51 protein-coding genes, 1 other RNA gene and 1 CRISPR repeat array (2 of these 53 running past the window's edge) are annotated in these 57671 nt (G+C 35.0%); of the genes, 9 read left to right on the top strand and 43 right to left on the bottom strand.

What is annotated here, in order from left to right; genetic code table 11:
• The 5 genes from EGX96_RS10180 to EGX96_RS10160 all read right to left on the bottom strand — a co-directional run.
• Window positions 1–325, bottom strand: partial view of an ABC transporter permease gene (locus EGX96_RS10180; protein ID WP_000036988.1) — the beginning only. 737 nt of this gene lie to the left of the window's left edge; the window shows 325 of its 1062 coding nt (coding positions 1–325); its start codon is at window positions 323–325; its stop codon lies beyond the left edge, outside the window.
• A complete protein-coding gene (locus tag EGX96_RS10175) occupies window positions 318–1853 on the bottom strand; it encodes an ABC transporter ATP-binding protein (protein WP_000193235.1) in 1536 nt (511 codons plus the stop codon). The genes EGX96_RS10180 and EGX96_RS10175 overlap by 8 nt, the downstream gene beginning before the upstream one ends.
• Before the next feature lie 144 nt (window positions 1854–1997).
• On the bottom strand, window positions 1998–3047 hold the full coding sequence (locus EGX96_RS10170) for a BMP family lipoprotein (protein ID WP_001034779.1): 1050 nt from the start codon (window positions 3045–3047) through the stop codon (window positions 1998–2000).
• Between the two features lie 64 nt (window positions 3048–3111).
• A complete protein-coding gene (locus tag EGX96_RS10165; RefSeq protein WP_000526762.1) occupies window positions 3112–3501 on the bottom strand; it encodes a cytidine deaminase in 390 nt (129 codons plus the stop codon).
• A 325-nt stretch (window positions 3502–3826) separates the two neighbouring features.
• The gene (locus EGX96_RS10160) at window positions 3827–4417 is read right to left on the bottom strand and encodes a class I SAM-dependent methyltransferase (RefSeq protein WP_000002661.1); all 591 of its coding nucleotides are present in this window, start codon (window positions 4415–4417) and stop codon (window positions 3827–3829) included.
• A gap of 105 nt (window positions 4418–4522) precedes the next feature.
• On the opposite strand from EGX96_RS10160, the gene coaA reads away from it, so the two are divergent.
• Together coaA and rpsT are read left to right on the top strand one after the other, a co-directional pair.
• On the top strand, window positions 4523–5443 hold the full coding sequence (coaA, locus tag EGX96_RS10155) for a type I pantothenate kinase (RefSeq protein ID WP_001058331.1): 921 nt from the start codon (window positions 4523–4525) through the stop codon (window positions 5441–5443).
• A gap of 53 nt (window positions 5444–5496) precedes the next feature.
• Window positions 5497–5745 (top strand): 30S ribosomal protein S20, encoded by a 249-nt coding sequence (gene rpsT, locus EGX96_RS10150; RefSeq protein ID WP_001872296.1) that lies wholly within the window; start codon window positions 5497–5499, stop codon window positions 5743–5745.
• 82 nt (window positions 5746–5827) lie between these two features.
• Here rpsT and EGX96_RS10145 read toward each other — a convergent pair whose 3' ends face one another.
• From EGX96_RS10145 to EGX96_RS10100, 9 genes are all read right to left on the bottom strand, one after another.
• Entirely contained in the window at window positions 5828–6661 is an 834-nt protein-coding gene (locus tag EGX96_RS10145; protein ID WP_000955380.1) for an amino acid ABC transporter substrate-binding protein, read from the bottom strand.
• Between the two features lie 13 nt (window positions 6662–6674).
• Window positions 6675–7304: an amino acid ABC transporter ATP-binding protein gene (locus tag EGX96_RS10140; RefSeq protein WP_000891276.1), complete on the bottom strand. Its 630-nt coding sequence runs from the start codon at window positions 7302–7304 to the stop codon at window positions 6675–6677.
• A 9-nt stretch (window positions 7305–7313) separates the two neighbouring features.
• Complete coding sequence (locus EGX96_RS10135) at window positions 7314–7955, bottom strand: amino acid ABC transporter permease (protein WP_000120401.1); 642 nt, start codon at window positions 7953–7955, stop codon at window positions 7314–7316.
• Between the two features lie 134 nt (window positions 7956–8089).
• Window positions 8090–8419, bottom strand: a complete 330-nt coding sequence (locus tag EGX96_RS10130) for a zinc ribbon domain-containing protein YjdM (RefSeq protein ID WP_000056777.1) — start codon at window positions 8417–8419, stop codon at window positions 8090–8092.
• Between the two features lie 162 nt (window positions 8420–8581).
• A complete protein-coding gene (glmS, locus tag EGX96_RS10125; protein WP_000334314.1) occupies window positions 8582–10396 on the bottom strand; it encodes a glutamine--fructose-6-phosphate transaminase (isomerizing) in 1815 nt (604 codons plus the stop codon).
• A gap of 269 nt (window positions 10397–10665) precedes the next feature.
• On the bottom strand, window positions 10666–11223 hold the full coding sequence (gene lepB, locus EGX96_RS10115) for a signal peptidase I (protein WP_000240773.1): 558 nt from the start codon (window positions 11221–11223) through the stop codon (window positions 10666–10668).
• Between the two features lie 170 nt (window positions 11224–11393).
• The gene (gene pyk / locus EGX96_RS10110; protein WP_001042781.1) at window positions 11394–12896 is read right to left on the bottom strand and encodes a pyruvate kinase; all 1503 of its coding nucleotides are present in this window, start codon (window positions 12894–12896) and stop codon (window positions 11394–11396) included.
• 48 nt (window positions 12897–12944) lie between these two features.
• Window positions 12945–13967 (bottom strand): 6-phosphofructokinase, encoded by a 1023-nt coding sequence (gene pfkA / locus EGX96_RS10105; protein ID WP_000820831.1) that lies wholly within the window; start codon window positions 13965–13967, stop codon window positions 12945–12947.
• Window positions 13968–14047: 80 nt separating this feature from the next.
• A complete protein-coding gene (locus EGX96_RS10100; protein ID WP_000457960.1) occupies window positions 14048–17152 on the bottom strand; it encodes a DNA polymerase III subunit alpha in 3105 nt (1034 codons plus the stop codon).
• 144 nt (window positions 17153–17296) lie between these two features.
• On the opposite strand from EGX96_RS10100, the gene EGX96_RS10095 reads away from it, so the two are divergent.
• From EGX96_RS10095 to EGX96_RS10085, 3 genes are read left to right on the top strand one after another with little or no spacing between them, the layout of a single operon-like run.
• Window positions 17297–17665 (top strand): GntR family transcriptional regulator, encoded by a 369-nt coding sequence (locus EGX96_RS10095; protein ID WP_000312256.1) that lies wholly within the window; start codon window positions 17297–17299, stop codon window positions 17663–17665.
• Window positions 17666–18364: an ABC transporter ATP-binding protein gene (locus EGX96_RS10090; protein ID WP_000192686.1), complete on the top strand. Its 699-nt coding sequence runs from the start codon at window positions 17666–17668 to the stop codon at window positions 18362–18364. It abuts the gene before it with no gap.
• Window positions 18365–18375: 11 nt separating this feature from the next.
• Window positions 18376–19158, top strand: coding sequence for a hypothetical protein (locus EGX96_RS10085; protein ID WP_000467138.1), 783 nt, complete (start codon window positions 18376–18378; stop codon window positions 19156–19158).
• Between the two features lie 36 nt (window positions 19159–19194).
• Here EGX96_RS10085 and EGX96_RS10080 read toward each other — a convergent pair whose 3' ends face one another.
• Window positions 19195–19806 (bottom strand): TVP38/TMEM64 family protein, encoded by a 612-nt coding sequence (locus tag EGX96_RS10080; RefSeq protein ID WP_001056394.1) that lies wholly within the window; start codon window positions 19804–19806, stop codon window positions 19195–19197.
• A gap of 92 nt (window positions 19807–19898) precedes the next feature.
• Here EGX96_RS10080 and ssrA point away from each other — a divergent pair.
• Window positions 19899–20248: a transfer-messenger RNA gene (gene ssrA, locus EGX96_RS10075) on the top strand.
• A gap of 268 nt (window positions 20249–20516) precedes the next feature.
• Window positions 20517–21155, top strand: a complete 639-nt coding sequence (locus tag EGX96_RS10070) for a CatB-related O-acetyltransferase (RefSeq protein WP_000146565.1) — start codon at window positions 20517–20519, stop codon at window positions 21153–21155.
• A 120-nt stretch (window positions 21156–21275) separates the two neighbouring features.
• Here the strand turns inward: EGX96_RS10070 and EGX96_RS10065 are convergent, their stop codons facing one another.
• The 22 genes from EGX96_RS10065 to cdaA all read right to left on the bottom strand — a co-directional run bounded on the left by EGX96_RS10065 (window position 21276) and on the right by cdaA (window position 47598).
• Window positions 21276–22379, bottom strand: a complete 1104-nt coding sequence (locus EGX96_RS10065; RefSeq protein ID WP_000065321.1) for a DUF2974 domain-containing protein — start codon at window positions 22377–22379, stop codon at window positions 21276–21278.
• Window positions 22379–25171 carry a cation-translocating P-type ATPase gene (locus tag EGX96_RS10060; RefSeq protein ID WP_000168898.1) on the bottom strand — a complete coding sequence of 931 codons (2793 nt, stop codon included), beginning with the start codon at window positions 25169–25171 and terminating at the stop codon, window positions 22379–22381. The genes EGX96_RS10065 and EGX96_RS10060 overlap by 1 nt, the downstream gene beginning before the upstream one ends.
• A gap of 151 nt (window positions 25172–25322) precedes the next feature.
• Window positions 25323–25757, bottom strand: a complete 435-nt coding sequence (msrB, locus tag EGX96_RS10055) for a peptide-methionine (R)-S-oxide reductase MsrB (RefSeq protein WP_123957843.1) — start codon at window positions 25755–25757, stop codon at window positions 25323–25325.
• Window positions 25757–26221 (bottom strand): GNAT family N-acetyltransferase, encoded by a 465-nt coding sequence (locus EGX96_RS10050; RefSeq protein WP_000621142.1) that lies wholly within the window; start codon window positions 26219–26221, stop codon window positions 25757–25759. Before EGX96_RS10050 ends, msrB begins: the two co-directional genes overlap by 1 nt.
• An 8-nt stretch (window positions 26222–26229) precedes the next feature.
• On the bottom strand, window positions 26230–26889 hold the full coding sequence (locus EGX96_RS10045) for an HD domain-containing protein (protein WP_000180007.1): 660 nt from the start codon (window positions 26887–26889) through the stop codon (window positions 26230–26232).
• A 99-nt stretch (window positions 26890–26988) separates the two neighbouring features.
• Window positions 26989–29622 carry a pneumococcal-type histidine triad protein gene (locus EGX96_RS10040; protein ID WP_000678298.1) on the bottom strand — a complete coding sequence of 878 codons (2634 nt, stop codon included), beginning with the start codon at window positions 29620–29622 and terminating at the stop codon, window positions 26989–26991.
• A gap of 246 nt (window positions 29623–29868) precedes the next feature.
• Complete coding sequence (gene lepA, locus EGX96_RS10035; protein WP_123957842.1) at window positions 29869–31701, bottom strand: translation elongation factor 4; 1833 nt, start codon at window positions 31699–31701, stop codon at window positions 29869–29871.
• Window positions 31702–31836: 135 nt separating this feature from the next.
• Window positions 31837–32253: a nucleoside-diphosphate kinase gene (gene ndk / locus EGX96_RS10030; protein WP_000438314.1), complete on the bottom strand. Its 417-nt coding sequence runs from the start codon at window positions 32251–32253 to the stop codon at window positions 31837–31839.
• Window positions 32254–32563: 310 nt separating this feature from the next.
• The gene (locus EGX96_RS11340; protein ID WP_000900526.1) at window positions 32564–32824 is read right to left on the bottom strand and encodes a hypothetical protein; all 261 of its coding nucleotides are present in this window, start codon (window positions 32822–32824) and stop codon (window positions 32564–32566) included.
• Between the two features lie 52 nt (window positions 32825–32876).
• Window positions 32877–33638: direct repeats of the CRISPR family, unit length 36 nt; unit sequence GTTTTGGAACCATTCGAAACAGCACAGCTCTAAAAC.
• Window positions 33639–33738: 100 nt separating this feature from the next.
• On the bottom strand, window positions 33739–34404 hold the full coding sequence (gene csn2 / locus EGX96_RS10020; RefSeq protein ID WP_000590706.1) for a type II-A CRISPR-associated protein Csn2: 666 nt from the start codon (window positions 34402–34404) through the stop codon (window positions 33739–33741).
• Window positions 34391–34732 carry a CRISPR-associated endonuclease Cas2 gene (gene cas2 / locus EGX96_RS10015; protein WP_000122194.1) on the bottom strand — a complete coding sequence of 114 codons (342 nt, stop codon included), beginning with the start codon at window positions 34730–34732 and terminating at the stop codon, window positions 34391–34393. The genes csn2 and cas2 overlap by 14 nt, the downstream gene beginning before the upstream one ends.
• A complete protein-coding gene (gene cas1, locus EGX96_RS10010) occupies window positions 34729–35598 on the bottom strand; it encodes a type II CRISPR-associated endonuclease Cas1 (protein ID WP_000929489.1) in 870 nt (289 codons plus the stop codon). The genes cas2 and cas1 overlap by 4 nt, the downstream gene beginning before the upstream one ends.
• Before the next feature lies 1 nt (window position 35599).
• Window positions 35600–39712 carry a type II CRISPR RNA-guided endonuclease Cas9 gene (gene cas9 / locus EGX96_RS10005; RefSeq protein ID WP_001040087.1) on the bottom strand — a complete coding sequence of 1371 codons (4113 nt, stop codon included), beginning with the start codon at window positions 39710–39712 and terminating at the stop codon, window positions 35600–35602.
• Window positions 39713–40099: 387 nt separating this feature from the next.
• Window positions 40100–40756: a TIGR01906 family membrane protein gene (locus EGX96_RS10000; protein WP_000653357.1), complete on the bottom strand. Its 657-nt coding sequence runs from the start codon at window positions 40754–40756 to the stop codon at window positions 40100–40102.
• Window positions 40746–41516, bottom strand: a complete 771-nt coding sequence (locus EGX96_RS09995; protein ID WP_000323544.1) for a TIGR01457 family HAD-type hydrolase — start codon at window positions 41514–41516, stop codon at window positions 40746–40748. Before EGX96_RS09995 ends, EGX96_RS10000 begins: the two co-directional genes overlap by 11 nt.
• Complete coding sequence (locus EGX96_RS09990) at window positions 41517–42254, bottom strand: acyl-ACP thioesterase domain-containing protein (protein ID WP_000523795.1); 738 nt, start codon at window positions 42252–42254, stop codon at window positions 41517–41519.
• Window positions 42255–42257: 3 nt separating this feature from the next.
• Window positions 42258–43388, bottom strand: a complete 1131-nt coding sequence (gene hemW, locus EGX96_RS09985) for a radical SAM family heme chaperone HemW (RefSeq protein WP_000914664.1) — start codon at window positions 43386–43388, stop codon at window positions 42258–42260.
• Between the two features lie 91 nt (window positions 43389–43479).
• Window positions 43480–43860, bottom strand: coding sequence for a TIGR02328 family protein (locus tag EGX96_RS09980; protein ID WP_001241816.1), 381 nt, complete (start codon window positions 43858–43860; stop codon window positions 43480–43482).
• Between the two features lie 24 nt (window positions 43861–43884).
• Window positions 43885–44256 carry a YbgA family protein gene (locus tag EGX96_RS09975; protein ID WP_000159234.1) on the bottom strand — a complete coding sequence of 124 codons (372 nt, stop codon included), beginning with the start codon at window positions 44254–44256 and terminating at the stop codon, window positions 43885–43887.
• Window positions 44257–44378: 122 nt separating this feature from the next.
• Window positions 44379–45731 carry a phosphoglucosamine mutase gene (gene glmM / locus EGX96_RS09970; RefSeq protein WP_000521427.1) on the bottom strand — a complete coding sequence of 451 codons (1353 nt, stop codon included), beginning with the start codon at window positions 45729–45731 and terminating at the stop codon, window positions 44379–44381.
• Between the two features lie 53 nt (window positions 45732–45784).
• On the bottom strand, window positions 45785–46744 hold the full coding sequence (locus tag EGX96_RS09965; protein WP_000713236.1) for a CdaR family protein: 960 nt from the start codon (window positions 46742–46744) through the stop codon (window positions 45785–45787).
• A gap of 2 nt (window positions 46745–46746) precedes the next feature.
• Window positions 46747–47598: a diadenylate cyclase CdaA gene (gene cdaA / locus EGX96_RS09960; RefSeq protein ID WP_000350949.1), complete on the bottom strand. Its 852-nt coding sequence runs from the start codon at window positions 47596–47598 to the stop codon at window positions 46747–46749.
• A gap of 139 nt (window positions 47599–47737) precedes the next feature.
• On the opposite strand from cdaA, the gene murT reads away from it, so the two are divergent.
• Both murT and gatD read left to right on the top strand, forming a co-directional pair.
• A complete protein-coding gene (gene murT / locus EGX96_RS09955; protein ID WP_000700880.1) occupies window positions 47738–49081 on the top strand; it encodes a lipid II isoglutaminyl synthase subunit MurT in 1344 nt (447 codons plus the stop codon).
• Window positions 49081–49866: a lipid II isoglutaminyl synthase subunit GatD gene (gene gatD, locus EGX96_RS09950; RefSeq protein ID WP_000222749.1), complete on the top strand. Its 786-nt coding sequence runs from the start codon at window positions 49081–49083 to the stop codon at window positions 49864–49866. The genes murT and gatD overlap by 1 nt, the downstream gene beginning before the upstream one ends.
• Window positions 49867–49973: 107 nt before the next feature.
• On the opposite strand, the gene EGX96_RS09945 is transcribed toward gatD, so the two are convergent.
• The 6 genes from EGX96_RS09945 to EGX96_RS09920 form a co-directional block, all read right to left on the bottom strand.
• On the bottom strand, window positions 49974–50963 hold the full coding sequence (locus EGX96_RS09945; protein ID WP_000875296.1) for a lipoate--protein ligase: 990 nt from the start codon (window positions 50961–50963) through the stop codon (window positions 49974–49976).
• 97 nt (window positions 50964–51060) lie between these two features.
• On the bottom strand, window positions 51061–52818 hold the full coding sequence (gene lpdA, locus EGX96_RS09940; protein WP_000863368.1) for a dihydrolipoyl dehydrogenase: 1758 nt from the start codon (window positions 52816–52818) through the stop codon (window positions 51061–51063).
• Window positions 52819–52877: 59 nt separating this feature from the next.
• Window positions 52878–54266, bottom strand: a complete 1389-nt coding sequence (locus EGX96_RS09935; protein WP_000257565.1) for a dihydrolipoamide acetyltransferase — start codon at window positions 54264–54266, stop codon at window positions 52878–52880.
• A gap of 126 nt (window positions 54267–54392) precedes the next feature.
• Window positions 54393–55391 (bottom strand): alpha-ketoacid dehydrogenase subunit beta, encoded by a 999-nt coding sequence (locus EGX96_RS09930; RefSeq protein ID WP_000005088.1) that lies wholly within the window; start codon window positions 55389–55391, stop codon window positions 54393–54395.
• A gap of 74 nt (window positions 55392–55465) precedes the next feature.
• Window positions 55466–56434 (bottom strand): thiamine pyrophosphate-dependent dehydrogenase E1 component subunit alpha, encoded by a 969-nt coding sequence (locus EGX96_RS09925; RefSeq protein WP_000258166.1) that lies wholly within the window; start codon window positions 56432–56434, stop codon window positions 55466–55468.
• 149 nt (window positions 56435–56583) lie between these two features.
• A protein-coding gene (locus EGX96_RS09920) for an ABC-F family ATP-binding cassette domain-containing protein (protein WP_000584913.1) crosses the window boundary here: on the bottom strand, window positions 56584–57671 show its 3' portion. 823 nt of this gene lie beyond the right edge of the window; the window shows 1088 of its 1911 coding nt (coding positions 824–1911); its start codon lies beyond the right edge, outside the window; it ends in the stop codon at window positions 56584–56586.

Genomic DNA, 57671 nt, shown 5'->3' with positions numbered 1-57671 from the left:
GAATCATTGCTGGACGTGGCATATCTGGGTGTGAAAGAGCGAACCAACCTGCGGCAATCCATCCTGATAAGGCTTGCCCTGGAAGTCCAATATTAAAGAAACCTGCACGACTGGCAACTGAGAAACCTAGAGCAATTAAAATTAATGGTCCCATTGCACGGAAAATTTCACCAATATTTTTTATACTACCGAATGCTGTTTGGAACAATCCCTCATAACCCCAAAGTGGATCATAACCAAATATCAGCATAATAATAGCTCCTAGAATGATTCCTAGTACAACTGAAATCAGAGGAACTGCAATTTTTTGCGCCTTCTTAGACATCTCTCTCCTCCTTTTCAATTTTTCCACCAGCCATCAAAATACCCAATTCTTGCTTGTTGGTTTGGTCGGGTTTAACAATTCCTTGAATTTTACCATCATGAATAACTGCAATACGATCTGATAAGTTTAAGATTTCATCTAACTCAAAGCTAACTACTAAGACCGCTTTCCCTTTATCGCGCTCTTCAATCAAACGTTTATGAATATACTCGATAGCACCAACATCTAGACCACGAGTCGGTTGGCTAACAATGAGTAGGTCTGGATCGCGATCCACTTCACGAGCAATAATTGCTTTTTGTTGGTTACCACCAGAAAATCCTCTTGCTAAAACATGTTCACCAGCACCACGCACATCAAATTCTGTCATTAATTGACGAGCATACTCTTTAATTTTAGCAAAATTAAGGATACCTTTATGACTCAATGGCTCTTTATAATAAGTTTGTAAAGCTAAATTTTCTGCCATCGTCATATCTAGAACCAAACCATCTCTATGACGATCTTCTGGAACATGACCTACACTTAATTCTGTAATTTGTCGACTTGAAAATTTTGTGACATCTTTACCTTTAATTACAATTTGACCAGAAGTTACCTTTCTTAAACCTGTAATAGCTTGAATTAATTCACTTTGTCCATTACCATCAATACCAGCTATACCTACAATTTCACCTGCTCGAACATCTAACGACAGATTTTTAACAGCTAGAACGCCGCCTCTATTTTCTTCTACAACTAAATCCTTTACAGAAAGGATTATGTCAGTCGGATTAGCTTCCTTTTTTTCAGTTCTGAAGGAAACAGATCGTCCAACCATCATTTCCGCCAGTTGTTGAGAACTTGCGCCTGCAACAGGGACTGTTTCAATACTTTTACCACGGCGAATCACAGTAACTTTATCAGCAACTGCCCGAATTTCATCCAATTTATGGGTAATTAGTATAATGGATTTGCCTTCTTTAACAAGGCTCTTCATAATTGTCATCAATTCTTTTATTTCTGATGGTGTAAGCACCGCCGTCGGCTCATCAAAAATTAAAATATCTGCACCGCGATAAAGTGTCTTCAAAATTTCAACACGCTGCTGTGCTCCTACAGAAATATCAGATATTTTAGCATTTGGATTTACTGACAAACCATATTTCTCTGATAGTTCCTTTATTTCTTTAGCTGCTGTCTTAATGTCTAAAACACCATTTTGGGTGGTTTCATTTCCTAGAACAATATTTTCAGCTACAGTAAATGCTTCAACAAGCATGAAATGCTGATGTACCATACCAATCCCCAATTGTGACGATTTGGAAGGTGAATCAATAGTTACAGGCTGACCATTAATAAAAATTTGACCGTCTGTTGGTTCTAGTAAACCTGCTAACATGTTCATTAAAGTTGATTTCCCTGCACCGTTTTCGCCAAGCAGAGCATGTATCTCACCTTTTTCAACCGTCAAATTGATATGATCATTTGCCACAAAATCACCGAATTTCTTAGTGATTTCTTTCATTTCAATGACATTCTGTGTCATGTGGTTCTCCCTTTCAGAAAAATTCATTTATAGTTCAGTAAAATCCACCAATCGTTAACGACTGATGGATTTTACTGAGATATAAGTTTATCTCAGCTTCAAAAAAGCGATTTCTAATCGCTTTTTTGAAAGTTCTTAAAGATATTATTTGCTAGGAACTTTGATATCTCCTGAAATAATTTTAGCTTTAGCCTCTTTAATCGCTTTAACGGCGTCATCTGAAAGGTTTGTAGTTGCTATATCAACTCCACCATCCTTCAAACCATAAGTTGTTACATTACCACCTGGGAATTTACCTTTACTTGTTTTAGTAGCAATCAATTCAACTGATTTTCCAACTTCTTTAATTGATGAAGCCAAAACAAAGTTAGAAGCCTTACCATCTTTAGAAGTATACTTACCTTCTGCTGCTTGGTCACGGTCTACACCTAATACCCAAACTTTGTCAGCTTCTTTTAAAGATTCATTGCGTGATTTTGCTTCACTGAATACACCTGCACCAGTTCCACCAGCTACTTGATAAACAATATCTGCGCCAGAAGCATATTGTGCGGCTGCAATTGTCTTACCCTTAGCAGCATCACCGAATGAACCAGCATAGTCAACTTTAATTTTAATTGATTTATCAACTGATTTGACACCTGCTTCAAAACCTTTTTCAAAACGGGTAATAACCTCAGATTCCATACCACCTACAAAGCCAACTGTTTTTGTTTTGGTAGTTTTAGCGGCTGCAATACCTGCTAAGTAAGCTGATTCATTATCCGCAAAGACAACACTTGCAACATTATCTTTCCCTTTAATAACATCATCAACGATGACGTAATTAACATCTTTGTTATTGTCTGCTGCTTTATCAATAGCATCATGAAGAGAAAATCCAATACCGAAAATCAATTTATAACCACTAGACACAGCTGTATCTAAGTTAGTTGCATAATCAGATTCACTTGCCGATTGGAAATAGTCAAAACCAGCTCCTTTTTTAAGGCCATTCTTCTTGCCCCAAGCTTGCATACCTTCCCAACCAGATTGGTTAAATGATTTATCATCAACACCACCGGTATCTGTTACCATTGCAACCTTCAAGCTATCTGATTTACCACCAGATTTAGAAGCACCACGATGTCCACATGCAGCTAAACTAAGTACTGCAATCGAAGCCAAGCCGATCCCGGCAATTTTTTTGTTCATGAAATGAACCCTCCTAAAAAACTTAATATTTAAGCTAAATGCTTAAAAGAGCAACTGATTTAAATTATTTTAAATCAACAAACGAGTATGGTAACAACTCACCGACCGTCGTCTCGACCGTCTTACCATTTTTAGCAATCAATGTAACTTTAGCATTCTTATTAAAAAATTCCACCATCACTTGACGGCATGCACCGCAAGGAGAAATTGGTTCTTCAGTATTTCCATAAATAGCAATTTCCGAAAAATCTTTATAACCTTCTGAAACAGCTTTAAAAATTGCAGTACGCTCAGCACAGTTTGCTAATCCATAACTGATATTTTCAACGTTACATCCTGTAAATATTTTTCCTTCTGCTGTACGCAATGCTGCGCCTACTGGAAATTTCGAGTAAGGAACGTATGCATTTTCACTCGCTTTTACAGCCAATTTTTTCAACTCTATATTTCCCATTCTTAGTAGCTGCACCTTTCGCTTCATAATGTTTACTGGCAAAATTTTTAGAACACGTTTATTATCTTCTTATCAAACACAGAAGTATTTATTATTGAGTAACCAAGTCTTGTAGTTTCATTAGTCTTGGTATTTTAGCTGAATCTATTTTACCATTTTTTTTAGATAATGTAAGTAGTTTTTTATAATTTTCAGAATAAAAAGCAGAATTCTTTTTATCTTATACGGAATTTAAAGAAAACATTTTTAGAGAAAACCTTTCCAAAAAATAATACGATAGTTATTATCCGAACTATTTATTATTTTTACGCTTTAGGGATATCATTTAGACTTTTTCACTTCTCAATATATAATATCCCTTATCTTTTTTTAAAATATCGCAATTACCAAAAGTATCTAGCATTTTAGCTTTTGCACTTGGAGCGCCTTGTTTCTTTTGAATGACAATGGTAAGGCTACCGCCTGTATTAAGGTAACAGATACTTTCTTCGATAATAGAATGAACAACTTGCTTTCCAGCACGAATAGGTGGGTTGCTTATAATATAGTCGAAAGTTTTAGAAATATTTTCATAAATGTTTGACTGAAAGACTTCAACTACTACTCCATTGCGTGTTGCATTTTTCTTAGCTAATTCCAATGCTCTCGTATTAATGTCAACCATAGTTGCTTTAACTCCTTGCACTTTGGCTAGAGAAATTCCCAGCGGACCGTATCCACACCCAAGGTCTAACAAGGATTTATTTTTTTCAAAATGTAAACTATTTAGAAGGACTTGACTACCATAATCTATCATTCTTTTAGAGAAAACTCCTGCATCAGTTAAAAAACTGAATGATTCTCCTAATAATTTGACATTTAGCTCATGAATATCATGTTCAACATTAGGATTCTCTGTATAATACATATTAGCCATAAATAATTCTAACCCTCCAATTTCGCCATATTATTTTACCATATTTTGAAACGGTTTTCAATCACTCAATAAAATGTTATAATAGCTTTCATATAGGAGTTTGACATGAATAATGAATTTATTAATTTCGACCGTATTTCCAGAGAAAATTGGAAGGACTTACATCAGCAATCCCAAGCTTTACTAACTGAAAAAGAGCTTGAATCTATCAAAAGCTTAAACGATAATATTAATATTCAAGATGTTATTGACATCTACCTTCCTTTAATTAACCTTATTCAAATCTATAAACGTAGTCAAGAAAATTTATCTTTTTCTAAAGCAATATTTCTTAAAAAGGAAAATTATCAACGTCCTTTTATTATCGGCATATCAGGGTCAGTTGCTGTTGGAAAATCAACTACCAGTCGCTTACTACAATTACTAATTTCACGAACTTTTAAAGATAGTCACGTCGAATTAGTCACTACTGATGGCTTTTTATATCCTAACGAGAAACTCATACAAAATGGAATTTTAAACCGTAAAGGTTTCCCGGAATCCTATGATATGGAGTCACTTCTAAATTTCTTAGATACTATAAAGAACGGTATAACCGCGAAAATCCCAATTTATTCTCATGAAATCTACGATATCGTTCCAAATCAATTGCAAACTATTGAAACACCAGATTTTTTAATTTTAGAAGGAATAAATGTCTTTCAAAACCAACAAAACCATCGACTTTACATGAATGATTATTTTGATTTTTCAATATACATTGATGCTGAAAATAAACAAATTGAAGAATGGTATTTACAACGATTTAACAGTCTTCTACAATTAGCCGAAGCAGACCCTAGTAATTACTATCATAAATTCACACAAATACCGCCACATAAAGCTATGGAACTAGCTAAAGATATTTGGAAAACTATTAATTTAGTCAACCTTGAAAAATATATAGAACCAACCAGAAATAGGGCTGATTTTATTATTCATAAAGGGAAACATCATAAAATTGATGAAATTTATCTCAAAAAGTGATAAAGGGTTGCCAAAAATCACTTAATTAGATATACTTATATAGTTAGATTAATATGGAGGTGAAAACATTGGCAAATATTAAATCAGCTATCAAACGCGCTGAACTTAACGTTAAACAAAACGAAAAAAACTCAGCACAAAAATCAGCTATGCGTACTGCTATTAAAGCATTTGAAGCTAACCCTTCAGAAGAACTTTACCGCGCTGCTTCTTCAAGCATCGACAAAGCTGCTTCTAAAGGTTTAATTCACACAAACAAAGCAAGCCGCGATAAAGCACGTCTTGCAACTAAACTTGGTTAATTAAATAAAAAACATCGGATATATCGATGTTTTTTATTTAATTTTTTCGTAGAATAAAAGACTAGGAGAAATTCCTAGTCTTTTATTCTTTACTATAAACATCTTCACCAAACCATTTGTAAGAGATTTTTTGAAATCTCCCCTTATTATGAAGCTGTTTGAAAGCTTTGTTAATCTTTTCAATTAGTCTACGATCAACTTTACGAGCTCCTACTACAAAATTTTCTCCTTGATAAGCAGTTTTAACAAAATAATAAGCTTTTATATTTCCTTCTTGCTTTAAATAATAGTTAGCATAAACTTCATCAATCAAAAGACCATCAATACGGTTATTTTTTAAATCAATCAAAGCCTGAGTGAAAGTATCGTATTGAACTGCTTCTTTTCCTTTTACAAACTTTTTTAAAATATCAGGTTTAGCGTTAAAAGCATCAAAACCAGATGAACCCGACTGGGCTCCTAGTTTTTTCCCCTTCATATCCTTAATACTATTAATATGTGATGAAGTTTTAGTAACAATTACTTGATGATTATTCATATATGGGTTTGTAAAAGCGACTTTTTTAGCACGTTCTGCCGTTTTTGAATAACCATTCCAAATAAGGTCTATATTACCATTATTAAGTTCAGTTTCTTTCATATCCCAGTTAATAGGCTGCCATTTCACTGAAATACCGTATTCTTTAAAAACAGCATTAGCTAAATCAATATCAAAGCCGGTATAGTCACCAGAACGACTTTCAAATCCCATAGGAACAAAAGTATTATCAAATCCAATAGTAATTTTCTTTTCCTTTTGATAATGTTCCCAATTATCAATACCAGCCATTTCCTTATTAGACATACCACATGCTGATAATATAATCATAAATAATCCAAATATAATGGTTAATAATATATTTTTGTGAGTCAACAATCTACCCCCAAGTCTACTTAGGATTAATTTTGAGAATCGTATCAGATATACTTTCAGCAAATTGAAGATCATGTGTTACTACAATTTGTGTCATACCTGTTTCTCTATTTTGTAAAATTAGTTTTTCTACTTCTTGACGCAACTCTGGATCAAGAGCGCTAGTTGGCTCATCATAACCAATAATCTGTGGATCAATCATCATCGCACGAGCTAGTGCGACACGTTGCTTTTGCCCCCCAGATAATGAAAATGGATAGACTAAAGCATGGTCTTTAAGTCCCAAGCGTTCAAGTAATACTAAGGCTTTTTCTTTAGCAAGTTCTTTTGATAATCCCATCGTTTTAACAGGAGAGAGGATCAAATTATCTAATACTGTTAAATGTGGGAATAATTGAAAGTCTTGGAAGACGAATCCTAAAAGATTTAGTGTTTCCAAATGATCAACAGATACTTCTTTACCATCGTGAACAATAGTCCCTGAATCAATCTTTTCCAATCCAGCTAACATACGTAATAGTGTTGTTTTTCCACCTCCAGAAGGTCCTACTAAAGAGAGAATTTTACCTTCTTCTACAGTCAGATTGAAATCTTTAAAGATTTCTTTTTGCCCATAGCATTTAGAAATATTTTTTAATTCTAACATCGTCCCTCCTTATTTATAGTAGTTAAAACGCTTTTCAACTTGTTTAGATAAAATAGTTAAAAGACCAATTAATAATAGGTAAATACCACCTGCTATAAACATTGGTGCAAGTGTTGCATCCCTATTTGCGGCTGTCTTACTTTCTAGAAGTAAGTCGCCCACACCAAGTATGTAAACCAATGAGGAATCTTTCACTAAAGTAATCGTTTCATTGAAAACACTCGGTAAGACTATTTTGAAGACTTGAGGTAATACTATGTACCAAACCGTTTGAAACTTAGAAAACTTTAATACCTTTGCAGCTTCATATTGCCCTTTAGGAATAGACTCAATACCTCCTCGAAAAATCTCTGCAAAATAAGCTGCATAATTCATCGTAAAAGCAATAATCGCAGCTGGCATACGATCAAAAGAAATCCCTACACTTGGTAAAAAGTAATAAAAAAAGATAAGCTGTAATAACAGAGGCGTGCCTCGCATAATCCAAATATAAGTTGTCAGTAGCCATTGAAGCGGCTTAAAATGAACTTTCATTAGGAAGGCTACAACAATACCAAGTGGAATTGATAAACAAATAACAATAAAGAAAACTTGCAATGTCACTTGCGCACCTACTAATAAGCTAGGTAAGATTTCTAAAATATAAGACATGGTCCCCCCTAAATAAAAAATAGATGTTCTCATTATATCAAAATTCAAACCAATGTCATAGAGCTTTTTTAATAAAAATGCATGAAATCAAGTCATATTCAAAAAGCAATTGACCGTTGCCAATTGCCTGAAAGCTATTTTTTTACAAACTCAGATTTTAGTTTCATAGCTCCAAAACCATCAATTTTACAATCGATATTATGATCGCCATCAACTAAACGAATATTTTTAACACGAGTGCCTTGCTTAATATCCTTAGGCGCTCCTTTTACTTTTAAATCCTTAATAACTGTCACAGTATCTCCATCTGATAAGCGCGTTCCATTGCTATCCAATACAATTAAACCTACTTCTTCTTCGATTTCTTCTGGATTCCACTCGTAAGCACATTCTGGACAAACCAGTAAAATACCGTCTTCATAGACATATTCAGAGTTACACTTAGGGCAATTTGGTAATGACATTTTTCTCTCCTTAAATTAATTAATAAAATAGTCAGCAAGTAACATTCTAACTGATTATAGGCTTCTTGACAATAGGAAAAAGCCTATTTTCCTTCAAAAATAGGCTTTTTTACAATTTTTAATATTTTGTAGTTAATATTAGCGTATTTTAGTGTAACGAGTCTATTCAACAGTTACAGCTTTTGCCAAATTACGTGGTTTATCAACATCTAAGCCACGTTGTAATGAAGCATAGTAAGCAATTAATTGAGTCGGAATAACCATTGAAATGGCTGATAAGAATGGGTGAACTTTATTAACAATAATATCATCACCTTCACGTTCCAACCCTTCTTCTACAATAATCAAAGCATTTGCTCCGCGAGAAACAACTTCTTGGATATTTCCACGAGTATGCGCTGCAATAGTTGAATCAGCAGATATTAAAGCAATAACAGGAGTATTGTCTTCAATCAACGAAATTGTACCATGTTTTAATTCACCTGCAGCAAAACCTTCTGTCTGAATATAAGAAATCTCTTTTAGCTTCAGTGCAGCCTCCATTGTAACATAATAGTCGTTACCACGACCAATGTAGAAGGCATTACGTGTCGAGATTAACAACTGCTCTACCTTCTCAGAGATAACATCTTTTTCTGATAAGGTCGCTTCAATTGATTGTGCTACAATTGACAATTCATGAACCAAATCAAAATCTTTTGCTTCTGCCTTACCATTTGCTTCTCCTACCGCTTTTGCTAAGAAAGCTAACGTTGCAACTTGAGCAGTATATGCTTTTGTAGAAGCAACAGCGATTTCAGGTCCTGCATGAATGAGCATCGTATAGGTTGCTTCACGAGAAAGTGTTGAGCCAGGCACATTTGTTATAGTTAAACTAGGGATTCCCATTTCGTTTGCTTTAACTAAAACTTGTCTACTATCTGCTGTTTCTCCCGATTGACTAAGTAAAATAAACATTGGCTTCTTACTCAAAAGTGGCATGTTGTAACCCCATTCTGAAGAAACTCCAAGTTCAACAGGTGTATCAGTTAATTTTTCGATCATGGTCTTAGCAGCAAAACCAGCATGATATGACGTTCCTGCAGCCAATATGTAAAGACGATCTGCTTCTTGGACTGATTTTATAATATCAGAATCCACATTCATATCTCCAGATTCGTTCGCATAAGTTGAAATCAACTTACGCATCACAGTTGGTTGCTCATCAATTTCTTTAAGCATGTAGAATGGATAAGTCCCCTTACCAATATCTGATAAGTCAAGCTCTGCTGTGTAGCTACCACGTTCAATGACATTACCATCATAATCTTGAACTTCAACGCTATCTTTTTTAACAATAACGAGTTCTTTATCGTGGATTTCCATATATTCACTTGTCTCACGTATCATAGCCATGGCATCTGAACACACCATATTATAACCATTTCCCAAACCTATTAGAAGAGGTGATTTATTTTTAGCTACGTAAATCGTATCAGCATCTTGAGAATCAATAAGAGCAAATGCGTATGATCCTTCTATAATATGTAAGGCTTTTTTAAAGGCTTCAAGCACTGATAAGTTATCTTCTTCAACAAAGTGTTCAACTAAATGAATAGCTATTTCTGTATCAGTTTCACCCTTGAGGTTATGTTTTGTTAAGTAAGTTTCTTTAATTTGAAGGTAATTTTCAATAACACCATTGTGTACCAATACAAAACGACCAGATCCTGAAGTGTGAGGATGTGCATTTCCTTCAGTAGGTTTACCATGGGTTGCCCAACGTGTATGACCGATACCTGTCGTACCACTAACAGAATCTCCTACTTTTGCCTGAATCTCCGCGATTCGACCGACTGACTTCACAAGTTGACTTTTGTTATCACCTACTACAAAAATACCTGCTGAGTCATATCCTCGGTACTCTAGCTTTTCTAAGCCTTGAATTAAAATATCCGTTGCATTTGTATTTCCAACTACACCTACGATACCACACATATTATTATTACCAATAAGAGCTTTCTCTTATACTTTCTATCTAAACTTTCTTTTTGAATTGGTATATATTAATATATACCGTTAAAAAGTAACAAAAACAGTATATAATTAATGTTTTTGTTTGTCAATAAAAAAAATTGGTATAGTCTTTTTGATTTTCTGTGATAACGAGATAAACGCTATCAAAAATTCTATCTATCTTAAAAAAATATATTTCTTAGCCATTTTATTACATAAAAAGAATGGTATCAAATAATACCATTCTTTTACTACTCTGAAGCTGTAAAACCAAATTCACTTAGAGGGTATACTTTAAAGGTAATAACACCACGAATATCTTTCTCTTTGATTAATCCAAATTTTCGACTATCATTTTTATTTTGTCGATTATCATTTAACACAAGATAAGAACCCTTAGGAACTCTGCTTTCTTTATTTCGTGTTAATGTTTCAACTGAGAAGTCGGAAGTAAAGGGCATTTGACCGTCTTTCTTTTCAGAATAAGCATTTTTCATTTTTTCAATGTAAGGCTCATCCTTGAAAACATCATTCAAATATAAAATATCATCCATTACTCTCACTTTTTGATTTGGCTCACCAATAACACGACTAATATAGAAAATCTTTCCAACCTTATAGACAATAAAGTCTTTGTACTTAGGCGTCCTATTACGATTAACAACAACAACATCTCCGTTGCTAAAATAAGAATTTGTAGCATCCTTATGTACTTTAAAGGTTGCAAAAACAAAATATCTCAAGAGAATCAAAATCAATACAGCAATCAATGCTAAAATAATATTTCTAATAAAATCGCGTTTAACCATAACTACTCCTAATCTTTTTTCCATTATATCATGTTTTCATAGATAAAAAAAGGAGGGTAATTATTAATATCATATCCTATTCTAGTCACAATAATCGAATAATAAAAAGCAAAACATATAAAAAACCCATTATTTAAGGTATTCTTAAATAATAGGTTTGAATTCAAAAATTATTTAACAGTACGAACACGCATTGTGTTAGTTCCACCTGTACCTACAGGAACACCTGCAACGATAACGATATTATCGCCTGATTCAACAAATCCTGCTTCAAGTGCTACACGTTCTGCAACCTCAAACATATCATCTGTAGATGCTGGTTTGTCTGCAAGGACAGGGATAACACCCCAGTTAATCATCAATGAACGTTGTACTTTTTCATCAAATGTAACAGCCAAAATGTCTGCATCTGGACGGAATTTAGAAATGGCACGAGCTGTATTACCTGTTTCAGTAATTGTTACAACAAGTTTGATATCCATTGAGTGTGTTGCATCTTTAACCGCAGATGCAATAACATCAGTTTTGTTATTACGTGGGAATGCAGATGAGTCTAAGCGACCATACTCATTGAGTAATGTTTGAGCATTTTTATCAATAGTAGCCATTGTACGAACTGACTCAACTGGGTATTTACCATTAGCTGACTCACCTGAAAGCATTGTAGCATCAGTACCATCAATAACAGCATTGAAGACATCAGATACTTCTGAACGAGTCGCACGTGGTTTATCAGTCATTGTTTCAAGCATATTTGTTGCTGTAATAACTGCTTTACCAGCTGCATTAACTTTAGTAATGATCATTTTTTGGTAAACTGGAACCATTTCAAATGGAACTTCGATACCCATATCACCACGAGCAATCATAATACCATCTGCTGCTTCGATAATCTCATCAATATTATCGATACCTTGTTGATTTTCAATTTTAGCAAACAACTTAACGTGTCCATTGCCAGTTTCTTCACAAATAGCACGAACTTCATTAACATCTTTAGCAGTACGTACAAATGAGATAGCAATAAAGTTAAGTCCTTGCTCAAGTCCAAAACGGATATCAGCATTATCGCGTTCTGCAAGTGCTGGGAAAGGAATTTTAGTATAAGGGATGTTTACACCTTTTTGTTTACCAATAAGGCCATCATTCTCAACAACTACTTCAAATTCACGAGTGTCTTTATCTTTTGCAAACACAGTAAGACCTAGTTTACCATCATCAACAAGGATTTGCTTACCAACTTCAACGTCATCAAAGATGTCAAGTCCACCAGCAACATTCAATGCAATCACTTCTGGAGTTGATTTGATACCTTGCTTAGTAGCAACACGTAATTTTGTACCTGTTGTATATGAATGGAAATCTGCACCATCTTCAAAAAGTTCTGTACGAATTTCAGGTCCTTTAGTATCAAGGAGGAAGCCAACTTTTTGTCCTGCAATCTCTTCTGCTTTACGAACAGTAGCCATACGAGCTCCTTGCTCAGCATGATCTCCATGTGAGAAGTTGAAACGGAAAACGTTAGCACCTTCTTTAATCAATTGAGCAATTTTTTCTGCTGAAGCTTCTACGTCAAGGCTTTCACCCCAGTATCCAGACTCACCAAACTTCTTACCACCACGGAATTCAACCGCAGGACCAAGTGTTGCAACGATTTTTACGCGTTTATTCATAATAATTTATGAGCTCCTTTTTATTTAAAGTGTCAAATTGACAAATTCTTATTTACTACTTTGGTTGGCAAGGTCACGATTAAGTGCTGCCAAGCGAAGGTCCGCTTTATGCGGATTATTAACAACGATTTTTCCTTCATCAGTCAAGCTGAACAAAGCACCTTCTTCTGCTAAACCTAAAATTGGACTTTCAACCATTTCTTCGTTGTGGACACCAACGGCTAAACCACCACGACCTTCTTTCAACAATTGAACAGCGTACGCTCCCATACGAGATGCTAAGACACGATCACGAGCCGTCGGACTACCACCACGGAGCAGATGTCCTAAATTCGTCACACGAAGATCGCTATCGTCTCCTGCTGCTTTCATTGTTTTTGCAAACTCATCACCACTCATAACACCTTCTGCAAGGACGATGATTTGGTGATGTTTACCAGCTGCATAGCCAGCTCTAACATTTGAGACAACTTCATCAATATTGAACTCTTCTTCAGGAACAATAATTTGATCTGCACCTGCAGCGATACCTGACCAAAGAGCGATATCTCCTGCATTTCTTCCCATAACCTCAACAACAAAAGTACGGTTATGACTTGCTGATGTATCACGAAGACGGTCAAGATTCTCAACTGCTGTCGCAACTGCTGTGTCAAAACCAATAGTATAGTCAGTGCCAACGATATCGTTATCAATTGTACCCGGCAAACCAACAGCTGGGAAACCGTGCTCAGTTAGACGCATAGCACCATGATAAGAACCATCACCACCGATAACTACTACACCTTCAATACCGTGTTTTTTAAGCTGTTCAATCCCTTTAAGCTGACCTTCAAGTTCAGCAAATTCAGGATAACGTGCTGAACGTAAAAACGTTCCTCCACGGTTGATAGTATCCCCAACAGAATTAGCATCCAAAGGGAAAATATCCCCTGTCACCATACCATAGTAACCTTGGTTGATGCCGTAAACTTCCATACCTTCAGAAATTGCTTTACGAACAACTGCACGGATAGCAGCGTTCATACCAGGGGCGTCACCACCACTAGTTAAAACAGCAATACGTTTCATTTAATTGGTACTCCTTTTATTAATTTAACGATTTAATTATAGCATATTAATTTGTAAATTTCTGCACTTTATATGCAATTTTATTGATAAACCGTTTTCACAACAAATTCAGATAAATCAAGGGCTAAGCCACTATCTTTTCTAACCAAATGTACTTTGCTTTGGATAGTTTCTTTAGTTGTTTCATAATGCAAATAGACAGGAATATGCCCTTTGTATTTGGACAATATTTCCGATATTTTTTTGTCGTTATCATGATTTTTTAGAAGTATCCAAAAACGTTCCTCCGTTGCTTCTTGAACACCGTTTAAAACCATCTGTAATCGCTCATCTCGCTTCTGAATTTTTCCATGCAAGTAATAATATTTCCCTTCTTGTAAATCATCTCTTACAATATTGAAAGTTTCAGGAAAAACAGTAATATCCATTTTTGAATTAATATCCATAACAGTCAAGAAAGCCATTTGTTGCCCAGAACTTTTTGTCCTAATAACTTTGACCTGCTTTAGCTGAACTAAAATAGTAGCTTCGCTATTTTCTTGAACTTGACTAATTGGTATAAACGGACGGCTAGCTTTTTGTGAAATCCCCACTAAAGGGTGCGGGCTGATTCCTACTCCTAAGATATCTTGTTCCATTTCATATTTCTCAGAATTAGAGAAATCTTCTACTTCTAGCCAATGATATGAGGTATCTGCAAATAAACTACCTAGTTCATTTACAAATGTAAATAAAGAATCAAGATTAGAGGTGATTTTCCGTCTATTATTATCAAATTCGTCAAATGCTCCAATAGCAATTAGCGGAGAAATAAAACCACTTTTTTGAAACTGCTGTGGCAGCCTCATTAGAAAATCTTCAATACTCTGAAACGGTTGATTTTTAGAAATCCAATAAGCCAAATCGTTAGGAACACCCTTAATATTTTTTAAACCTAAATAAATTTTCTTTTTATAGATGCGGTCTCTGTATGAAATAGTATTAATTGAAGGTTTTTCAATAACAAAACCAAAATCAATAGCATCGATTAGATAATCACTATTTGAATAATTTATCATGATGTCATAAAAGACATCGGAATAATGGGCTTTGAAATAGGCTAATTGAAAAGCTAAAGCCGAATAAGCAAACGCATGGCTGCGATTAAACCCATAACCTGCAAATTTAGCCATGCGTTCAAATATAAGTCGAGCATCTTCTTGACGATGTCCCTTAGATACTGCACCCTCTAAGAAGGATTGAGACATCTTTTGCATCTCCTTAGAATTTTTCTTAGACATAGCACGTCTGAGCAAATCAGACTTGCCTAGCGTAAAACCTGCGTAGGTCTGGGCAATCTGCATAACCTGTTCTTGATAGAGCATTATGCCATAGGTAGGTTGTAAAATTGGAGCTATGACAGGATCTACTAAATCGATTTTTTCTTTACCAAAACGACGGTTTATAAAATTCTCAGTATAATCACTTGCACCAGGCCTATTCAAGCTGGTGGTAGCTACCACATCTTCAAAACACTCTGGCCTAATACGTCGCAACAAATTAATAGCTCCACTTTGCTCAAATTGAAAAATCCCCTTTGTTTGACCAGCTGCAAATAGTTTTAGAGTCTCTTTATCTTCTAAATCAATAGTTTCTAATTGTATAGAGATACCGTAGTCCTTATCGACTTTCTCCTTCATTTTCTGAACAAATGTCAAATTTCGAAGACCTAGAAAGTCCATTTTTAGAAGACCATTATCCTCAACAGAACTAGCATCATATTGCGTTATCATCATATCCTCACCGTTTTTTAAAGGAATATGATCTGTTAACAAATCGTCACTCATTACTACCCCAGCGGCATGAATAGAAGTCTGTCTAGGATTTCCTTCAATACGCTTAGCAATATCATAGGCTTTTTGGTATTCAATTTTACTATCTATTATTTGTCTGAAAGCTAAGTTGCGGTTATAAACACTGGTCAAATTATCTCTGAAATGAATTTTTTTAGTTATGTTTGTTAACTCATACTCTGATGCACCAAAGCGTTTAAAAACATCTCGAATAGCCTGTTTCGCACCAAAAGTTGAGAAGGTTACAATCTGTGCAGAATGCATTGAACCATATCGATTACGTACATAGCGCAAGAATTCTCCACGATAAATATCCGGAAGATCAATATCAATATCTGGCATCGAATAACGCTCTTCATTTAAAAAACGTTCAAAAATTAAATTATGTTTGACAGGATCGATACCGGTAATATTTAAAGCATATGAGACTAAACTTCCCGCTGCTGAACCACGTCCCATTCCCATATAGTAGCCCTTACTACGACCAAATCTTAATAAATCCCACACAATAAGGAAATAGTCATCAAAGCCCATTTTGTGAATGATTGTTAATTCTTTTTCGAGACGCTCTTGATAAGCATCGCTCCATAAACCTTTACTTTTTAAGTTATTTTGAGTTAAGGTTCTTAATTCTTCTCCAGCAGGAATTTCTCTATTAAAAATAGGTAACTTAAAGTCAGAATCAAAGTGATAAGCAACATTCTCTACCAAAGATTCTAGGTTAGCTAAAGCTTCAGGAAAACGTTCCTTGAATGCTAGAGTCATTTCTTGACAAGGTTTTAATTCTTGATTTTTGCTCGCATATTGTGCGTCTTTTAACAGGACATTATCTCTTATAGCATGAAGCATCTGTAATGTCTCAATATCATTTTTTTGAAAATATCGAACAGTATCTATGGCTATAATGGGTTTGGTATATGGAATCTGCGGAGAGGTCAAATTAACACCAATAACATAATCAAAGGGTAAATTGAGCTGATCAAGAACATCTTGATAGGGAAGAATCAATTGCACCCCTTCAAGATGTTCTGTCAATAAATTTAGAGACATCTTCTCAGACATTTGAGCCGTTGACAACTTCAAGAGATTCTTATAACCAACTGTATTTATCGCAATACAGTAAACTTCTATTGATCTATTTTCAACCACTATATCAAAGCTAAATCCAACTATTGGTCTTAGGTTTGCCTTTTGCGCCTCTTGAATAAAATGATATGCTGCATAAAGATTACTGTGGTCCAAGATACCAATAGTTTGATATCCTAATGATTTCGATTTAGAGACATATGTCTTTAAATCAACCAAGCTATCCATAAAAGAATAAACGGTTCTTGTATCAAGTTGTGCAAACATAGTAGCCCCTTTTTACGATTTTTTACTATTATACTATGAAACAATAAACGATTAAAGTCTCAATGATAATTCCTTGACATTTCAAATATTTTTTTGTACTATTTTTATAGTACAAAAAGTACAAGATTATGAAAGGAGTTATCTATGGCTTGGGAATTCAATGAAAAATCACCTATTTATTCACAAATTGCTGAACATATAAAGATGCAAATTGTTAGTCAAGAAATAAAAAGTGGTGACCAATTGCCTACCGTGAGAGAGTTAGCTCAAGAAGCTGGTGTTAACCCAAATACCATGCAACGTGCCTTCACTGAATTGGAACGTGAAGGAATGGTATTCTCACAACGTACTTCCGGACGCTTTGTTACAGAAGACAACTTACTAATTGGTAAAATTCGTCAACAAGTTGCAAAAGCAGAGTTAGCAACTTTTGTCAACAACATGAAAAAAATAGGATATAAATTAGATGAAATTACGGTTGCTCTCGATCATTTTATAAAGGAGATTAATTAAATGACACAGTTATTACAACTTCATCATGTTACAAAGAAATATCACAAACATACTGCTGTTAATGATGTGACTGTAAGTATTCCAACAGGAAAGATTATAGGTTTATTAGGTCCAAATGGTAGCGGAAAAACAACAATCATCAAAATGATAAATGGATTACTTCAGCCAGATAAGGGAGATATCGTTATTGATGGTTACAGACCGTCTGTTGAAACCAAAAAAATTATTTCATATCTCCCTGATACTTCATATTTACAAGAAAATATGAAAATCAAAGACGTCGTTACATTATTTGAAGATTTCTATAACGATTTTGATTCAAAGGTAGCATATCAACTATTTGAGGATCTTAACCTAAATCCTAGGGAACGTCTAAAAAACCTATCAAAAGGGAACAAGGAAAAAGTTCAATTAATACTTGTTATGAGTCGTAAAGCTAGGCTCTACATCCTTGATGAACCTATTGGTGGTGTAGACCCTGCAGCGCGTGACTACATTTTAAAAACAATCATTAGCAACTACTCTAATGATGCTTCTGTTTTAATTTCGACTCACTTAATTTCTGACATTGAACCTATCCTTGATGAAGTTATCTTCCTTAAAGAAGGAGAAATTGACCTACAAGGCAATGCTGATGACTTAAGAGAAGAGCACAACTGTTCGATTGATGCTCTCTTTCGTGAAAGATTCAAGAAATAAAGGAGATTGATATGTTTGGAAAATTATTAAAATATGAATTAAAATCAGTTGGTAAGTGGTATCTAACACTCAACGCTGCGGTTTTATTAGTATCTATTATTTTAGGACTGGTATTAAAGGCACTTGGCGGCAATTTTTCTACTGATACTAATAGTACTAGCGCCCAAATATTCACTATAATACTCGTTTTATTGTTAGCGATGGTTATTTCAGGATCTCTGTTATCCACCCTTGCTATTATTATCAAACGTTTTTATAGCAATATCTTCGGCCGTCAAGGATATCTAACCTTAACGCTCCCAGTAACTACGAATCAGATTATTTGTTCAAAGCTACTAGCTTCTCTTCTTTGGAGTATTTTTAATATTTTTATTGTCATTATTGGAATCATATTGGTCATATTACCTTTAGTAGGTATTGGTCAGTTCGTTGTCGCTTTTCCAGAAATCTATAAAATTATTTCATCTTCGAACGCTCCACTTTTTATCGCCTATTTCTTTCTATCGTACGTTGCAGGGACATTACTGATTTATCTCTCTATCGCTGTAGGGCAATTATTTACAAACAAACGTGTATTGATGGGAATTGTTTCTTATTTTGGAATATCACTCTTAATTACTTTCTTAACATTAATAATAGATAGTATTTTTCATATTGATTTATTCAACTCTCATGCAAATGCAACATTCTCTCAACCTGTATTGCTCTACAATATACTTGTTAGCATTGTTGAAATTGCTATATTCTATATGTTGACACACTCTATTATTAAGTACAAACTTAATATACAATAAAAAGATTGGAGATATATCTCCAACCTTTTTTTATTTTTAATTCAAAAAATTTTTCAAAATATCACCGCCATAAATCCACAAATAGCTATAACCGATGATAGAAATAGGTTTCGTTATCATAATGATTGTCACAAAGCGCTTAATAGACATATTAGATAGACCGGTAATCATCACCATGATGTCCGCTGGTGAAATGGGAGATGCCATACAAAAGATAAAAAACTTTTCATATCCGGATGTTTCTAGCTTAGACTCATATTTATCAAATGTCTTCTGATCCATAAATAGCAAAACGAATTTTCGTCCATAAAATTTGACTAACCAAAAAAGGATGACACTTCCGATGATAATCCCAATATAGTTATAAATAAAGCCTAAGGTAGGACCAAAAATTAAGAAACCTGCTACTGTTGTAACACCTCCAGGAATTACTGGAAAAACAATCTGTACAATTTGAGCCACAATAAAAATCATTGGACCCCAAAATTCATACTTGTGTACTAGGTCTTTTAATTCATTGCTATCATTCAAAATACCAAGTTTGTACAAATAAACAACTAAGACAAGAGTCGCTATTAACGCTAAGACACCCAAAGCCTTAATAACCTTCTGCCAAAAGCGGTAACGTTTTGATAATTTCATATTCATGCTTTAATCATAACACAACTGTTAAATTTTTGCTATTTTAAATAGTATTTGTTATACTATATTGGTAAGTTTTTATGCTTTATTCTACTTTTGGGGTCGTTACGGATTCGACAGGCATTATGAGGTATATTTCGCGACTCATCGGCAGATGTAAAATGCCAGTTAAATATAACTGCAAAAAATACAAATTCTTACGCATTAGCTGCCTAAAAAACAGCCTGCGTGATCTTCACAAGATTGTTTGCGTTTTGCTAGAAGGTCTTATTTATCAGCAAACTACGTTTGGCTACTGTCTAGTTAGTTAAAAAGAGATTTATAGACTCGCTATGTGAGGGCTTGAGTTATGTGTCATCACCTAGTTAAATCAATACATAACCTATAGTTGTAGACAAATATATTAGCAGATGTTTGGACGTGGGTTCGACTCCCACCGGCTCCATATCATTTTACCATAACTTACTATACATACTTAAAACCTTGTTATTACAAGGTTTTAAGTATGTTTCTTTGTTCATACATTGCCTCTATCTTAGGAAAAAAATACTGGGAACAGACTCTAACATTGAATTAGGCCACCTCATTAGCTCACTCTTTGTCAATATCCGAGAATAAGTTCTTTATCATTCTAATTTATAGAATTTATTAAAAAAGGTAAGGTTTTTAGAGGAAAAAATGTTATAATCTATTTAGTCTACGATTGGAGGCTAGTTATGGCTAGTATTTTAAAAAAACATTTAGAGAAACGTTTAGAGCTTAAAAATGATCCTATGAGGACAGATATGAGTACTGGTGCCAGTTACCCTAAATATGGATTCTCGGTAGGAAAGTACACATATGGATATCAACAATTCTTTTACGAAGGCGTTAACTTAAAAGAAATTGGAGCATTTTGCTCAATAGCCCAGAACGTTACTATTACTGGTCTGAATCATCCAACCGATCACATTACCACTAACCCTTTTATTTACTATAAGTCAAGGGGATTTATAAATGAGGATAGGGCGGACTTAATAGATGAAAAGAAAAATGGAAAAGTTATTATTGGCAACGATGTCTGGATAGGAACTAATGTCACTATACTTCCATCTGTTACAATAGGTAATGGAGCAATTATTGGAGCAGGTTCAGTTATTACCAAAGACATTCCTGACTATGCTGTTGTCGCTGGAACACCTGCTAAAATTATCAAATATCGCTTTTCAGAGGAAGAAATAACATTATTAAATGCATCTCAGTGGTGGAATTGGTCAGATGAAGCTATTAAGGAACATATTAGCGAATTTTCAGATAAGAAGGAATTCTTCAATACTCTAAAAAGTATTTCCGAAAACAAAAATCATAAACTCTAGAATAACTTCATCAAATAGCACACTAAAAATACTACTCAGCATAATATGAGTAGTATTTTTAGTGTGCTATTTTGCTAGTTTATTTAGCACCATGTTTAGACTAATGCAATTCTAGGAAAGCTACTTAGTCTCTCTGCTATTATCATGATAAGCTCCCCAAAATATGGTTACTAATAATTTTAAAGATTTGTTAAATAACCTTTTTTTATCATCATCTAGTTCTCTAAAGCTATGAAAAGCTTTCATCATTTTTGCTCTGGAAGCCAAGTTGAAGTCATCCAAACTAGATACGCCACTTGATAGGAAGCTATCAAATAATAAATCAAAAAATAATTTTCTTTCTTGACTTTTTAATTCAGCCATCCACTGTTGAAATGTCTTTTCAAAACAAATACTTTTTAGCGATAGTCCTGTTCCAGTCTTTAAAATAGCTGGTTCTTGAATTTCCCAAGTTGTAACATCGTGTTGCAGAATTCCACGCGCATTGCTACTAATAATTAGCGGCTCTATATCACTATAAAGCATCATACCAACAATAGATTCTTCTGGTAGTAAGCGAATGCACTTTTGTTTAGTAGTTTTATACTCTGTAGTAGGTAACAAAGTTTTTTGTAGTCCTGGGGAGTCAATAAGCCAAATCAAATCAATTTTTGCTTTTAAATCTGGCTTTGTAAACATTGCAGCGTACAAGGCTAAATTACCCCCCTTAGAATGACCTGAGAGAACTACTTTATCAAAATAAGGCAGTATTGTATTTAAGTATTTAATCGCTGAACGATGAGCCGATATTTCTCTCATATAAGTCAATTTAAAATCTTCTTTCCAACCAATAAGGTTGGCATCAGTACCACGAAATACAACCTGATGATAATTAATGTTAGGAATAGTAAAAACCATAGCTGCAAATTGTTTTTCAAATTCTAAACTAATCTCAGCTCGATAATAAGATAAAGTTAAGTTTTTAAAACGTTTCGAGGTCATCATTAACTGACATAAATCATGTCGTTGTGATGTGAACATAAAGCTATATGATTTAGCCATAGTTTGAAGGTACTCATGATATAACTCACAGACTAAAACTGACTTCATTTCTGTAGTGTTTATAAGTTTTTCAAAAGAAATATAGCCAAATTCATTTAAACAAAGAATGTCAACATCGTTTAATGCTAATTCATCAAAAGTTAAGTTTGAATTATTTTTTAAATAAGTTATTATATTTGACATCACCGTTTATTCTTTCTACTGCTGAATAATTTCCGAACTTCATCTAAACCTATCATGATAAATGGGCAGCTTATTAAATAGAGCCAATGTGATAAACCTAGGCTTGCTGTGTTGAATAAGTTATGGAATAGTGGCACGTATACTAAGACTAAAAATGCTAAAATCTCCATTATTATACCAAAATTAATTAATTTATTACCAAAAATAGATAGTGCTTTAATAGATTGATAGCTCGTTCTGCTATTCATAACCATACCTATCTGGCTAAAGATAATAGCTCCAAGTGTCATAGTTGTCGCTTCTCTGTACGGTATGCCGTTTGCGACGAAAAAAGTAAAATTACCATAACGTAAGTAATGAGCCCAGAAAAAACCACCCATAGCTAATACGGATTCAATAGTGCCGTACCAAAGGAAAGATTTTATAAGTAGCCCTTTGTCCAATAAGCGATCTGTTAGCCGTCTTGGAGGACGATTCATAACGTCTGTTTCTGGTGGTTCCACGCCCAGACCTAAAGCGGGAAGCATATCGGTTCCCAAATCAACAGCAAGTATTTGCATTACAGTCAATGGTAAAGGAATAAAACCTTTAGAAAAAAGGAAGAATGCCGACGGAACAGCCTCAGGAGTATTACTATTAAAAATATACGTCAAGAATTTCTTAATGTTTTGATAAACAGCCCGTCCTTCTTCCACAGCATGTACAATAGAAGCAAAATGATCATCTGTCAGAATCATATCAGCTGATTCTTTAGCAACATCAGTACCGGTAACACCCATGGCTACACCAATATCGGATTTTTTTAGCGCAGGCGCATCATTGACCCCGTCTCCTGTAACTGCTACTACTTCACCCATCTCCTGTAATATCGTTACTACTCGATATTTTTGTTCTGGTGCTACACGAGCAAAAACGACTTCACCTGACAATTCTTTTTTCAATTGGCTATCCGTCATTTCTGATAACTCTAAACCTGAAATTACTTTAGCATCATCGTTACGAATAATACCAATATTTTTAGCGATACTTAGTGCCGTTAATCCGTAATCTCCAGTCACCATAATAATACGAATGCTTGCTGCATGACATTTATCAATAGCTTCGCGAACGCCTTCACGAGGTGGATCACTCATTGCTATCAACCCTATAAACACCATGTGTTGTTCCAAATTTTCTTGCGTCCATTGTTCTTTTGAAAAGCCTTCAATATCGCAGTATGAAACAGCTAAGACGCGAAGTCCATCTTTAGCAAATGTATCGTTAGCCAACTGTATTTTATTACGTTCTTCCTTGTTTAAGGGGATAACTTTGCCATCAGATAAGACATAATCTGATAAATCAAGTATTTCTTTCGGCGCACCTTTTGTAATTGAAATTTTTTTATCCTTTTCATCGCCTCCTAAGCTATGAATAGTTGTCATGCGTTTTCTAACCGAATCAAAAGGTAATTCTTTCAAACGTGGTGCAAACTTACGATTTTCTTGTATGTTTATCCCTGATTTTTCCAATAAAACATTCAAACAAGCTTCTGTCGGATCTCCAAGTACAGTATAAGTTGAACGATCATCATTTGGTGGTAATACTTGAGCGTTGCTACAGAGATGAGCAAAACGAATAAGTTTTTCTAAGTCTCCTCTATCACTATTACCAAAGCAAATATTGTCACCTTCAAAAAGAATCTGTCCTTCTGGAGCATAACCCAGTCCTGTCACTTGGTAACTCTTTCCATTTTGCCACAAATGATTGACGGTCATTTCATTTTGCGTTAATGTACCAGTCTTATCAGAACAGATAACTGAGGTTGCTCCAAGAGTCTCAACTGAAGAAAGTTTTTTGACAAGTGCGTGTTCTTTAGCCATTCGTTGGACTGCCATAGCTAGAGAAAGTGTAACGGTAGGTAGTAAACCTTCTGGGATAAATGCAACGATCATCCCCAAGGCAAAGATAAATGATTTTGACACTGGCTCCTTAACAAAAAAAGTCGCTGCTAAGAAAAAGATAATTCCTACCGTAATTGAAATGATAGAAATCTGTTTGGTCAACCGATCAAGTTCTCTTTGAAGAGGGCTTTTTTCTGATTTCATCCCTTGTGTTAAATCAGCGATTTGACCAAATTGAGTTTGCATTCCAATTGCCGTAACAACCATTGTTGCGCTACCACTGGAGACCGTCGTTCCTGCGAAAACCATATTATCACATTCAATCAATGTTTTAGACTGGTCGTTTTCAACATTGCTATCTTTATAAATAGGATTTGATTCCCCTGTCAAGGCTGATTGGTTTACTTGCAAATCTGTTGTTTTAATCAAGCGACCATCTGCTGAAATACGGTCTCCTTCTTCAATAAGAACAATATCGCCTGGGACTAGTTGCTCTGATAATATCTTTTCTTCTGAGCCTTTTCTAAGAACACGTGAATAAGATGGTAACATTTTCTCGAGAGCTTGTGTTGCTTGGCTTGCACGGTATTCCTGAATGAAACTAAAAATACCATTAATCACATTAACCATCCAAATGGCAAGACCTAGCTCTAAGCTATTAGAAACAATAGCCACAAATCCTCCAACCCATAATAGTATTGCCATAAGACTAGTAAAATTTTTCAGAAACAATAAAATAATCGATTCTTGCTTTACTTCAGATAACAGGTTTAAACCATATTTTTTCTGACGTACAGCAACCTCTTCATCTGATAAACCACCTTGAGTTGTCCCTAATTCTTCGAAAACCTCTTCTAACTCCTCTTTAGCAAAACGTGTGTTTGTATCTGAAACATTATTTGTAGAAGCCATATTCTAGTCTCCTTCTCTAAAACGTTTTCATTTTTGATACCTATATTATACTCTTTTTTCAGAAAATAAACTGATGAAGAATACACCTGCCACCAATTCTTTTTACCATACATAAAAAACGACTTAAGATATACCCTTAAGTCGTCTCTTATTAATCAAAAAGTGATAGGTAGTCCCCATAGCCTCTCTTTGCCATCTGGTCATAAGGAATAAAATCTAAGGCAGCTGAATTGATACAATAGCGTAAACCACCTGCATCAACCGGTCCATCATTAAATACATGCCCTAAATGAGAGTCAACTTGACGACTCCTAACCTCAATACGATGCATTCCATGAGAGTGATCTTGATGATTTGTCACCATTCGATTCTCAATTGGTTTTGAAAATGCTGGCCAACCACAACCAGATTGAAATTTATCTAAAGAAGAGAATAAAACCTCTCCACTGACGATATCTACATATATCCCCTCTTCAAAAAAATCATCATACTTCCCAGTAAAAGCATGTTCCGTAGCTGAATTTTGGGTTACTTGATAAGCTGTATGTCCAATACGCTGACGTAATTCTTCTTGTGTTTCTTTCATTATAGTATCTCCTCCATTTGAGTTTGTTGAGGTTTAAAACCTAATTTTTCATAAAAAGAGACCGCTCTCTGATTATCATTCCAAACATTTAAAGTTATATTATAACACCCATGTTTCTTAGCATATTGTCTTGCAAAATCCATCAACTTTTGTCCAATTTGCTGACCTCTTACTTCCTCATCAATGCACAAATCATCTATATAGAGAGTTTTAAATGACTTTCGAGGTAAGTCACGTTTTTCTTGTAATTGAAGAAACAAGTGGGCAACAACTTTACCCTCGTCTGATTCATAAACAAAGATAGGCTTTGATTCGTCTATCAGCATTTCTTTCAATTGTTCTTTAGAAAACTTACTTCCTCTTGTATGAAAAATATCTGGGCGAACCTCATGATGTAACATTAAAATTTGTTTCAATAGCTCTGCAATATCAGGCAAATCTTTTTCTTTCGCTCTACGAATCATATCTACTCCTAACGTTTACCATTCCATTCAGCATAAAATTCGGCTAAATATAGTTCTAAAAAATCATGACGTTTTTGAGCAAGCATTTTCCCTTGTTTTGTATTCATAAGGTCTTTTAACTTTAATAATTTTTCGTAAAAATGCATGATAGCTGTATCCTGACCATTACGATACTCTTCTAAAGTGAGGTTTTCTCGTGGTTTTAAGTTAGGGTCATGAATTAAACGTCCTTTACTCCCTGAATAAGCCATCGTTCTTGCAATACCAATAGCCCCCATAGCATCTAGGCGATCTGCATCTTGAACAATTTGACCTTCCAATGTTTTCATAGTCAATCCAGTTCCTGCTTTGAATGAAATATTTTCAAGAATATCAAGGATATGTTCTACTTCTGCTATGGCAAGATCTTGACTATATAACCATTGAGTCAATTCATACGACGCTTGCTTACTATCTTGGCAGATTTTGTCATCAATAATATCATGCAAAAGTGCAGCCATTTGACAAATAAAGGTATTAGCCCCTTCTTTGTGTGCTAATTCTACCGCAAGATTTCTTACTCTAACAATATGAAACCAGTCATGGCCACTTGGATCATTTTTTAATTTATGGTGAACCATATTTTCAGTTGCATTTAAAATCACATCTTCTCTTTTAACCATAGTCATATTATAGCTAATTTTCTAAAAAAATAAATGATTTAGCATATAAATGCAAAATCCTCCAAGAAATTCTTGAAGGATTTTATATATTAGCTCTGTAAAAGATTAATGGTGATGATGACCTACATGTGCATGATCTGTTTCTTCATGGTCATGATGTTCATCATGTGTTTTAGGGTTTTCTTTTTTACTATCAGCATTCGCTTGAGCAGATTTTTCAGTGTTTTTTTGGTGATTAGTATTATCTGAAACTTGTTTGTCCTCTTTAGAAGCCATAGCTGCTTTTTCAGCAAGACTACCATTTCCAACCATTGAACCTTCTACAACTGCTGGAAAATTCTTAGCTACTGCTTCAGGAATATTTTTTTCATTCAATTTCAATTGTGATGTTGGAACATTGTTATGGCTAAAATCAAGATTTGTAACTGTTTTGTTAGGTGTTTTAATATCTAAAGATTCAAGTTTATTTTTAGAAACACTTAAGGTCTCAAGTGAAGTATAATTATTAACACCTTCAAGTGATGTTAACTGATTATTAGTCACATTCAAGAATTTTAACGAACCTTGTTTATTTTTCAATACTAGTGACTTAATTTGGTTCCCTTCAGCTTCTACTTTAACAATTTCATCGCTCTCTTCAATACCATCTAATGATGCTAATTTCGCATTATTAATTGTTAAATTAGATACCTTAGGATTTTGCTTTAAGAAACTTAGATTGCTTGTATTCGTCTCATTTAAAAGAAGCGTCTCAAGACTAGTTGTTTTTAGAGTCGATAAGTCTGCGGATTTATTGTTTGATAAATCTAGAACTTTCAAATCTTTTTTACCAGAAAGTGCACTTAAATTCTTCACATTATTATGATCAAGGTGCAATTCTTGGAGTTTTGTCAAGTTTGATAACGGTGTCAAGTCAGAGATATTGTTATGACTCAAAACTAAGAATTGAAGGTTTGGTAATTCAGCCAATGGTTTTAGCGAAGTAATGCCATTATTAGCTGCAGCAATAAGACTTAATTGTTTATATTTTGTAAGGAAAGATAAATCCTTAATACCGTTTTGTGAAATATCCAATCCTTCTAATAGTGGCATCTTATCAAGGAAAGAATAATCTGTAATACCAGTATTTGTCATCCAAAGCTGTTTAAGTTTTTTGAATTGCAAAACTGGCGTCATATCATTAATCGGAGTAAACCCAATTCCTAGAACTTCAATATTAGGCATCAATGATAGACCAAAACGCTGGAATGGATTGGTTCTTTGTCCAATGTTAATCTTAGTAACAGTTGCAAGCCACTGACGCATTTTTTCAGGATTAGTTTCATTTGATGGGAATGGTGTTGGAGCATCTGCATGCAGAATATCCTGAATAATCTCATCATCAAAACCAATTTGTTTTAGAGTTGCCATACCAACTTTATCTTTTGCATGAGAGTGATCGTGGTGTCCATCTGGGATAGGCTTCCCAATTTCAATATCCTTACTTGCTATGGTGTGTGAGTGGTCATCATGTGGATACTTAAAGATGATACTTCCATCCTCTGACGTTAATACTTCAATTTGATTAGGATTTAAACCAAGCTTCTCTGCTAAATAAATTAATTTCTTTTGATCTTCATCAGATAATTTATTTGACTTAGTGTGCTCGTGTTCTTCATGCTTATGGTCGGACTCATCATGGTGATGACCTTTGTGATGATCTTCATCATCATGATGTGGATTTGGAATTGGCTTACTTAGATCAATATCTTTGGCCATAATAACATGTGTATGATCATCATGTGGGTATTCAAATCCAATTTCACCATTTAGTGTTTTAAGGACTCTGATACGTGAAATATCTAAATGTAATTCACGAGCAAGGTAAGCTAGCTTATCTTTGATGTCCTTAGGTAAAGTATTTTCAGTTCTTGGCTTTTTACTTGATGGTGACTGTTTTTTAGAATCAGCTTTCTTTTGTGGTTGGTAACGGTCAGCAATTGATCCCCACCCCCCTTTTCTTAAATCAGCAAAACTAATAAAATGCAGATGATTATGATGTTCTACTAAAATACCTGTTGGGGTAGTGCCTTTTATTCCTCGTCCATTAAATAAGAAACCATTACTTGTTGGGTAGTGAAGCCCTGCAATTTTAGAACTATTAACCCTGTAATGGCTATTACTTTGATTTCCTAAACGTGAAACAGCTCTACTTGCTTGTACTTGCTTTTGCTGAGATAAACTTGCTTTTGGAATATAGTGGAAATGATCACCATGTCTGACCACGTAGCCATTAGCATCTTCTGAAACAATATCTGCGGGATTAAAAACATAGCCATCATTTAATGTATTAACAGCTACCGCCCCTGCTTTAAAGTTTCTTACCGCTTGATTTTTATTAGTTTTTGTATTAGCATTAGGGATTAAATAGCTAAATTTTGAACCTTTTAAATCAGAGTAAAAAATAAAATGAGAATGATTTCCATGTGCTACAACGATTCCAGAATCTGTATGAGATAAAATCTTCGAATCTTTAGTCAGTAAAAAGCCATCATCAGTTGGAAAGTCAACCCCTGCAACACCCTTGCGTTTTTTATGACTTTCCTTAACAGAGACTTTCTTTTTATTAGCTTTTTTCTTAGCAACCTGCTTTGTTTTAATATGATGAGAATTTTTGTGTTCTTGAGTATGACATGCCGTAAGAGCAAAATGGCATGACAGGACAAGACCAGCTAGAGCAATAATTTTTTGACCTTTCATGAGTCCTCCATAAATGTTTTTTTCGTTTTAGTTAACTAGTTAATTATATCAGATGTTTTCCTTTTTGCAATACTATTTGCCATCTTTTTATTATTTAGTTACTAACAAAAACTCATTTATAGCTCATTTATATTTAAACAAATATATTATAAAGCCATATTATTTGATAATTGCAGACAAAGAAAAAGTAACTTAAGCACGAAGCTAAGTTACTTTAAAATAGATAAATGATATCATCTTTCTGAATTATTTTTTGTCATCATCGTCCATTGATAAAACACTTAAGAAAGCTTCCTGAGGAACTTCGACGGAACCAATTGCTTTCATGCGCTTTTTACCAGCTTTTGGTTTTTCAAGCAACTTACGTTTACGTGAAACGTCACCACCATAACATTTTGCTAAGACATTTTTACGTAGTGCTTTTATATCAGAACGGGCCACAATTTTTTGTCCAATAGCTGCTTGGATAGGAACTTCAAACTGCTGACGAGGAATGATTTTTTTCAACTTATCAACGATCAATTTACCACGTTCATAGGCAAATTCTTTGTGAACAATAAAGCTTAAAGCATCCACTTTATCACCATTTAAAAGAATATCCATTTTAACTAATTGTGAGCGACGATATTCGGAAATTTCATAATCAAAACTAGCATAGCCACGTGTTGATGATTTAAGCTTATCAAAGAAGTCAAACACAATTTCAGCTAAAGGAATTTGGTAAATAACATTAACACGATTATCATCAATATAATCCATTGTTACAAAGTCACCACGTTTACGTTGTGCTAACTCCATTACAGCACCGACAAATTCTTGAGGAACCATAATTTGCGCCTTAACATATGGTTCTTCAATGCTGTCAACACGAGTAGGATCAGGAAATTCAGATGGATTCGAAACTTCAAGCATTTCACCGTCAGTTGTATTAACATGATAAACTACTGATGGTGCAGTCATAATAAGATCAATATTGAACTCTCGTTCCAAGCGCTCTTGGATAACGTCCATATGTAAAAGTCCTAAGAAACCACAACGGAAACCAAACCCTAATGCTTGTGATGTTTCCGGTTCAAACTGTAGACTAGCATCATTCAATTGTAATTTTTCAAGGGCTTCACGCAGATCGTTATACTTATTTGATTCAATTGGATAAAGACCGGCAAAAACCATTGGGTTCATTTGCTTATAGCCATGCAAGGGTTCTATTGCTGGGTTATTAGCAAGGGTAATGGTATCACCAACACGTGTATCAGCAACCGTTTTAATTGAGGCAGCAATATACCCTACATCTCCAGTTGCTAAAAAATCACGTCCAACTGCTTTGGGAGTGAAAATACCAACCTCAGTAACGTCGAAGGTTTTACCATTAGACATCATTTGAATCTTATCTCCTGGCTTAACCATACCATTTACAATCCTTACTTGAAGAATTACTCCACGATAAGCATCATAAACAGAATCAAAAATTAGAGCTTGAAGAGGAGCATCTACTTCCCCAGTCGGTGCAGGAACTTTTTCAACGATCTGCTCTAAAATTTCTTCAATACCAATCCCTGCCTTAGCTGAGGCAAGCACAGCTTCTGAAGCATCTAGACCAATAACATCCTCTACTTCTGCACGTACACGTTCTGGATCTGCTGCTGGTAAATCAATTTTATTAATAACTGGTAGTATCTCTAAATCATTGTCTAGAGCCAAATAAACATTTGCCAGAGTTTGAGCTTCAATTCCTTGGGCTGCATCAACAACCAGTATAGCACCCTCACAAGCTGCCAATGAACGTGATACTTCATATGTGAAGTCAACATGCCCTGGCGTGTCAATCAAGTGAAAAATGTAAGTTTCACCATCTTTAGCAGTATAATTAAGCTCAATAGCATTTAACTTTATAGTAATTCCACGCTCACGTTCTAGATCCATAGAGTCCAACAGTTGCGCCTGCATTTCACGACTAGAAACCGTTTCTGTTTTCTCTAAAATACGGTCTGCTAAGGTTGATTTTCCATGGTCAATATGAGCGATAATCGAAAAGTTTCTAATCTTTTCTTGACGTTTCTTCAAATCTTCAATATTCATTCTATTTCCTATACAATTTGATATGTTTAACTTCTAAAGTATTAAAACAGTCCTATAGACTCTAGAATATTATATCAAAAAGAAGACCGATGTAAAAGAGAATTAACACTTGAACATCAATCTTCATTAAGTCTATTAGTTATTGAACCAAATGGCTATCTCGCGAGTTGCAGATTCAGGTGAGTCTGACCCATGAACAATATTACATGTCGCTTGGTTTGGAGAGGGAGCTTGTGCAAAATCTCCTCGAATAGTTCCTGGAAGGGCATCTTTGGGGTTAGTACTCCCCATCATGGTGCGCCAAGTTGAAATGACCTCTTCTCCCGAAATAACTCCAATGATTACTGGACCACTAGTCATATAATCTACTAATGTTGGAAAGAATGGTCTATCCGTCAGTTCTGCATAATGTCTTTTCAAAATATCTGCATCTGCATATCTAACCTCTAAGCGATCAATAGAGAAGCCTCGACGCTCAATACGACTAATAACTTCTCCAATAAAACCACGTTTTACACCATCAGGTTTTATCATAAAAAAGGTTTGTTCCATAATATTAGCACCTCATTTCTTTCTCCACTATTATAACATGAAAATATGTTTTCTGTAACTTCCAACTGTATTTCAAAAAAGGAGTATTGGACACTCCTTAACTATATTAATAGGTGAGATCCATCATAGCTGTTAGTTGATTATGGATAGGTTCTCCACTGCTTTCCTTGTAAGCTTGCAAGTATTAATGACAAAGAAAACACCAGCAATCACTAAAAGAACCAACGCTGTCAAACTAATAATTAAGTAAAGCGTAGAACAACCTAGCCCTTTAACCATAAGGTTGGAATTATAGCCTTTCATATCTCTTTTATTGACACATTCTCTTTGAATCCGAAAAACAATTCGAATTTTCTACTAATAGACACACCTCTAAATGACGTTCATATTTTTTAGTCGCCAATATATAAGTTTCCCAATCAAACTGATAAATTGGGGTGATTTCGTTAGCTTGGCCAACTAAGTTCTGAATTACGTCTTGAATTAATCTAATTACCGCCTTCCCCCACATTCTCTGAAAATTTATTTCAGTATAACAAAAAACTAGAACACCACAATGATGTCCTAGCATAATAACAGCACAGCTCTAAAACTATCCATCTCGGTGAGATGAGAATTAGCTTGTTTTGGAACCATTCGAAACAGCACAGCTCTAAAACAATGCTGATGGATTAGTAAATGTATAACCAGTTTTGGAACCATTCGAAACAGCACAGCTCTAAAACAACTGAGAAGCCATGTAATCTTGCGTGTAGGTTTTGGAACCATTCGAAACAGCACAGCTCTAAAACGAACTACTGGTTTTAGCGTATCTGATAATAGTTTTGGAACCATTCGAAACAGCACAGCTCTAAAACAATACCCCTTTAGGTTATGATTTTGTTAAAGTTTTGGAACCATTCGAAACAGCACAGCTCTAAAACTGGTTTTTAATTCGAAATCTTCCATCGAGAGTTTTGGAACCATTCGAAACAGCACAGCTCTAAAACCATGAATTAGTTAAAGAAATTTTTACAAAGGTTTTGGAACCATTCGAAACAGCACAGCTCTAAAACATTATTAAAGGCGTTGCAGACTTAGCAAAAGTTTTGGAACCATTCGAAACAGCACAGCTCTAAAACATACAATCAATGACACGTTTACGACGTTTTGTTTTGGAACCATTCGAAACAGCACAGCTCTAAAACAGCTTTTGATTAAAAGTAAGCTGGATTTGTGTTTTGGAACCATTCGAAACAGCACAGCTCTAAAACTTTATCCGGGTCGTTTGTAAAATAACCAATGTTTTGGAACCATTCGAAACAGCACAGCTCTAAAACAGGGATTGTAGTAAGCTTGCGGAGAATCCTGTTTTGGAACCATTCGAAACAGCACAGCTCTAAAACCTCGTAGAAAATTTTCTTTTGAGCTTTCGTAATCGCGCCATTCGTCTCAGCAGGACTTCAGTTTCGATGATTCCTTGTTATTACTGTGCTTTTACTAATATTATACCATATTTTCGCCTATCAAGAAATAATCCTTATCAATAACATATTGCGGTAAATCATAGAGTCTTCTAGGTTCTAGAAAGAGTACTGACTTTTGCATTAAATTGATGTATTCACATAATTTTATAACTTCATCTTTGGTAAGATAAGCTCCGCTATTAACAAAAACCAAGAGATTCTTTTTCGTTAAATAATGGTAAACTTGTATAATTTCAAAACATTTTTCAAAGATAGTGTCGCTCTGTGTCTCAATTTTGACTCCCAGTGCCTTAATGAGTTCTAAAATCGTAATTTCATCGTATTCTAAATCAAGCTCATTCTCTAGACACTCAAATGCGATAAGTTCTGTAATAGTAGCTGCTAATTTTTCTACCATTGATTTCACTTCTGGCTTTTCGTTGAATTGATTTTCTAAGTCACCATGTATCAACTTTAGAATAGGTGCTGAGTTGACATCGTATCCTAAGATATCTGTAACCAGCATTAACTCTGTTGCCTTCAGACTTTTCTGCTTATCATCAAATAATTTCAAATGTTCATCTACGTCATATTGATAAAAATGTTTCACCAATGAAGAATAAACTGAAACATCTTCTATCGTTAAAATCGTAGCATTACTTAACACTAATGGTTCATCTAAAATTGGAAAATTAATCTTGATCATAAGAATCTCCTAGGAAAACCAAGCGACTATCAGAGTTGGCAACACTTGTGTTGCGTTCTCCATGGAGGTAAACCATTCTCGCAAATTGTTTTTCCGTAACTGTTAAGAGTGTGATATTACCCTTTTTAGGATTATTCACTTTAAGCCGACCTATCATAGCATTATTAGCTGTATTATTGAGTAATAATTTACTATAAACAGAAAACTGATGCATGATAAAGCCTTCGCTCAAGAGAAACTTTCTAAACTTACGATACGCCTTCCGTTCTTCTGCTGTTTCAGTAGGCATATCAAACATTAAAATCATTCGCATATACCGATAACTCATATCCTAAACTCCGGAATTCCATTCCCATCACTATTTAGCGACTTAATAACTTTTTTGGTATAGTCGCTGACAATATTTGAGAGATACATTTCTTTACCATTGTAGCTGTATGTCTCTGAAAACATAGAAAAGAGTTCTCTTTTCATTTTGACAAAATCACTCTGCCTATTTTCATAAATAATCCTATCAACGATTGGGCGAAATGGTTCCATAATATCGCTTGCTAGGTTGAACTGATTAAATTGATTAGCATGCTTCAAGCCAAATTGTGTCATGCAACCACACTTAACAACTTCACGCGCAAACATACTCAAAAGCAATGAATATCCGTAGTCTAAACCAGCATTTATTGGATTATCCTGCTCTCTTGAAAAATCATTTCCAAAAAGTGTATTGAAATAAATCCTAGCAGCATGCCCCTCACGATTAGAAGGATCAAAAGGTTCTAAGTCATGGTAGAGATTCATAATAGACTGGGATTTTTCAAAGAAAGAACACTCACCGAGATAAAAAGACTGATTCAAAATTTTTTGTGCAATAATTGATGTCCAAACATCTGCTTTGACATCTTCAATCCATGACATCTGCCTAGATAATTGTAAACTCGAATCATGTCTGGCATAGTACGGCATTAACATAGCTGTTGGCAAGCGTTTATCGTCACAAAATATAACTAAAATATTTTCATCAACCAAACGTTTAATCAGCATGGTCGACAAAACGATATCTGTTGTTTCCATGATTAGAATGTCAATCTCTGATAGATGAATCATTTCCGTCTGATAAGAATCTTTAAAAATCAGATGATTATTTTTATAAGAGAGCTTAGAATGTGTATTTACAACAACGGTTCGCCAACCTGCCATATCAATCTTCTCCTAACTTACCCAAATCAATACGTGTTTCATAAAGTCCAGTAATAGATTGATGAATTAGGGTAGAATTAAGTACTTCTTTAGTTGATGTATAGCGTTTTCTATCAACTATTTTATCAAAAAATTTAAAAGCTGCTGGAGCTCCTAGACTGGTAAAAGTAAATAGATTGATAATATTATTAGCAAGTTCATCTACTGATATATTTTCCTTATTATCTTGGTAAAGCTTATTGATTTTCTCTAAATTAGCATCTGCTAGAATAACTCGTTTGGAAAAATCATTAATTAATTGAAGGATGTCATCAAAATAAGAGACATGTTGATTTACAAATTCTTGTTTCTTCTCAATCTCCTCTGGTTTACCTTTTGACTCATTATAACGACTTGCAAGGTATAAGAACTTCATAAATTGTGTTGGTAAGGCTAGCTCATTACCTTTTTGTAATTCACCAGCACTAGCAAGTAATCGACGACGCCCATTTTCTAATTCGAACAGACTATACTTGGGCAAAATAATTAGTTTATCAGCCCTAATATTTAAATAGCCTTTTGATTCAAGGAAAGCTGATGGATTTTTCTCAAATCTGGACCTCTCCATGATGGTAATTCCTAAAAGTTCCGTAACTGTTTTTAGTTTTTGTGCTTTACCCTTTTTGATATCAGCTACAACTAAAACAGAGTAAGCTACTATCGGACTATCAAAACCTCCATATTTCTTAGGATCTAAATAAATATCCTTCGTTTTTCTTGGAATCAACTTATCTGAGTTACCATGCGCCAAGATTGATTCCTTAGAGAAACCACCTGTCTGAATCTCTGTCTTCTTCACGATATTGTTCTGAGGGTATGACAAGACTTTTCTAACTGTCGCAAAGTGTTTCTTTTTATCCCAAACAATTTCACCCGTATCATTATTAACTTCAATATCATCTTTTACAACAACGGTTCCATCCGCTAAAGTTACCTTAGTTTTAAAGAAGTTCATAATATTTGAATAGAAAAATAGCTTTTCTGTAGCGGATTTACGCGTTTTGTAACTATTATATTTTGGATAGTCGCCGTAGACAAATTCTGGCTCTAACTGAGGATATTTGGTTAGAATAGCTTTAGCAACTACTGCATTAAGATAGGCATCATGTGCATGGTGATAATTGTTAACTTCACGAATTTTATAGAATCCAAATTCTTTTCGGAAATTTGAAACCAAATTTGACTTCAAGGTTACAATTTTAACTTTGCGGATCCTTCTACCTTTACTATCAAGCTCATTATTAAAGCGTTCATCCAAGATACGGGCAACATGCTTGGTAATTTGTCGTGTCTCAACCAACTGACGTTGGATAAATCTTGCCTTATCATCGGAAGTTAGGCCTCCGCGCTCTGCCTTAGTCAAATTATCATACTTACGCTGACTCATTAACTTAGCATCAAGTAATTTTTTCCAGAAAACTTTACAATCTTTTACAATTTCAAGGCTAGGAACATCATCTGACTTTCCACGATTTTTAGCAGATGATACCAAAACACGATTATCAATAGAATCATCTTTTATGAAAGCTTGAGGAATAATGTGGTCAATATCATATTGACTTAAATTGTCAATATCTAGAGCTTCCCCTGTATACATATCTCTTCCGTTTTGTAAGTAGTAAAGGAAAAGTCTTTCATTTTGCAACGCTTGATTATCCGTAGGATATTCTTTCAAAATATTGCCATTCAAGTCACTAGCTAGATTCTTAACGCCATCATCAAGAAGTTTATAGCGTTGTCGAGAGTTACGACGACCTTGATTTGTTGTTTGATTCTCACGCGCCATCTCAACCACAATTTGTTCAGGTTCGTATCCCATGACTTTAACAAGCTCATCAACAATTTTCAAACTTTGTAGAATTCCCTTTTTAATAGCAGGGCTACCTGCAAGCTCACCTACAACTTCTTTTAGATTATCTGAATGACTACCAGCCTGTGCCTTACTGATAATTGATTTGAAAGATAGACCATCATCATTTATCAACTGCATAAAGTTGCGATTAGATCTACCATCATCAATAAGATAGTCCAAGATTGTTTTTTGACTCTCTTTATCTCGAATACCATTGATTAACTTAGCAGACAATCGTCCCCAGCCAGTATAGTGACGACGATAGAGTTTTTTTAGTTGTGACTCTGTAAAAAGATCTTTATAGTTTTCAAGACGCTTCTTAATCATTTCTCTGTCTTCAAATAATGTTAGAGTTTGGACGATATCTTCCAGAATAGACTCATTATCTGGATTATCTAGAAAATCTTTGTCTAGTATTTTTTCGAGATCGTGGTAAGTTCCCAATGAGGCGTTGAAAGCTTTATTTTCTTTATCTAGACCAATAACATCTACTATCCTAAACTCCTCATATTCTTTAGCCAGAAAATCTAGCAACTTCTTCTTGGATACCTTACGATGTTCCTTGAATACTCCATCAAAGATTTCTTGTTTAATATTGCTATCAAAAAAATAAGTCTCACCTTGCTCATTTTTATATCTAACCTTAGTCAACTCATTATAGACCGTAAATTTTTCATAAATAAGACTATGCTTTGGTAAAACTTTTTCTTCAGGAAGATAAAAATCATTGTTGGTCATACGATGGATAAAAGCTTCCGCAGATTTTTCTTTATCAACCAAGTCTTCAAAATTCCAAGGTCGAATACTGTCATCTGTTTTGCGAGTCATCCATGCAAAATCACTCTTCTCACGTGCTAGTGGCCCGATATAATAAGGAATTCTAAAGGTAAGGATTTTTTCAATCCTATCTTGATTCTCTTTCAAGAAGGGATAGTATTCTGATTGACGGCGGATAATAGCTTTCAGCTCTGTCAAATGGACTTGGTGTGGAATTGAGCCATTATCAAAGGTCCTTTGTTTTCTCAAGAAATCTTCATTCTTGATTTTTTCAAGAAAATTCTCGCTATCTTCTTGCTTGGTCAACAATTTTGACAGGTATTTATAAAAAGCTTCTTGATTAGTTTTACCTTCAATATAACCAGCGTAGCCATCTTTTGATGAATCAGCAAATATTTCTTGATATTTTTCCGGCAATGAAGCTTTTACGAATTGTTTTAACTGTTTCAAGTCCTCTCTATGTTCATCATAACGCTGAATCATAGAAGCTGAAAGTGGCGCCTTGGTACTGAGGTCGATTACTGTAAGAATGCCAGACAAAAGGACACTATCATATAACTTTTTCGCTGCTGAGAATAAGTCTGCAAATTCATCACCAATCTGTCCAAGAAGATTTTCTAAATCTTCATCGTAGCTATCCTTAGCGAATTGAAGCGGCGTTTTATCCTCCAAATTGAAATATTTCTTGAAGTCAGCTTGATTTCCGACAATCAATTTCAAAAATTCTGCAAAAATGCCAGTAGATTTTTGGTTAGGATACTGCGCTAAAATACGATCTTTCTTCGCAGACTTGCTAATCTTATCTGTTAGTATTGCCTCTACGTCAACGTTTTGAGATAACAAATCATTATTTTCAAAAGTTGTATTAAAGATTTCTAAAAAATCTTGATATTGTTTTGAAATGTCTGTATTCCTGACATCAAAGCTATCATCCTCAATTAGGAAATGCCCTCTAAATTTAATGATATGAGCTAGAGCAATATAAATAAGACGAAGGTCTGCTTTTTCTTTCTTGTCAGCTAATTCTTTTCTCAAATGATAGATTGTCGAAAATTTTTCATGATAATCTTTCTCTTCCTGCAATGTTGCAAAGATAGGATACTTGCTCCCTCTCTTATCTTCCTCAACTAGAAAAGAATCCTCTAATCGATGAAAGAAACTATCATCAACTTTACTCATTTCCTCTGCAAAAATTTCTTGTAAATATAGAATACGATTTCTACGACGTGTATAACGACGACGAGCAGTTCGCTTCAAGCGTCTATCTGCAGCAGTATTCCCGCCATCAAAAAGCAGAGCACCTATGAGATTCTTCTTAATATATTCTTTATCAGTGTTCCCTAAAACTCTCATCTTCTTAGCAGGTACTTTATAATCATCTGTAATAATGCTCCATCCGACGGAATTAGTACCGATGTCAAGGCCTATTGAATATGGCTTATTCATAACTTTTATCCTTTTATTTAAAACACCATTCTAAAAACAACACCTTTAAAACATACTTTAATTATATATTATTTTTTTGAATTTTAAAAGCATTATCTTTATCTTTCATCTGTTATTTGTTAAAATATCCTAAAGTATGTTTTAAGTTTTAAAGCTTTGCTGATTTTTATTTTTTACTTGATTATTACACTAAAATAACATATAATAATTTTGTTGGAATTATTCGAAACAGCACAGCACGTTAAAATAAGGCAGTGATTTTTAATCCAGTCCGTATTCAGCTTGAAAAAGTGAGCACCGATTCGGTGCTTTTTTATGTCATTGTTATAATTCCGACATTTCTCATATTTGTATTATAAAAAAATAGCAAACAAAATGCAAGCGCTATTATAAGGCTTGCATTTTGTTTTTATATTTTCTTAATTTTAAATGTTTTCTACCTATTATCAAAAGAATTATAGTTATTGTTTCATAGATTAACAAAAAAATGATGAAACAATGGAGGAAAAAAGTTTCAGGAAGTATCCAAATTACTGGATCCGTTAGAGGATTAAATTGCCAAGTAGAATCTCCTGGAAAAAGCACCTCATGAAATAGAGTGAAAAACTGGTCAAAACCCAACAGAAAGGCACATACTACAATAAAAATAGGCAACATAATAGCTATCTTGAAAAAGCCTTCATATAGAAAGATACTTTTTTGCTTCCATCCACGTCTTAAAAAATAAATAACTGGAAAAGTTAGTATAACAAAAAGCCCATGCGCTAGAGTAAAAAGATATTTTACATCCGCAAAATGCTTTAAACCATCCTCTGAAGAAGGAAAGCTGGGCATATTTAAATCAGAGATAAAAGGATGAGTCAGATATATCATCAACTTATTAAAATTATAATAAATTGTTTCAGCCTTTAAATACACAACCTTTTCTAATTTTAAAAACTGAATTTCTATAGGATAGATCAACCAAGCAATATAAATTGTAGCTAGAGTTGCTAACGATATAATCCAAATCCAAGTTAAAACTACTAATAACTTATCCTTCATTAAATGTCCATTCATCTAAACTTGCTAAAACATAACTTGGTTGAATTGGTAAATCTGGTACTTCTTCAACTGTTGTAAAACCCGTTGTTACTAACAAAGTATCAATATCATTATTAATACCAGCCATGATATCTGTCAAATAATTATCACCGACCATGACTGCTTGATTTCTAGGAATATTTAAAATTTCAAGTGCCTTATTCATAATGATGGCATTTGGCTTTCCAATAAAGACTGGTTTTATACGCGTTGCGGCTTCTAATAAAGCATTTAAGGAGCCAGCACCGGGTAATAAACCACGTTCAGTAGGAATATTCAAATCTGGATTGGTTCCAATAAATAAAGCACCATTTTGAATTGCTAACGTAGCAGTTGCCAATTTATCATAAGTAACATTCCAATCTAAACCAACAACCACATAGGCTGGATTTTTTGTATCCTCCACATAACCTGCATCTGCAATAGCTTTTTTAAGCCCTTCTTCACCAATAACGTAAGCTGTTTTTCCACGGTTCATATCATTCATATAGTCAACCGTAGCCATAGTTGCGGTATAGATTGTTTCAAGTGGTGTTTCAACATTGAAGCCTCGAAGCATTTCCTGAACGCTTTCTGGTGTACGAGTCGTATTATTAGTTACTAACATATAAGGAATGCCTTTTTCTTGCAAACGTTCGATAAAACGCTCTCCTGCTGGGATACGACTTTTCCCTTTGTAAATAGTACCATCTAAATCAATAAGATATCCTTTATAAGCCATTTAATCCTCCTTTTTTTCCTGCCATTCAATCCTAGCTTGAGCATGAATAGCATCGCCACCAATAATATCATGACGTGTCACAAGACCATCTTGATACCAATGAGACTTAATATCCGTTCCATATTGAATTTCCTTAATATATTTTAAATCAATTTTTTTAGGAATGTGGCTACTTAGAAAATCTAAGTCCAACACATCATACATCCATTCTAGATACTTACTATTATTAACATGTCCATTCATATCTAAATCAAAATAACGAACATGGTATTGTTTAACTTTACTATCTCCAATGGGATGATATTTCGGCCCTCGAATAACTTTTTTGATTCTTTGGGATTGGTAAATTGAAGTAATATCATCAAGAACAGGATGAATCTTCCGTGTTTTAAAATCCATTAAGACAAAAGCAGATGAAATCGTTATTATTTTTTGCCCGTCTTCACCATAAATATAAAAATAGCGGTAACACAATAATTTATTATGAGCTTTGGCTTCAGTCTCAATGACTATCTTTTCAGCATGCTTGGGTAAACGCTCAATATCAATAATATAATCTGTAACGACCCAAACCAATCCGTATCTTTTAAAAACGATGTCATCGCCTATTCCTAATTTTAAAGATTGTTTGGCTGAAATTTGTAACGCTAAAGCCAACAACTGCGGTAATTTCATATAATGATTAGTGTCTGATTCATAAAAAGGCACTTCGTAAGTTTCTCGATATAATAAACCCATTTTTTACTCCACAATAAATTTCTCGGCAACCGTATCTCCTAAGAAGAGACCTTTTTTAGTCATCTGGATAAAACCATTATTTTCTTTCAAAAGCCCATCACTTTGGAGTTCTTGAACAATCTGACCGTAACGTTTCTCAAAGGACGTTCCAAATTTTTGTTCAAATTTTCCGATGGAAACACCCTCTTTTTTACGAAGACCGAGGAAAAGCTCCTCTTCCATCATTTCATTTTTTGATAATACTTCTTCAGATAACCTTGCATTACCTTCTGAAACCCCCTTTAGATAATGTTGTATTGGCCCTCTATTACGATAACGAATACCATCAAGATAACCAGAAGCGCCTGCACCAACACCATAATATTCTACATTATCCCAGTACATCAAATTATGACGACTTTCAAAACCCGGCTTTGTAAAATTAGAAATTTCATAATGCTCAAAACCATTTCTTTCCATTTCAGAAATGATATATTCAAACATCTCGGCTTCTAAATCTTCTGTTGGCAAATGTAATTTCCCACGACGCATTTTATTCATAAATACAGTATGGTGTTCTAAAATTAAACTATATAAACTCAAATGAGGAATATTTAGAGAGAGAGCTTTGGCTACATTACTTCTAACATCATCCATCGTTTGTCCAGGTAAGGCATAAATTAGGTCAATAGAGATATTTTGAAAACCAGCTGTTTTAAGAGCATCAATTGTAGAATAAATTTGTGCCTCATTGTGACTGCGTCCAATACGCTTTAAATGTTTATCATTAAAGGTCTGAACTCCTAGAGAAACTCTATTGACAGCTGACTTTTGAAGCACCTCTATTTTATCAACGGTTAAATCTCCTGGATTAGCTTCGATAGTGAACTCCTCTAAAGTATTTAAGTTTAAATCTCTACTTAACTCCGTCAATAAATAGTCCAGTTGCACAGCGCTTATAGATGTAGGTGTCCCTCCTCCAATATATAAGGTGCGCAATTCTGTAATATCATAAGACCGAAATTCACGGATAAGAGCCTGAAGATAAGCGTCTACAGGCTGATTTTTAATAAAAACTTTTGAAAAATCACAATAATAACATATTTGGGTACAAAATGGAATGTGTACATATGCTGAGGTTGGTTTCTTTAACATGTTTCTATTTTACCACTTTGCCCTTAAAAAAACACTCCTCTAAAACTTGATAATATAGCTTTTTATTCCAAAATAAAATAGAGATAAATCTCTATTTTATCTTATTTATAGGAAGGTCAATTCCTTTTGCTTTTAAATTCCATAGACATTCTTGTAGATAGTCTTGATTGTGCTCGGGATAGATAGGTGTCTCCAAGTCAACAGGATTAAGTGTATCATATCTTGGGCACTTCATTCCCCTATATTCTGCAATTAGCCATTCTTTAGATACACGATACCCACGCTCCATCATTTCTTCCATAACTAATTGATGATATGCAAATAACCTATAAGGTGAATATCGAAAAACATAATCAACAGTCTCATGTTTTCTCCCCCACCCATTCCCTCTCAATGCACAACACTCTCTATGCTGTCCTAAAAGTTGCTGCCTAGGCAATAACTCAATAATATCTTGATGCCATAATCTCATTTATATACCTCAACTATCAATCTTTTACTCTTCTTCGAAAATAGAAGAGTTTTGTAAATAAGAATTTGGGTATTTAGCTAATAGCTGTTTTAGAAAAGCTAACAGTTTTCTTCGTTGATAACCTGTTTTCCTGTATTTTTCCAGCAAGGTTAAAAATTCTTCTTTTTCTTGACGCTCTGCCTTATTTTTAAAATAGCCCCATATATGCATATAAGCATTAGTCACTTGTGATGGTGATTCTTCTAAAAGCACTGCTTGGTCAATGAGTGACTGAACGTCTAAAACGGTACAATTTGGTGATTTCAAAGTTTGTCTAATATCCAAATAAATTTTCTGAGATTTACTTAAGACTAAATACTTGTGTTTAGCCCATAATAATTCTGCTTCTTTAGTCATTTTCTCTAAACTCCCTTCTCAAATCAAAAAGAGAGAGAAAGGCGTATGCTTGATGCTCCACTCCAATTCCATCTCTTTATTATTTTATAACATTGACGACTTTATAGCAGAATAACGCCGTTTTAATCTAAACCAATTTCTGTACGAACGACATCTGCGATAGTATCAACATAATAATCAACCGCTTCATTTGTTGGCGCTTCTGCCATAACTCTAAGAAGAGGCTCAGTACCACTAGGACGTACTAGAATACGACCATTGCCATCCATCTCTTCTTCCATTTTAGCAATAATTTCCGCAATTGCAGGAACTTCCATCGCTTTATCTTTCATGTTATTTTCAACACGAATATTTACTAATTTTTGAGGATAAATCGTCACTTCACTAGCTAACTCTGATAATTTCTTACCAGTTTCTTTCATGACCTTAGTCAATTGGATGGCTGTTAATTGTCCATCCCCTGTAGTATTGTAATCCATGATAATAACGTGGCCTGATTGCTCTCCGCCAAGATTATATCCTGATTTACGCATTTCTTCAACCACGTAGCGGTCTCCTACAGCGGTAATCGCTTTATGAATTCCTTCACGGTCGAGCGCTTTATGAAAGCCGAGATTTGACATAACCGTTGTTACGATTGTATTCTGAGCAAGCTGCCCTTTATCAGAGAGATATTTCCCAATGATAAACATAATTTTATCACCATCTACAATCTCTCCATTTTCATCAACAGCGATCAAACGATCACTATCACCATCAAAAGCTAGACCGATGTCGGAACCATTTTCTCTAACTAAACTTTGTAATTGCTCAGGATGTGTCGAACCAACACCATCATTGATATTCAAACCATCTGGTTGATCACCAATAACACTTATATCAGCATTCAAGTCTAAAAAGATATTCCGAGCTGAGGCTGTTGCTGCTCCATTTGCTGTATCCAACGCAACCTTCATACCTTCTAAATCAATACCAGTTGATTCCATAAACTTCTCATATTTCCGAAGTCCTTCAGGATAATCTACTAAAGTACCTAAACCTTGTGCTGATGGACGTGGTAAAGTGTCTTCCTTCGCATCAAGTAAAGCTTCAATTTCTAATTCACGATCATCATCAAGTTTAAAACCATCACTACCAAAGAACTTAATACCATTATCAAGTGCTGGATTGTGGCTTGCTGAAATCATAACCCCTGCACTAGCTTTTTCTGTACGGACAAGGTAAGACACTCCAGGAGTGGCTAAAACACCAAGTTTATAAACCTCAATACCTACTGAAAGTAGACCAGCAATCAAAGCAGATTCCAGCATTTCACCAGAAATACGAGTATCACGAGCTACAAAAACTCTCGGACGATCAGTTTCGTGTTGACTTAGAACATATCCTCCAAAACGTCCTAATTTAAAAGCCAATTCTGGCGTCAGTTCAACATTAGCTTCACCGCGAACACCATCTGTACCAAAATATTTTCCCATAATTTTTTTCTAGCGAAAAACGCTACCTCCATTTTTTTCGTTTTTATTATCTATTATTTTTTAGTAGTTGTCAATTGAACTGTTACTTGAGCAGGATCAACTGAAACATTGTTTGCAGAAAGATTAATTTTCTTTTCTGTATTTTTAGTTACGTCTGAAATATCTACCTCAGCATTAATAACAGAAATAGCTTCTAAAGCCTCTTTTGTTCCTGAAATTACTGCTTTTTCTTGACTCAACTTGTAGTTAATTTTTGAAATACTATCGCTGAATTGTCCTACTGGTATCAAATTAATCGGTACTGTCTTGGTCAATTTTTTTACTTTGACAGATAAAGTTGCTTTAGAAGGGTGAATAATACTTGCTAATACTGTACCATCTGCTGTTACAGCTTGTAAAGTAACTGTCTTGTTAAAATCATCATCAAGAACTTTATCATCAGGGATATTGGCAGCGACATGGTCAATACGATCTATAATAGATTCATCACTAGTAACTTTAACTTTTGACACATCAACTGACATCTTATCGACTGCATAACCAGCTTTAATTTGCTTATCATTAACATGTCCATAAACCGGAAACTCTTTTGTTTTCTTTTTACCCATAGTTACTGTAATTGTTGTTGGAGAAACCGTAGCATTTACACCAGATGGCAAATTTACTACCTTTAGTGGGACTTTGTGAGTCCCTGGTTTCATATTTGTCAAATCGGCGACTACTTTAAATTTTCGTGTATCCTCATTTATTTCAGAATCTAACTTAACACGATTAACCGATGACATATAGACATCTGCCCCATAAGAATATCCACTAATAAAGTAATCATCACTATCGTATTTGATGTCTATTGGCACATCTGTTAGGGTATGTGTATATGTCTCAGACGCTCCTGCAATCTTACTATTGTCTTGATGGTTCATACTTGTTGCAGTTGCCGTTAAAAATAATAAAATAGCCAGAAAGAGTGAGACAACGCCTAACCAAAATTTATTTGTAAAAAATTTTTTCATGTCTACTTCCTCCTCAATAGTTGATTATACCAAGCTAATTTTGAGTTTTCCTCTTGATTTTGAATCAACTGAGTTCTCAGAATTGCTTCAAAGCTATCTTTAGAAAGATCATGTAAAAATTCACCTTTCAAAGCAACAGAAATACCACCAGTCTCTTCAGAAACAATAACTGTTAGTGCATCTGAATTCTCTGATAGACCAATCGCTGCTCTGTGGCGTGTTCCAAATTCTTTTGAAATCGAAGATGATTCTGATAGAGGTAAGTACGAGCATGCTGTAGCAATTTTTTTATCTTTTACAATAACAGCACCATCATGCAGTGGTGTATTAGGAATGAAAATATTAATTAACAATTCACTGGAAATATCTGCATCTAATGGGATACCTGTAGCTATATACTCTTGCAAAGTTTGGGTACGTTCAATTGAAATCAAGGCTCCTATTTTACGCGGACTCATATAAGCAACTGCCTTAACAAGGGCATCTACTAGCTTTTCATCACTGCTTAATTGAGAACGTTGCGTAAATAGTTGTGGTGTTCGCCCAAATTTTTCGAGACCTGTTCTAATCTCTGGAGCAAAGATGACAACACCTGCAATTACACCATAAGTAACAATCTGATTCATCAAAAATGTAATCGTTGTTAGCCCTATCCATTCTGACACAAATCTAATGATGATAAACAAAATAACGCCCTGAATTAAGGACATAATTTTTGTGCCTGCTAGCGCTTTGATAAATTTATAAATCAGAACAGCTACTATGATAATATCCATGAGATGAATAAGGATCATCCATGGATTTTCCATAATGCTCGCCCAAAACTTTGAATCAATAGCTGAAAAAATATCCATATCTTCCTCTCTACTGGTAGCCTGTCGAAGAGTTTCTTGCTTAACTCCTTGATTTCTTATTTTCCATCGTCTACATTATACCATGTTTTCATAATATTTTCTTTAGCAAGAAAGCATCTTTTTATGATAAAATATCTTTATGAAAATAAATACAGCACTAGGAGTGGCTGCCGGTAAGTCTGCTCATTACCTTTTAAGTAAAATGGGACGTGGCTCTACTTATCCGGGTAGTTTAGCACTCAAATTCGATAAAGATATACTAGATACAATTGCCAAAGATTATGAAATTGTAGTTGTGACTGGTACTAACGGTAAAACCTTAACAACAGCTTTAACAGTTGGTATTTTAAAGGAAGCCTTCGGTCAGGTGGTAACCAACCCAAGTGGAGCAAATATGATTACAGGTATTGTTTCGACCTTCCTAACAGCTAAGAAAAGTAAATCTGGTAAAAAAATAGCTGTCCTTGAAATAGACGAAGCGAGTTTACCCCGTATTACACAGTATATAAAGCCTAGTTTGTTCGTCTTTACCAATATTTTCCGTGATCAAATGGACCGTTATGGCGAAATCTACACAACTTATCAAATGATTTTAGATGGAGCTGCTAACGCTCCGCAAGCTACTATCTTAGCTAACGGTGACAGTCCACTTTTTAATTCTAAAAGCGTGACTAACCCTGTGCAATTCTATGGATTTAATACCGACAAACATGAGCCACGATTAGCACACTATAATACTGAGGGTATTCTCTGTCCAAAGTGTCAAGCAATTTTAACTTATCGATTGAACACATATGCCAACCTTGGTGACTACACTTGTCCTAATTGTGATTTTGAACGTCCAAACCTTGATTATGCCTTAACAAGGCTAACACATCTGACAAATACTTCATCAGGTTTCGTTATTGATGGCCAACAATATAATATCAACGTGGGTGGCCTTTATAATATTTACAATGCTTTGGCGGCAGTATCTGTTGCTGAATATTTTGGTGTAGAACCAAGTCAAATTAAGGATGGATTTGATAAAAGCCGTGCCGTTTTTGGTCGTCAAGAAACCTTTACAATTGGAAATAAAAAATGTACTTTAGTTCTGATTAAAAATCCGGTAGGAGCTAGTCAAGCTCTTGATATGATTAAACTTGCTCCATACCCGTTCTCTCTCTCAGTACTACTGAATGCCAATTATGCTGACGGTATTGATACTTCTTGGATTTGGGACGCTAATTTTGAAACTATTCTCACGATGAATATCCCAGAAATATTTGCTGGTGGTGTTCGCCACTCTGAAATTGCTCGTCGCTTACGTGTAACTGGTTATGATGAGAAACGCATAAAACAAGCTGATAAACTGCAAGATATTATGACAATGATTGAGCAGCAAGAGACTGAGCATGCTTATATTTTAGCAACATATACAGCTATGCTGGAGTTTCGTGAAATTCTTGCTAACCACAACGCTATCAGAAAGGAGATGAATTAATGACTTATACCTCACTAAAATCTCCTACTACCAAAGATTATAAATACACTCTTAATGTAGCTCATCTTTATGGTAACCTATTAAATACTTATGGCGATAACGGAAATATCTTAATGATGAAATATGTGGGAGAAAAACTAGGATGTCAAATGACATTTGATATCGTTTCATTAGAAGATAGATTTGATCCCAACTATTATCAGATGGCATTTTTTGGTGGTGGACAAGACTACGAACAAGCCATTGTTGCACGCGATCTTCCCAGTAAGAAAGAAGACATTAACAAATTCATTCAAAATAATGGTGTAGTACTTGCTATTTGTGGAGGTTTCCAACTTTTAGGACAATACTATATTCAAGCTAATGGAGAACGAATAGAGGGCATTGGCGTTATGGGACACTATACGCTAAACCAAAATAATAATCGCTATATTGGTGATATCAAGATTCACAACGATGAATTCAATGAAACATATTATGGCTTTGAGAATCATCAAGGACGTACCTTTTTATCAGAAGACGAAAAACCTTTAGGAACCGTCATTTATGGAAATGGGAATAACAAAGAAGATGGTACTGAAGGGGTTCATTATAAGAATGTTTTTGGGTCATACTTTCACGGTCCAATCCTTTCTCGTAATGCTAATCTAGCTTACCGTCTTGTGGCAACTGCCCTCCGTAACAAATACGGTAAAGAGATTGTCCTCCCTAGTTATGAAGAAATTTTATCTTTAGAGATTCCTGAAGAATACGGAGACGTTAAATCAAAAGCAGATTTTGAATAATATAAAAACCAGCGTTATCAATAACGTTGTTTTTTTACTACTATAACGTCACTTAACCATACAAAAAACCTAGCCAAAGGCGAAGACTTTGACTAGATTTTTTGATTTTAGTCTACAATAGCTTTTGTAATCTCTTCGGGTGTCATACGTGAGAAGTATTGACTTGTATCAACTGTTTTAAGCGCTGCTAAAACATCTTTGTAATCGTAGCGGACACCCTCCAACATTTTTTCAATATCATCCACAGGTTTCACTCCAAAGAAGTCACCAAAGATTTTGACAGATTTTATCGTTGAATTTTCAACATTAGCATAAGTCGTAATTTTTCCAGCTGGATAGCGGACACCACGTTCAATGGTGTATTCAGGTGCTTTACCATACGTCCAATCCCATGTAGCAAATTGATTATCGCGCATAGCTTGGATTTCTGATAACTCGGCATCACTCAAAACATATTCATCCATCTCTGGATATTCTTCCTTCATTTGAGCTAAAATGGCATCGCTAAATTCTTGTACTGTAATTTTATCTGAAAGATGGTCAACAATATTTGTAACACGTGCGCGTACAGATTTTATCCCTTTAGATTCAATTTTGTCTTTAGATACTTTGAGTGCTTGCCCTAAGACTGACATATCAACATCAAATAAAAGACAACCATGATGCATCATACGACCTTTGTAATAAGCTTGAGCATTTCCTGCAAATTTTTGTCCATTGATTTCTAAATCATTACGACCAGTAAATTCTGCTTTAACACCTAATTTAGCAAGAGTATCAATAACTGGTTTTGAAAAAGTTTGGAAATCAAAGGCACCTTCTTGTGTATTATTAGAAATAATAGTGTAGTTTAAATTATTCAAGTCATGATAAACTGCTCCGCCTCCTGACAAACGACGGACAACATGGATGCCATTTTTATCAATGAACTCTTTGTTAATTTCTTGAATTGTATTTTGATGGCGTCCAATAATGATAGCCGGTTCATTAATCCAAAGAATAAAGATTTCATCGATATCTGTCAACTTTTGAAAGGCGTAAGCTTCTAAAGCAACATTGTAAGCCGGATCATTAGACGTGTTAACGATATATTTCATTTTAAATTCCTAACTAATATTTTATAATATTCAGACAATATATACGTGAAAAGAGATTGAAGCTATAAAAGCTCAATCTCAAATATATTAAACAAAATTATTTGCGTTTTGGAGGGTTGTGAATAGCTTCACCGAGAACATCTAAGAAAGCTTCGTACATAACTTCAGAGAATGTTGGGTGACCATGGATAGATTGTGCTACATCGTAGACAGTCAACTCATTTTCCATAATCGTAGAAGCTTCATTAATCAATTCCGCTGCAGCTGGACCAATAATGTGAACACCAAGAATCTCTTTATACTTAGGTTCAGCAATTACTTTTACAAAACCATGTGCTTCGTTTGAAGCGATAGCACGACCATTGCCTGTAAAGCTATTTTTACCAACTAATATGTCACCATATTGTTCACGTGCTTGCTCTTCTGTCATCCCCACCATTGCTACTTCAGGATGAGTATAAACAGCTGCTGGAGTGAAATCTAGATGTGCTTTACGCTTATTACCGCCGAGTGCGTTTTCAGCAGCTACTTCACCCATACGGTATGCAGCATGAGCTAACATACGAGTTCCATTAACATCACCTGGTGCATAGATACCTGGAATTGAAGTTTCTTGATAAGCATTAACTTTAATACGTCCACGTTCCATCTCAAGTTCAGGCTCAAGATTTTCAAGACCATTCATTTGTGGAACACGTCCAATTGAAAGAAGAGCTTTATCAGCAACAACTTCTTCACCGTTGTTTAATTTAAGCGTTAATTGATTATTGGCTTCAACAATTTCAGAAACACCAACTGATGTTTTAATCTTCATTCCCTTCTTAGCAAGGATTTTTTGAAGTTCTAGCGATACTTCTTTATCCATTGCTGGAATGATGCGATCAGCCATTTCAATAACAGTTACGTCAACACCATATGAAGCCCATACAAGACCAAGCTCAATACCTACGACACCACCACCCATAACAGCAAGTGACTTAGGAATTTCACGTAAATCAAGAATATCATCTGATGTTAATACTAATGGTGATTCAATACCTGGAATATTAATACGAGATACCTTAGAACCAGTCGCAAGGACGACGTTACGACCTTTGATAACTTTATCGCCAATAACAACAGACTTATCAGGGTTTACTTGTCCAAGTCCATTGAAAATTTCAACTTTGTTCGCTTTCAAGAGACCACGTACACCACCAGTCAGTGTCTTAACTACAGAATTTTTAAAGGCAACAGTCTTATCCATATCAATTGCATAGTTAGTTGAAGCAAGGTTGATACCACGTCCAGCTGCTACTTTCAAACCATCTAGGATTTCAGCATTTTTAAGATATGTTTTTGTAGGGATACAACCAACATTCAAACACGTACCGCCAAATTCAGTTTTCTCAACAATGGCAATTTTTCCTCCAAGTTGAGCACCGCGGATTGCTGCGTAATAACCTGCAGGCCCACCACCTACGACTACGATATCGTACTCATCAGCTGCAAGTTCTTCTTTAGGAGTTGCTGCTGCAACTGTCTCTTGTGAAGGAGCAGCAGGTCCAGAAACTGATTGACCATCTTCAGCTGTGATAGTTGCATCAGCTGAAGGTGATGACGTACCTACTTCTTCACCTTCTTCTCCGATATAGGCAATCACTTCAGTGACGGGAACAACATCTCCTGCCTGATGTACAATTTTTAAAAGTACACCAGTGTCTTCTGCTTCGATTTCCATATTGGTTTTATCAGACATGATTTCAAGAAGGACATCACCTTCATTAACGGTGTCACCTTCATTTTTTTTCCACTCAAGGATTTCGCCTTCTTGCATGTCAACCCCAAGTTTTGGCATAATTACATCAAAAGCCATTTTTTATTTCCTCTTTCGTTTTTCGAATAACTTATTATATCAAATTAAGACCTACGGAATCAAATAAGTAAACCAAATGGGTTTTCCATTAAGTTCTTAAGATCAACCATAAACTTAGCACCATTCATTCCATCAACAATACGGTGGTCAATTGTTAAACACATTGCCATAATTGGTCGAGCTACAATTTCACCATCAACCACTGTTGGAGTCGGAATAGTAGCTCCTACTCCAAGGATTGCTGAGTTCGGTTGATTGATAATTGGGTTAAACGTCTTAGTACCAAACATACCTAAGTTAGTAATTGAGAATGTTGAACCTGACATTTCAGCTGATTTTAATTTACCTTCTTGAGTTTTCTTAATAACATCTTTAGATGCTATAACAAAGTCAGAAAGTGACATTTGATCAGCATTGTGAACAACAGGAACAATCAAACCATCATCAAGACCAACTGCGATTCCAATATTAACAAAATTATGAAGCTCAATTTCTTGTGCATCGTTAATTAATGAAGCATTTAGGTATCGATGCTCTGGTTTCATCAATGTCTTAACAACGGCCATTCCAATCAAATCAGTAAAGCTGACTTTCAAGCCTGTTTTAGCCATGATTGGATCAATTAATTTCTTGCGAAGAGCCATCATTTCAGTCATATCAATGTCATAGTTAAGTGTAAAGCTTGGAGCAGTGAGGTAAGAGTTAGTCATACCTTTAGAAATAGCCTTACGCATTGCAGACATCTTAATGACTTCAACACCTTCTGGTAATTGTTTTTCTTCTGTTGTTGGTGTAGCTTTAGTTTCTACAGGAGCCTCTGCTGCTTGCGGTGACATAGCAGCCAAAACATCATTTTTAACAATTTTACCACGAATACCACTGCCAGTGATTTCTGCTATATCAACTCCTTGATCTTCAGCAATTCGACGTGCCAATGGTGTAATACGTGGTTGAGCACCCTTGAAGTTTTCAACATCTTCTCTGTGAACGCGACCATTTGCCCCTGTTCCAGATACTAGTGCAAGGTCAATAGACATCTCTCTTGCTAATTTACGAGCTGCAGGAGTGGCACGTACTTTTTCACCACTTGTAGCTGCTGGCACACTTGGTTCTGATGTTTCTTCAACTTTTTCTGGTTCTGAAGTTACTTGTGTCGCGTTTTCTTCAACTGATGTATTTTCAGAAGAAGATGCTTCTGTTACTTCTTCACCTTCAGCACCAATATAACCAATTGTCTCAGTTACAGGAACAACATCTCCATTCCCATGTGTGATTTTTAGTAAAACACCTGAGTCTTCTGCTTCAATCTCCATATTTGTTTTATCTGACATAATTTCAAGTAGGACGTCACCTTCATTAACAACATCACCTACCTGTTTTTTCCACTCAAGGATTTCGCCTTCTTGCATATCAACCCCGAGTTTAGGCATAATAATTTCGACAGCCATAGTTTTCCTTTCACACTAAACTATATCGTCAAATATATGTTTCATCTAACGATATAAATTAAAACCTATAAACAAGGAAAGAGGCTAAGTTTTCACTCATTCCTCAGTCCCTCTTTGTTTTATGAATTATTTACCTTTGTTAACTACTTTATAGATAGCATCTTTAATTTTTGCTACATCAGGTAAGATTCCTTGTTCAAGTACACGTGAATACGGTACTGGAACATCTTCACTTGCAAGACGCACGATAGGATGATCAAGGTAATCAAATGCTTCACTTTCAGCAACCATAGTTGCAATTTCACCAGTGAAACCACCAGTTTTATAAGCATCGTTAACCAAGATCAATTTACCAGTTTTCTTAACAGAATCGATAATTAATTCTTTATCAAGCGGAATAAGTGTACGTGGATCAACAACCTCAACGTTAATACCTTCCTCAGCAACTTCTTCAGCAGCTTGCATAACACGCTCAAGCATACGGCCATAAGAAACAATTGTTAAGTCAGTCCCCTCACGCTTAATATCCCCTTTACCAAGTGGAATATAGAAATCAGGGTCCATATTAACTTCTTCTTTCTTACCATAGAGAGCTTTTGGCTCTAAGAAGATAACTGGGTTATTGTCAAGAATAGAAGATTTCAAAAGTGCTTTTGACTCATTAACAGTACCAGGTGCAACAACTTTTAGACCTGGAATGTGTGTTAACCAAGCTTCTAATGATTGTGAGTGTTGTGCAGCCGAACCAATACCTGACCCTGATGCCACACGGAAAGTAACTGGAGTTGATAGACCTCCACCAAACATATAATTCGTTTTAGCACCTTGGTTAACGATAGCATCCATTGCGATTGTTACAAAATCCATGAATGTCAAATCAACGATAGGACGCAAACCTGTTTGTGCAGCACCGATAGCTGAACCTGCAATCGCAGCCTCTGAGATTGGTGTGTCGCGAACGCGCTTAGCACCAAACTCTTCTAACATACCAACAGATGTACCGAAGTCTCCTCCATATACACCTACATCTTCACCCATTAAAAATACTTTTTCATCTTTGCGCATTTCTTCGCTCATAGCGACATTAATCGCTTCGCGCAAAGCCATAACTTTAGTTTCGCTCATTATTTCCTCCGAATATCCGTTTTTTAATCAATTGAATAATAGAACGAGATAAATCTCATCTACTTTAGGTTATTTTAGTCCACAAAAACGTCTTCAAATGCAACAGACATATCAGGGAATGGACTTTCTTCAGCGAATTTAACCCCTTCTTCAACTTCTTTAATCACTTGTGCTTCAATAGCTGCAAGCTCTTCTTCAGTAGCGATTTCATTTTCAATTAAGTATGCACGGTAGCGTTTTACTGGATCTTTAGCTTTCCATGAATCAACTTCTTCTTTAGTACGGTATACCCCAGCATCAGCAGTTGAATGACCAAACCAACGGTATGATTCAACCTCTACAATAGCTGGTCCATTTCCTGAACGCACGTAATTGATAACTTCATGCATTTTCTCGTAAACAGCCATAAGGTCATTACCATCTTCAACATAATGCCCTGGAATACCGTACGCATCAGCACGCATGTAAAGGTGAGGAATTTTAGTTGAGTATGTGATGTCTGTTGAGATACCATAACGGTTGTTGATGATAAAGAAGATAACTGGTAAGTTCCAAACAGCAGCTAAGTTAACTGACTCATGGAATGAGCCCTCGTTAGTCGCTGAGTCACCCGAAAAGGCGATAACAATGTTATCAGTTCCTTCATATTGCTGTGTAAGGGCAGCACCTACTGCAAGCGCATATCCTCCACCGACGATACCGTTTGTTCCATAGTTACCTTTTTCAAGGTTTGCTAAGTGCATTGAGCCTCCACGACCTTTTGATGTTCCTGTTGCTTTACCAGCAAGTTCAGCAAACATTCCACCAATATCAATACCTTTTGCAATAGTTTGTCCGTGTCCACGGTGGTTTGAGAAAATGATATCTGAATCTGTTAAATCTTGGATAGCACCTACTGAAGCAGCTTCTTCACCAACAGAGAAGTGAGTCATCCCTTGGACGAAACCACGACGAACCAATTTGTTAAATTTCATATCAACATCACGAATACGTTGCATTTTTAGAAACATATCCAAGTGTTGTTCTTTAGATAGAGTTACCATTCTAACCTCCAAAAAAATCTTTATTACTTAATTATTGTATAAGTTTTTTTCACAAGATGCAAGAATTTGAACCGCTTTCTTTGTTTTCGTAAAAGGCATCTCAATTTAAAATGTACTTTTTTTCACAAACTATTGTTTTTGAAATTTTCTCACAAATCTAGTCTCATATTTAGATTTTCCCACTCTTCCATTAATAGCAATTGTTCTTCTTGGATTGATTCCAGCTCTTTTTGCAAATCAGAGAGTTTTCCGATGTCATTGGTTTCTAACATTAAACCATTGATATTGTTTTCATCATTTTCAAGAACTTCCAAACGCGCCTCAATTTCTACAACGCGACGGGTAATTTTCCTAAATTCCTTTTGATTTGCTTTTTGTGTCTCATAATCTGATGTAACGTCGATTTCTGTTTTTGAAGCACTCACTTCTTCTTCATTTAAACGTGCTAATTCCTCTAGTTCGGCTTTCTTAGTGAGGTAATAATCATAATCTCCTAGATAGAGAGTACTTCCCTTATCAGAAATTTCGAGAACCTTAGTTGCCACACGATTAATAAAATAGCGATCATGACTAACAAAAAGTAATGTGCCATCAAATTCGATGAGTGCATTTTCTAAGACTTCTTTACTATCAATATCCAAGTGGTTTGTTGGCTCATCTAATATGAGAAAATTATTATTTTCCATAGATAATTTTGCCAATAGCAAACGCGCTCGTTCACCACCTGATAGCATTGAAACTGATTTTTTAACATCATCACCTGAAAAAAGAAAAGCTCCTAAACGGTTTCTAATTTCAACTTCTGGCGTTGTTGAAAAAGCATCCCATAACTCATCTAAAACAGTATTCGTTTTTGTTAAATTACTTTGACTTTGATCGTAATACCCAGTTTCGACATTTGCTCCTAATTTTGCTTCTCCTTTGATAAAAGGAATTTGCCCAACAAGCGATTTGATTAAAGTTGATTTCCCGATACCATTTGGACCTACAATTGCAATAGCATCAAATTTCTTCACGTCCAAATCGATTGGCTCCGATAAAGAAACACCTTCATAACCAATAGCTGCATTCTCAAGTGTTAAAACAACATTCCCTGAGACTTTCCCAGCATGAAAAGTCATATTAGCTGATTTTTGCTCTACATTCGGTTTGTCGAGTCGTTCCATCTTTTCTAATTGTTTACGACGAGCTTGTGCTCGTTTAGTGGTTGAAGCCCTAACAATGTTACGTTGTACAA

It is taken from the genome of Streptococcus sp. FDAARGOS_520 (assembly GCF_003812685.1).
Classification (GTDB): domain Bacteria; phylum Bacillota; class Bacilli; order Lactobacillales; family Streptococcaceae; genus Streptococcus; species Streptococcus agalactiae.
The sequence above is the reverse complement of the archived record's forward strand: the minus strand, read 5'-3'. Positions and strand labels throughout refer to the sequence as shown.

Excerpts from the sequence above, each read along its gene's own strand:
- EGX96_RS10090 (WP_000192686.1), top strand. The coding sequence starts at position 17,666 with ATGACACAGTTATTACAACTTCATCATGTTACAAAGAAATATCACAAA.
- EGX96_RS10170 (WP_001034779.1), bottom strand. The coding sequence starts at position 3,047 with ATGAACAAAAAAATTGCCGGGATCGGCTTGGCTTCGATTGCAGTACTT.
- EGX96_RS09935 (WP_000257565.1), bottom strand. The coding sequence starts at position 54,266 with ATGGCTGTCGAAATTATTATGCCTAAACTCGGGGTTGATATGCAAGAA.
- rpsT (WP_001872296.1), top strand. The coding sequence starts at position 5,497 with ATGGAGGTGAAAACATTGGCAAATATTAAATCAGCTATCAAACGCGCT.
- EGX96_RS10095 (WP_000312256.1), top strand. The coding sequence starts at position 17,297 with ATGGCTTGGGAATTCAATGAAAAATCACCTATTTATTCACAAATTGCT.
- EGX96_RS11340 (WP_000900526.1), bottom strand. The coding sequence starts at position 32,824 with ATGCTAGGACATCATTGTGGTGTTCTAGTTTTTTGTTATACTGAAATA.
- EGX96_RS09925 (WP_000258166.1), bottom strand. The coding sequence starts at position 56,434 with ATGGTAACTCTATCTAAAGAACAACACTTGGATATGTTTCTAAAAATG.
- EGX96_RS10080 (WP_001056394.1), bottom strand. The coding sequence starts at position 19,806 with ATGAATATGAAATTATCAAAACGTTACCGCTTTTGGCAGAAGGTTATT.
- murT (WP_000700880.1), top strand. The coding sequence starts at position 47,738 with ATGAAAATAAATACAGCACTAGGAGTGGCTGCCGGTAAGTCTGCTCAT.
- EGX96_RS10160 (WP_000002661.1), bottom strand. The coding sequence starts at position 4,417 with ATGGCTAATATGTATTATACAGAGAATCCTAATGTTGAACATGATATT.
- EGX96_RS10070 (WP_000146565.1), top strand. The coding sequence starts at position 20,517 with ATGGCTAGTATTTTAAAAAAACATTTAGAGAAACGTTTAGAGCTTAAA.
- EGX96_RS10165 (WP_000526762.1), bottom strand. The coding sequence starts at position 3,501 with ATGGGAAATATAGAGTTGAAAAAATTGGCTGTAAAAGCGAGTGAAAAT.
- gatD (WP_000222749.1), top strand. The coding sequence starts at position 49,081 with ATGACTTATACCTCACTAAAATCTCCTACTACCAAAGATTATAAATAC.
- cas2 (WP_000122194.1), bottom strand. The coding sequence starts at position 34,732 with ATGAGTTATCGGTATATGCGAATGATTTTAATGTTTGATATGCCTACT.
- EGX96_RS09990 (WP_000523795.1), bottom strand. The coding sequence starts at position 42,254 with ATGGGTTTATTATATCGAGAAACTTACGAAGTGCCTTTTTATGAATCA.
- msrB (WP_123957843.1), bottom strand. The coding sequence starts at position 25,757 with ATGAAAGAAACACAAGAAGAATTACGTCAGCGTATTGGACATACAGCT.
- EGX96_RS09965 (WP_000713236.1), bottom strand. The coding sequence starts at position 46,744 with ATGAAAAAATTTTTTACAAATAAATTTTGGTTAGGCGTTGTCTCACTC.
- EGX96_RS10065 (WP_000065321.1), bottom strand. The coding sequence starts at position 22,379 with ATGTCAAATATAATAACTTATTTAAAAAATAATTCAAACTTAACTTTT.
- EGX96_RS09995 (WP_000323544.1), bottom strand. The coding sequence starts at position 41,516 with ATGGCTTATAAAGGATATCTTATTGATTTAGATGGTACTATTTACAAA.
- ndk (WP_000438314.1), bottom strand. The coding sequence starts at position 32,253 with ATGGAACAAACCTTTTTTATGATAAAACCTGATGGTGTAAAACGTGGT.
- EGX96_RS10140 (WP_000891276.1), bottom strand. The coding sequence starts at position 7,304 with ATGTTAGAATTAAAAAATATTTCTAAATGCTATGGGCAAAAAGAAATC.
- EGX96_RS10130 (WP_000056777.1), bottom strand. The coding sequence starts at position 8,419 with ATGTCATTACCAAATTGCCCTAAGTGTAACTCTGAATATGTCTATGAA.
- EGX96_RS10045 (WP_000180007.1), bottom strand. The coding sequence starts at position 26,889 with ATGACTATGGTTAAAAGAGAAGATGTGATTTTAAATGCAACTGAAAAT.
- cas9 (WP_001040087.1), bottom strand. The coding sequence starts at position 39,712 with ATGAATAAGCCATATTCAATAGGCCTTGACATCGGTACTAATTCCGTC.
- EGX96_RS10100 (WP_000457960.1), bottom strand. The coding sequence starts at position 17,152 with ATGTTTGCACAACTTGATACAAGAACCGTTTATTCTTTTATGGATAGC.
- EGX96_RS10085 (WP_000467138.1), top strand. The coding sequence starts at position 18,376 with ATGTTTGGAAAATTATTAAAATATGAATTAAAATCAGTTGGTAAGTGG.
- EGX96_RS09930 (WP_000005088.1), bottom strand. The coding sequence starts at position 55,391 with ATGAGCGAAACTAAAGTTATGGCTTTGCGCGAAGCGATTAATGTCGCT.
- EGX96_RS10175 (WP_000193235.1), bottom strand. The coding sequence starts at position 1,853 with ATGACACAGAATGTCATTGAAATGAAAGAAATCACTAAGAAATTCGGT.
- EGX96_RS10060 (WP_000168898.1), bottom strand. The coding sequence starts at position 25,171 with ATGGCTTCTACAAATAATGTTTCAGATACAAACACACGTTTTGCTAAA.
- coaA (WP_001058331.1), top strand. The coding sequence starts at position 4,523 with ATGAATAATGAATTTATTAATTTCGACCGTATTTCCAGAGAAAATTGG.
- EGX96_RS09980 (WP_001241816.1), bottom strand. The coding sequence starts at position 43,860 with ATGAGATTATGGCATCAAGATATTATTGAGTTATTGCCTAGGCAGCAA.
- pfkA (WP_000820831.1), bottom strand. The coding sequence starts at position 13,967 with ATGAAACGTATTGCTGTTTTAACTAGTGGTGGTGACGCCCCTGGTATG.
- pyk (WP_001042781.1), bottom strand. The coding sequence starts at position 12,896 with ATGAATAAACGCGTAAAAATCGTTGCAACACTTGGTCCTGCGGTTGAA.
- EGX96_RS10000 (WP_000653357.1), bottom strand. The coding sequence starts at position 40,756 with ATGAAGGATAAGTTATTAGTAGTTTTAACTTGGATTTGGATTATATCG.
- cas1 (WP_000929489.1), bottom strand. The coding sequence starts at position 35,598 with ATGGCAGGTTGGCGAACCGTTGTTGTAAATACACATTCTAAGCTCTCT.
- cdaA (WP_000350949.1), bottom strand. The coding sequence starts at position 47,598 with ATGGATATTTTTTCAGCTATTGATTCAAAGTTTTGGGCGAGCATTATG.
- lepA (WP_123957842.1), bottom strand. The coding sequence starts at position 31,701 with ATGAATATTGAAGATTTGAAGAAACGTCAAGAAAAGATTAGAAACTTT.
- EGX96_RS10050 (WP_000621142.1), bottom strand. The coding sequence starts at position 26,221 with ATGATTCGTAGAGCGAAAGAAAAAGATTTGCCTGATATTGCAGAGCTA.
- csn2 (WP_000590706.1), bottom strand. The coding sequence starts at position 34,404 with ATGATCAAGATTAATTTTCCAATTTTAGATGAACCATTAGTGTTAAGT.
- lepB (WP_000240773.1), bottom strand. The coding sequence starts at position 11,223 with ATGGTTAAACGCGATTTTATTAGAAATATTATTTTAGCATTGATTGCT.
- lpdA (WP_000863368.1), bottom strand. The coding sequence starts at position 52,818 with ATGGCTTTTGATGTAATTATGCCAAAACTTGGGGTTGACATGCAAGAA.
- EGX96_RS09945 (WP_000875296.1), bottom strand. The coding sequence starts at position 50,963 with ATGAAATATATCGTTAACACGTCTAATGATCCGGCTTACAATGTTGCT.
- glmM (WP_000521427.1), bottom strand. The coding sequence starts at position 45,731 with ATGGGAAAATATTTTGGTACAGATGGTGTTCGCGGTGAAGCTAATGTT.
- glmS (WP_000334314.1), bottom strand. The coding sequence starts at position 10,396 with ATGTGTGGTATCGTAGGTGTAGTTGGAAATACAAATGCAACGGATATT.
- hemW (WP_000914664.1), bottom strand. The coding sequence starts at position 43,388 with ATGTTAAAGAAACCAACCTCAGCATATGTACACATTCCATTTTGTACC.
- EGX96_RS10040 (WP_000678298.1), bottom strand. The coding sequence starts at position 29,622 with ATGAAAGGTCAAAAAATTATTGCTCTAGCTGGTCTTGTCCTGTCATGC.
- EGX96_RS09975 (WP_000159234.1), bottom strand. The coding sequence starts at position 44,256 with ATGACTAAAGAAGCAGAATTATTATGGGCTAAACACAAGTATTTAGTC.
- EGX96_RS10135 (WP_000120401.1), bottom strand. The coding sequence starts at position 7,955 with ATGTCTTATATTTTAGAAATCTTACCTAGCTTATTAGTAGGTGCGCAA.